40 protein-coding genes and 4 pseudogenes are annotated in these 43,990 nt (G+C 67.5%); 17 read left to right on the forward strand and 27 right to left on the reverse strand.

Annotated elements, in window-relative coordinates; translation table 11 throughout:
• From B3E91_RS03015 to recQ, 3 genes are all read right to left on the reverse strand, one after another.
• Positions 1-502 (reverse strand): type IV pilus assembly protein FimV (locus tag B3E91_RS03015; protein ID WP_414708184.1); only part of this gene is annotated, 502 nt, incomplete at its 3' end.
• Positions 503-836: 334 nt separating this feature from the next.
• Positions 837-1,271, reverse strand: a complete 435-nt coding sequence (locus tag B3E91_RS03020) for a MarR family transcriptional regulator (RefSeq protein ID WP_287028312.1) — start codon at positions 1,269-1,271, stop codon at positions 837-839.
• A 139-nt stretch (positions 1,272-1,410) separates the two neighbouring features.
• A complete protein-coding gene (gene recQ / locus B3E91_RS03025; RefSeq protein WP_287028314.1) occupies positions 1,411-3,534 on the reverse strand; it encodes a DNA helicase RecQ in 2,124 nt (707 codons plus the stop codon).
• Positions 3,535-3,709: 175 nt separating this feature from the next.
• Here recQ and B3E91_RS03030 point away from each other — a divergent pair, with 175 nt between their 5' ends.
• The gene (locus B3E91_RS03030) at positions 3,710-4,294 is read left to right on the forward strand and encodes a YecA family protein (RefSeq protein ID WP_273231367.1); all 585 of its coding nucleotides are present in this window, start codon (positions 3,710-3,712) and stop codon (positions 4,292-4,294) included.
• A 13-nt stretch (positions 4,295-4,307) separates the two neighbouring features.
• Positions 4,308-4,709 carry a YbaN family protein gene (locus tag B3E91_RS03035; protein WP_287028318.1) on the forward strand — a complete coding sequence of 134 codons (402 nt, stop codon included), beginning with the start codon at positions 4,308-4,310 and terminating at the stop codon, positions 4,707-4,709.
• A 4-nt stretch (positions 4,710-4,713) separates the two neighbouring features.
• On the opposite strand, the gene B3E91_RS03040 is transcribed toward B3E91_RS03035, so the two are convergent.
• From B3E91_RS03040 to B3E91_RS22175, 3 genes and pseudogenes are all read right to left on the reverse strand, one after another.
• Positions 4,714-5,313, reverse strand: a complete 600-nt coding sequence (locus B3E91_RS03040) for a tRNA-uridine aminocarboxypropyltransferase (RefSeq protein ID WP_287028322.1) — start codon at positions 5,311-5,313, stop codon at positions 4,714-4,716.
• A gap of 61 nt (positions 5,314-5,374) precedes the next feature.
• Positions 5,375-6,355 (reverse strand): annotated as a pseudogene (locus B3E91_RS22170) (methyl-accepting chemotaxis protein); the annotation flags it as partial.
• Between the two features lie 303 nt (positions 6,356-6,658).
• Positions 6,659-7,345 (reverse strand): annotated as a pseudogene (locus B3E91_RS22175) (PAS domain-containing protein); the annotation flags it as partial.
• Positions 7,346-7,536: 191 nt separating this feature from the next.
• Between B3E91_RS22175 and B3E91_RS03050 the strand changes: the two are divergent.
• The 3 genes from B3E91_RS03050 (at position 7,537) to B3E91_RS03060 (ending at position 11,179) form a co-directional block, all read left to right on the forward strand.
• Entirely contained in the window at positions 7,537-8,385 is an 849-nt protein-coding gene (locus B3E91_RS03050) for a universal stress protein (protein WP_287028327.1), read from the forward strand.
• 159 nt (positions 8,386-8,544) lie between these two features.
• Positions 8,545-9,549, forward strand: coding sequence for a 2-hydroxyacid dehydrogenase (locus B3E91_RS03055; protein ID WP_287028330.1), 1,005 nt, complete (start codon positions 8,545-8,547; stop codon positions 9,547-9,549).
• 10 nt (positions 9,550-9,559) lie between these two features.
• Positions 9,560-11,179 carry a lactate permease LctP family transporter gene (locus tag B3E91_RS03060; protein WP_287028332.1) on the forward strand — a complete coding sequence of 540 codons (1,620 nt, stop codon included), beginning with the start codon at positions 9,560-9,562 and terminating at the stop codon, positions 11,177-11,179.
• A gap of 9 nt (positions 11,180-11,188) precedes the next feature.
• Here B3E91_RS03060 and B3E91_RS03065 read toward each other — a convergent pair whose 3' ends face one another.
• Positions 11,189-11,629 carry an MlaA family lipoprotein gene (locus tag B3E91_RS03065; protein ID WP_287028335.1) on the reverse strand — a complete coding sequence of 147 codons (441 nt, stop codon included), beginning with the start codon at positions 11,627-11,629 and terminating at the stop codon, positions 11,189-11,191.
• Between the two features lie 4 nt (positions 11,630-11,633).
• Here B3E91_RS03065 and B3E91_RS03070 point away from each other — a divergent pair.
• The 4 genes and pseudogenes from B3E91_RS03070 to B3E91_RS03085 form a co-directional block, all read left to right on the forward strand.
• Positions 11,634-11,834 (forward strand): annotated as a pseudogene (locus B3E91_RS03070) (winged helix-turn-helix domain-containing protein); the annotation flags it as partial.
• Between the two features lie 62 nt (positions 11,835-11,896).
• Positions 11,897-13,175: pseudogene (locus B3E91_RS03075) on the forward strand (HAMP domain-containing sensor histidine kinase).
• 126 nt (positions 13,176-13,301) lie between these two features.
• Positions 13,302-13,919, forward strand: a complete 618-nt coding sequence (gene trhA / locus B3E91_RS03080; protein ID WP_287028337.1) for a PAQR family membrane homeostasis protein TrhA — start codon at positions 13,302-13,304, stop codon at positions 13,917-13,919.
• A gap of 177 nt (positions 13,920-14,096) precedes the next feature.
• Entirely contained in the window at positions 14,097-15,617 is a 1,521-nt protein-coding gene (locus B3E91_RS03085) for an ABC transporter permease subunit (protein WP_287028340.1), read from the forward strand.
• Between the two features lie 77 nt (positions 15,618-15,694).
• On the opposite strand, the gene B3E91_RS03090 is transcribed toward B3E91_RS03085, so the two are convergent.
• From B3E91_RS03090 to ptrR, 4 genes are all read right to left on the reverse strand, one after another.
• Positions 15,695-15,835: a PA1414 family protein gene (locus B3E91_RS03090; protein WP_287028342.1), complete on the reverse strand. Its 141-nt coding sequence runs from the start codon at positions 15,833-15,835 to the stop codon at positions 15,695-15,697.
• Between the two features lie 95 nt (positions 15,836-15,930).
• Positions 15,931-17,229 (reverse strand): PQQ-dependent sugar dehydrogenase, encoded by a 1,299-nt coding sequence (locus tag B3E91_RS03095; protein WP_287028344.1) that lies wholly within the window; start codon positions 17,227-17,229, stop codon positions 15,931-15,933.
• A 145-nt stretch (positions 17,230-17,374) separates the two neighbouring features.
• A complete protein-coding gene (locus B3E91_RS03100; protein WP_287028347.1) occupies positions 17,375-18,238 on the reverse strand; it encodes an NAD-dependent protein deacetylase in 864 nt (287 codons plus the stop codon).
• Positions 18,239-18,240: 2 nt separating this feature from the next.
• Complete coding sequence (gene ptrR / locus B3E91_RS03105; RefSeq protein WP_287028349.1) at positions 18,241-19,152, reverse strand: putrescine utilization regulator PtrR; 912 nt, start codon at positions 19,150-19,152, stop codon at positions 18,241-18,243.
• A 119-nt stretch (positions 19,153-19,271) separates the two neighbouring features.
• Between ptrR and B3E91_RS03110 the strand changes: the two genes are divergently transcribed.
• Positions 19,272-20,441, forward strand: a complete 1,170-nt coding sequence (locus B3E91_RS03110; protein ID WP_273231339.1) for a YbfB/YjiJ family MFS transporter — start codon at positions 19,272-19,274, stop codon at positions 20,439-20,441.
• Positions 20,442-20,627: 186 nt separating this feature from the next.
• Here B3E91_RS03110 and aceK read toward each other — a convergent pair whose 3' ends face one another.
• From aceK to B3E91_RS03135, 5 genes are all read right to left on the reverse strand, one after another.
• The gene (gene aceK / locus B3E91_RS03115; protein ID WP_287028352.1) at positions 20,628-22,643 is read right to left on the reverse strand and encodes a bifunctional isocitrate dehydrogenase kinase/phosphatase; all 2,016 of its coding nucleotides are present in this window, start codon (positions 22,641-22,643) and stop codon (positions 20,628-20,630) included.
• Between the two features lie 42 nt (positions 22,644-22,685).
• Complete coding sequence (modC, locus tag B3E91_RS03120) at positions 22,686-23,774, reverse strand: molybdenum ABC transporter ATP-binding protein (protein WP_282339092.1); 1,089 nt, start codon at positions 23,772-23,774, stop codon at positions 22,686-22,688.
• Between the two features lies 1 nt (position 23,775).
• On the reverse strand, positions 23,776-24,450 hold the full coding sequence (gene modB, locus B3E91_RS03125) for a molybdate ABC transporter permease subunit (RefSeq protein ID WP_273231321.1): 675 nt from the start codon (positions 24,448-24,450) through the stop codon (positions 23,776-23,778).
• A gap of 79 nt (positions 24,451-24,529) precedes the next feature.
• Positions 24,530-25,282, reverse strand: a complete 753-nt coding sequence (modA, locus tag B3E91_RS03130) for a molybdate ABC transporter substrate-binding protein (protein WP_090227660.1) — start codon at positions 25,280-25,282, stop codon at positions 24,530-24,532.
• 21 nt (positions 25,283-25,303) lie between these two features.
• On the reverse strand, positions 25,304-26,122 hold the full coding sequence (locus B3E91_RS03135) for a TOBE domain-containing protein (RefSeq protein WP_090227662.1): 819 nt from the start codon (positions 26,120-26,122) through the stop codon (positions 25,304-25,306).
• 176 nt (positions 26,123-26,298) lie between these two features.
• On the opposite strand from B3E91_RS03135, the gene B3E91_RS03140 reads away from it, so the two are divergent.
• Positions 26,299-26,730, forward strand: coding sequence for a TOBE domain-containing protein (locus B3E91_RS03140; protein ID WP_287028356.1), 432 nt, complete (start codon positions 26,299-26,301; stop codon positions 26,728-26,730).
• Between the two features lie 42 nt (positions 26,731-26,772).
• Here B3E91_RS03140 and B3E91_RS03145 read toward each other — a convergent pair whose 3' ends face one another.
• Both B3E91_RS03145 and cysK read right to left on the reverse strand, forming a co-directional pair.
• A complete protein-coding gene (locus B3E91_RS03145) occupies positions 26,773-27,645 on the reverse strand; it encodes a DMT family transporter (RefSeq protein WP_282339090.1) in 873 nt (290 codons plus the stop codon).
• Positions 27,646-27,971: 326 nt separating this feature from the next.
• Positions 27,972-28,946, reverse strand: coding sequence for a cysteine synthase A (gene cysK / locus B3E91_RS03150; protein ID WP_090229032.1), 975 nt, complete (start codon positions 28,944-28,946; stop codon positions 27,972-27,974).
• 126 nt (positions 28,947-29,072) lie between these two features.
• Between cysK and B3E91_RS03155 the strand changes: the two genes are divergently transcribed.
• The 3 genes from B3E91_RS03155 (at position 29,073) to B3E91_RS03165 (ending at position 32,490) form a co-directional block, all read left to right on the forward strand.
• Complete coding sequence (locus B3E91_RS03155; protein WP_287028360.1) at positions 29,073-30,152, forward strand: DUF748 domain-containing protein; 1,080 nt, start codon at positions 29,073-29,075, stop codon at positions 30,150-30,152.
• 148 nt (positions 30,153-30,300) lie between these two features.
• Complete coding sequence (locus B3E91_RS03160; protein ID WP_282339088.1) at positions 30,301-31,146, forward strand: AAA family ATPase; 846 nt, start codon at positions 30,301-30,303, stop codon at positions 31,144-31,146.
• 165 nt (positions 31,147-31,311) lie between these two features.
• A complete protein-coding gene (locus B3E91_RS03165; protein WP_090227675.1) occupies positions 31,312-32,490 on the forward strand; it encodes a vWA domain-containing protein in 1,179 nt (392 codons plus the stop codon).
• Between the two features lie 39 nt (positions 32,491-32,529).
• Here the strand turns inward: B3E91_RS03165 and B3E91_RS03170 are convergent, their stop codons facing one another.
• The 3 genes from B3E91_RS03170 to B3E91_RS03180 all read right to left on the reverse strand — a co-directional run bounded on the left by B3E91_RS03170 (position 32,530) and on the right by B3E91_RS03180 (position 34,445).
• Positions 32,530-33,054: a DUF2937 family protein gene (locus B3E91_RS03170; protein ID WP_090227693.1), complete on the reverse strand. Its 525-nt coding sequence runs from the start codon at positions 33,052-33,054 to the stop codon at positions 32,530-32,532.
• A 30-nt stretch (positions 33,055-33,084) separates the two neighbouring features.
• Positions 33,085-33,870 carry a class II glutamine amidotransferase gene (locus tag B3E91_RS03175; RefSeq protein WP_090227695.1) on the reverse strand — a complete coding sequence of 262 codons (786 nt, stop codon included), beginning with the start codon at positions 33,868-33,870 and terminating at the stop codon, positions 33,085-33,087.
• Positions 33,871-33,995: 125 nt separating this feature from the next.
• Complete coding sequence (locus tag B3E91_RS03180) at positions 33,996-34,445, reverse strand: MFS transporter (protein ID WP_407072427.1); 450 nt, start codon at positions 34,443-34,445, stop codon at positions 33,996-33,998.
• A gap of 100 nt (positions 34,446-34,545) precedes the next feature.
• Between B3E91_RS03180 and B3E91_RS03185 the strand changes: the two genes are divergently transcribed.
• A complete protein-coding gene (locus B3E91_RS03185) occupies positions 34,546-36,579 on the forward strand; it encodes a S9 family peptidase (protein ID WP_287028369.1) in 2,034 nt (677 codons plus the stop codon).
• 283 nt (positions 36,580-36,862) lie between these two features.
• On the opposite strand, the gene B3E91_RS03190 is transcribed toward B3E91_RS03185, so the two are convergent.
• Positions 36,863-37,780, reverse strand: a complete 918-nt coding sequence (locus B3E91_RS03190; RefSeq protein ID WP_287028372.1) for a YihY/virulence factor BrkB family protein — start codon at positions 37,778-37,780, stop codon at positions 36,863-36,865.
• 151 nt (positions 37,781-37,931) lie between these two features.
• Here B3E91_RS03190 and B3E91_RS03195 point away from each other — a divergent pair, with 151 nt between their 5' ends.
• Entirely contained in the window at positions 37,932-38,309 is a 378-nt protein-coding gene (locus B3E91_RS03195) for a YgaP family membrane protein (protein WP_273231295.1), read from the forward strand.
• Positions 38,310-38,313: 4 nt separating this feature from the next.
• Here the strand turns inward: B3E91_RS03195 and B3E91_RS03200 are convergent, their stop codons facing one another.
• The 5 genes from B3E91_RS03200 to rnd all read right to left on the reverse strand — a co-directional run bounded on the left by B3E91_RS03200 (position 38,314) and on the right by rnd (position 42,535).
• A complete protein-coding gene (locus B3E91_RS03200) occupies positions 38,314-39,537 on the reverse strand; it encodes a hypothetical protein (protein ID WP_287028375.1) in 1,224 nt (407 codons plus the stop codon).
• A gap of 62 nt (positions 39,538-39,599) precedes the next feature.
• Complete coding sequence (locus tag B3E91_RS03205; protein WP_090227708.1) at positions 39,600-40,049, reverse strand: YcgN family cysteine cluster protein; 450 nt, start codon at positions 40,047-40,049, stop codon at positions 39,600-39,602.
• 120 nt (positions 40,050-40,169) lie between these two features.
• On the reverse strand, positions 40,170-41,102 hold the full coding sequence (locus B3E91_RS03210) for a D-2-hydroxyacid dehydrogenase (protein ID WP_286785824.1): 933 nt from the start codon (positions 41,100-41,102) through the stop codon (positions 40,170-40,172).
• 3 nt (positions 41,103-41,105) lie between these two features.
• Positions 41,106-41,399, reverse strand: a complete 294-nt coding sequence (locus B3E91_RS03215) for a YcgL domain-containing protein (protein ID WP_090227713.1) — start codon at positions 41,397-41,399, stop codon at positions 41,106-41,108.
• Entirely contained in the window at positions 41,396-42,535 is a 1,140-nt protein-coding gene (gene rnd / locus B3E91_RS03220) for a ribonuclease D (protein WP_287028379.1), read from the reverse strand. Before rnd ends, B3E91_RS03215 begins: the two co-directional genes overlap by 4 nt.
• A 131-nt stretch (positions 42,536-42,666) precedes the next feature.
• On the opposite strand from rnd, the gene B3E91_RS03225 reads away from it, so the two are divergent.
• On the forward strand, positions 42,667-43,728 hold the full coding sequence (locus tag B3E91_RS03225) for an SMP-30/gluconolactonase/LRE family protein (RefSeq protein WP_287028381.1): 1,062 nt from the start codon (positions 42,667-42,669) through the stop codon (positions 43,726-43,728).
• Positions 43,729-43,990 lie beyond the last annotated feature (262 nt).

Consider the following 43,990-nt stretch of genomic DNA (forward strand, 5'->3'; position numbering starts at 1 on the left):
CGACCGGCGCGCTGCGCACGGCGGCGGTAGCCGCGGCGCGGGGAGCACGACTCGGCGCGGCGGGCGCACTCGGAGCGGCCGCGGCGCTGGCCACGTATGACGATTCCGGGGGGTCAAGCAGCAGGGTGTACTCGCGAAGCAGTGTGCCGCCCGGGCGCGCCACCTCGACGATGAAATTCAGATAGGGCTCGCGCACCGGCTGGGTGGACACCACCCGCACCACGCTGCTCTTGCCGCGCACGACCGGAGTGAAACGCAGATCGTTGAGGAAGAACGGCCGGTCCACGCCGGACTGGTCGAAGGCGCTCTGGCTGGCGAGGCGTACCTTGATCTCGTCGCGGGTCAGGTCGCCCACGTCGAGCAGTTCGATTTCGGCGCTCAGCGGCTGATTGAGCGCGGACTGCAGATTGATGTCCCCGAGGCCCAGTGCGGGAACCAGCCCTGAATAAAGCGCCGATCCCGATACAAGGGTCAGCACCAAGAGCTGGTGAACTCTAGCCATGTTTCCTCCCGGTGGTCCGGCTCGATCCGGAGCCTGTTCTTGAAATGCGCGACATCGACGAAACATGCACAGTGAGGCAGATCCAATTAACCCGGAAAATCATCCAGATACCCAGTACGGGATGCTAGTCGAAGAATACGTGAGCCACGCAGTATAGCGGCACTATGCCAGCACATCCGAGCACTCCATTCCGTTTATCGTCAGAAAAGCGCCTTTCTCGAGGGCTCTACGACGGACGACCGTCATATTGTCTGGCGCCGCAACGCGATACAACGGCAATGGGCAGGAAACTCGGCGCCAGGCGCCCGGCGGCGATCGCCGGTAACCGCCAACGTCAGGGGTTCTGCAGATTGGCGAGGATGTGCGAGTGGACCTGCTGGCAGCGTTGCAGGTCTTCAGGATCAATGCCCTGGAACAGTTCGCGACGCAGTTGCGAGGAGATCGCCTCGATCCGCTCGATCAGGGGCTTGGCTTCCGGGCTGAGGGCGATCTTCTTGGCCCGGCGGTCTTCGGGAACCGCGAGGCGACGCACCAGGCCCTGGGCTTCGAGGCTGTCGAGCAGTCGCGCCAGCGTCGGACCCTCGACCCCTACGCTCTGCGCCAGCTCGCGCTGGGTCGGCTGCTCGGCGAAGCGCCCGAGGTGCAGCAGCACCAGCCAGCGCGCCTGGGAGAGGCCAAGCCCGGCGAGTCGGCGGTCGAGCTCGCCACGCCAGGCGCGCGACAGCTGCGATACCTGCATGGCGAAGCGGTTATGATCGTATTCGGACATGGCGCCTGTACCATAAAACTAATAATTAGCGAGCTAACCATAGCACTGGGGCGGGCGGCAAGTCCGCAGATGGTCGCGCCCGCTGCCAAGCGGCGGATTTCCCTGGGATTTTAGGTTTCCGAAGATTACCGGGCGGGGTTCAGGCCTGGAATTCCGCCTGCAGCGCCGCACGTACGCAGTGCAGCACACCCTCGTTGACCCGGCCGCGGAACTGCTCGGCCAGCTCGGCCACCGGCGGCAGCTCGCCCTCGCCATCGAGGAACGCGTCCTGGACTTCGCCCAACAGTTCTTCCGGCAGGTCCAGGGCCTGTTCCAGCGACAGCTGCTGCCCAGCGATGGCTTCGGCGAGCAGCGCGTAGACGTTCTTTTCCGTGCACTTGAGCTGGCTGGCGACCTGCGACGGCGTCATTCCGGCCCGCACCAGGCTGATCAGTTCGTGACGCAGATCGACAGGACTACCGGCCGCCTCGGCCTTGCCGCCGAGCACGTCGAGGAAGGCCTCGCCGTAGCGCTCCAGCTTGCGCGCGCCGACGCCGCTGACGCGCCCCATGGCGCTGAGCGTGGTCGGCATGCTGCGCAGCATCTCCAGCAGCGTGGCATCGGGGAAGATCACGTAAGGCGGCACGCCGTGCTCCTCGGCGAGCTTGCGGCGCAGCGCGCGCAGGGCTTCCCAGGTGTCGCGCTCGTGGCTCTGCACCAGTTGGCTGGCCGCGCTGGAGGTGGACTTGGGCGCCTTGGTGGTGAGGTCGCGCCGCAGCTCCAGCGTCACTTCGCCGCGCAACAGCGGCCGGCAGCTCTCGCTCAGGCGCAGACCGCCGTAGCCTTCCAGATCGATATCGACGAGGCCGCGGGCGACCAGTTGGCGGAACAAGGTGCGCCATTCGCTCTCGCTGCGCGCCTTGCCGACACCGAACACCGACAGGTGCTGATGGCCCGGCCCGCGGATTTTCTCGTTGTCGCGACCGAGCAGGATGTCGACCAGATGACCGACCCCGTAGCGCTGGCCGCTGCGGTAGATCGCCGACAGCGCCTGGCGCGCCGGCTCGGTGGCGTCCCAGGTCTGCACGCCGTCGACGCAGTTGTCGCAGTGGCCGCAGGGCGCGGGCAATTCTTCGTCGAAATAGGCCAGCAGCGTCTGCCGGCGGCAGCGGGTTTCCTCGCAGAGGGCGAGCATCGCGTCCAGCTTGTGCTGCTCGACGCGCTTGTGGCGCTCGTCGCCCTCGGAGTTGGCGAGCATCTGCTTGAGGAACACCACGTCCTGCAGCCCGTAGGCCATCCAGGCGTCCGCCGGCAGGCCGTCACGACCGGCGCGGCCGGTTTCCTGGTAATAGGATTCCAGCGATTTCGGTAGATCGAGGTGGGCGACGAAACGCACGTTGGGCTTGTCGATGCCCATGCCGAAGGCGATCGTCGCGACCATGATCAGGCCTTCCTCGTTGAGGAAGCGCCTCTGGTGATAGGCCCGCAGTTCGCTGGGCAGGCCGGCGTGATACGGCAGCGCCGGGAAGCCCTGCTCGGCGAGGAAGGCGGCGACCTCCTCGACCTTCTTGCGCGACAGGCAATAGACGATGCCGGCATCGCCACGGCGCTCGGCGAGGAACGCCAGCAACTGCTTGCGCGGCTGCTCCTTGGGGACGATGCGGTAGAAGATGTTCGGCCGGTCGAAGCTCGACAGGTAGCGCTCGGCGTCTTCCAGATGCAGGCGCTGGACGATTTCCTCGCGGGTGCGCTTGTCCGCCGTGGCGGTCAGCGCCAGGCGCGGCACCTTGGGGAAGAGTTCGGCGAGCTGCCCCAGCTGCAGGTATTCGGGGCGGAAATCGTGGCCCCACTGCGACACGCAATGCGCCTCGTCGATGCCGAACAGGGCGATGTCGAGCCGTTGCAGGAAGGCCAGCATGCGCGGCTGCACCAGGCGCTCGGGCGCCAGGTAGAGCATCTTGATCTCGCCGCGGCGGATGCGCTCGGCGATCAGCCGCTGCTCGTCGTTGCTCAGCGTCGAGTTCAGCGCCACCGCGGCCACGCCGAGTTCGTCGAGGGTCGCGACTTGGTCATCCATCAGGGCGATCAGCGGCGAAACGATCACCGCCAGACCGTCGCGCAACAGCGCCGGCACCTGGTAGCAGAGCGACTTGCCGCCGCCGGTGGGCATCAGCACCAGGGCGTCGCCACCTTGCGCCACGCGCTCGATTATCGCCGCCTGATTGCCGCGGAAGGCGTCGTAGCCGAAAACGTCTTTGAGGATGCGCAGGGCCTGGTCGAGCATGCCGGTCTCCGAAGGAAGGCGCGCATTATAAGCGCAAACAAACGCCATACCGGCCGCCGCGCGCATGGCGGATGAGCGGTACAGGTCGATCTCGCGGCGCGCCGCAGTTTTCCCTGAGTCCTGCGCGCAGGCTTTGCTAGAATCCAGCGCTGATCTCTTCCCCAGGTACCCCACGATGTCCTTCGCCGAGCAACTGTCCCGCCTGCAAGCCTTTCTCGATGCCGACGAACTGCACGAGGAGGCCCTGGACTACGTGGCCGCCCACGGTTACCTGACTGCCCTCTCCATCTGCCCGCAGCCGGTTCCGGAGCGCGAGTGGATCGATGCGCTGTTCGCCGAGCCGCCGCACTACCGCGATGACGCCGAGCGCGCGGAAATCGAGGAAAGCCTCATCCAGCTCAAGGCGCTGATCGCCCGCCAGTTGGCCAGCGACGAGGACATGGAGCTGCCCTGCGAGCTCGACCTCGGCGAAACCCCCGACGACTCCGACCTGCGCGGCTGGTGCATCGGCTTCATGGAAGGCGTGTTCCTGCGCGAATCGGTGTGGTTCGAAGACGCCGAAGACGAAGTCAGCGAGCTGCTGCTGCCGATCATGGTCGGTTCGGGGCTGTTCGACGAACAACCCGAGTTCGACGAGATCGCCGCCGACCCTGACCTCGTCGACAGCATGGTCGAGCAGATCCCCGAGCTGCTCACCGCGCTTTACCTGCTGTGCCAGGCCCCGGAAGAAAAACCCGCGTTGCTCAAGCCGCGCCACTGAGCCAAGCCCGGGCATGCCCGCTCGCGAATTCGCCCCGAGCCGCAACCCCTGGGTGCGCTACGGGCTGCTCGGCATTGGCTGGACGAGCGTGGCGCTCGGGGTCATCGGCATCTTCCTGCCGGTGCTGCCGACCACGCCGTTCCTGCTGCTCGCCGCGGCCTGCTTCGCACGCAGTTCGAGGCGTTTCTACGAATGGCTGGTGGATCATCCGCGGCTCGGCCCGTGGATTCGCGACTACCTCGACGGCGAAGGCATCCCGCTCAAGGGCAAGGTCTACGCCATCGGCCTGATGTGGGCGAGCATCGCCCTCTCCTGCTACCTGGTGCCGCTGTTCTGGGCGCGCGCCTTCATGCTCACCAGCGCGGTGTGCGTGAGCCTCTACATCCTCAAACAGAAAACCCGACCGCCGCGCTGACCTGTCAGGGCACGTGGTTGCGCCGGTAGGTCTCCTCGCCCATCGCTTCGATCTGACCGTCGATCAGCCGCTCGAACGGGCGCAGCAGGGCGTCGAAGCTCGCCGGGGATTCGAGCAGGTTGAGCGCCGCCACCACCGCCTCGAGGGTCGACAGCGCACCCGCGGCCGGCGCCTTGCGCACCCGGTAGCGCGAGGTCATCCCGTCCGGCAGGGCGAGGCGCGGCAGGGCCGCCAGCGCAGGATTCAGGTGAAGCAGCTTGCGCGCCTTGCGCCAGGTGCCGTCCGGTACCACCAGCAGCAGCGGGCGGGAATCTTCGCGCGGGATACCGGCGCTCAGCACCTCGGCGTCAGCGCCGGGAAACAGCAGGCAGGGTCGGTGGCCGGGATCGTCCAGACGCCCCTGCAGGTCCTCGAAACGCTCGCCGACCAGCAGCTCGGCGTTCTGCAGTCCCAGCGCAGCCAGGCGCGCGGTGTTCAGCGCGTGCCCGGATTCGCTCGGGTGCTGCAGCAGCAACACGCGGCAACGGCTCGGCAACGACGGAATGAGCGCGCACAGGCAGTGGCTCAGCGGGCGGATGCAGCGGGGACAATGCGGACGGGACATCGGCGTTCTGGCGAGAGTGGAGCGGCGGCGCAGTCTGCCATAGATGCGCCGCCAGGAGGCCTCAGCGAGCGAAACGCTCGGCCAGGCCGTGCAGGTAGCCGGCCATCTGTTCCAGCTCCTGGCAGATCGCCGCGCCCTGCTGGGCGTGTCCGGCGCTGTTGTCGGAAAGCTGGGCGATGCGCGTGATCTGCCGGTTGATGTCTTCCACCACCAGGCTCTGCTCTTCCGAGGCAGCCGCCATCTGCTGGCTCATTCCGCTGATGCGCGTCACCGCCTGGCTGATGCTGCCCAGCGACTGATGCACCGACTCCACGCTGCCCAGGCTTTCCTGCGACATCGACTCGCCGCGGCTGACGCTGCTCACCGCGCGGTCGGTGCCGGTGCGCAGGGTCGCGATCAACTGATGGATCTGCTCGGTGGACTGCCGCGTACGCGCCGCCAGGGCGCGAACCTCGTCGGCGACCACGGCGAAACCGCGCCCCTGCTCGCCGGCCCGCGCCGCTTCGATGGCCGCGTTGAGCGCCAGCAGGTTGGTCTGTTCGGCGATGGAGGTGATCACGTCGACGACGCTGCCGATGGCGTGCATCGACGACGCCAGCTCGGTCACCGCCTCGCCGATGTCGTTCACCGCCGCCGCCATCTGCTGCATGGTCACGCGGCTGCCACCGGCCAGGGTCTGCCCCTCGCCGGCGATGCGGTCGGCGTCTTCGGCGGCCCGCGCGGTGTCCTGCACGTTGCGCGCGATTTCCTGGATGGTCGCCGCCATCTGGTTGATCGCGGTGGCGGACTGATCGGTCTCGTTGCGCTGCTGCTCCAGCAATTCGGCGCTGGCGCGCGAGGTTTCCGAGGATTGCGCGGCGCGCTGGCGAACCTGCTCGGCGGCGTCCTCCAGGCGGCTCAGGGCGGTCTGCAAGCGCGCCTCCTGGCTGATCAGCGCCATGTCCAGCTCGGCCTGTGCACCCTGCCCGTCGGAATAGGTGAGCGCCACCAGCGGATCGGTGAAGGCTTTCGGGTGATCGCGCAGGGTTTTCCTGATGTCCTCCTGGCGCGTGAACGACAACCAGGTCGCCAGGCCGAGCATGCAGGCGGCCACCAGCCCGGTGAACGCCCAGCCATCGAGCACGCGGTCGAGCCCGATGATTAGCACCGCGGCGAGGATCAGCGGCCAGGAACGCTGCAGTTCGTGGGTGATGCGCGCCACCTGCGAGCGGGCGGGCTTGCCGGCGCGCAGGCGCGCATAGAGGGCGTCGGCGCGGCGCACCTGCTCGCGGGTCGGCAGCGAGCGCACCGACTCGTAGCCGACCATCTTGCCGTCCTCGTAGATCGGCGTGACGTAGGCGTTGACCCAGTAGAAGCTGCCGTTCTTCGAGCGGTTCTTCACCAGCCCCATCCACGGCTTGCCGCTCTGCAGCGAGGCCCACATCAGGCCGAAGACTTCCGGCGGCATATCCGGATGGCGAACCAGGTTGTGCGGCTGCCCGATCAGCTCCTCGTAGCTGTAACCACTGACCCGGACGAACGCGTCATTGCAGTAGGTGATGTGGCTTTGCAGATTGGTGGTGGAGATCAGCCGTTCCTCGCTGGGAAAGGTGATCTCGGTATCAGTGACAGGCAGGTTTTGACGCATTCGGCACATCCCTTCGCAAGGTGGATTCTTTCCGGACAGCTTGTTTCTTTTCATGTCTAGCACAGCAGGGTCGCATGCCGCCAAACCGCACCGCAAAAATAGCCGAATGGGCGCTCGTCGCGCCGACCGCCGGCCCGGTCGCGCCCTGCGCGGGACGAGTGGACGCCGCGTTCGGCTAGACCGGAGGGGCGTTCCCACGGCGCTGTACCGCGATGCGCCCCTGCCCCGCCGGCTGCACGGGCCAACGGGTTGGCTATCCTGATCGGCATGACCAGACTTCCCTGCGCGGCGAAACCTCCGGTGACAGCGAGCCAGGCGCCTGCCGGCAATCGCCCGGGTATCCTTCGCCCCGTCGAGCCGTTCCGCTGCCGCCCTCGATTTCCGCGCAGCGTCACGGCAAGGCATCGTTTTCACCCACGCGTACGTTCGCGACGTAACCGCGGTAACCGCGCTGGACAAGGTGGTACCCAGGTTTCGCCGCGACGTGCGCCAGTCGAGGTACTCGGAATGAACCAGACCACTGCCCCATGGGTCGACCGTTTCGGCGTGCATGACAAGGCGCAGGACTTCCTGCCCGTCACCGAAGGAGAAACACCATGAGCCAGGTATTGGCGTGCATCGATGCTTCCGTATCCGCCCCCTCCGTGGTCGATTACGCGGCCTGGGCGGCACTGCGCCTGAGCGCGCCGCTGACCTTTCTGCATGTCCTCGACGAGCAGCGCTACCCGCGCGGCGATGCCGGCGGCAACCCCGGCCTGGGCGAGCGCGAGGCCCTGCTCAACGAACTCTCCTCGCTGGATGCCCAGCGCAACCGCCTGGCCCTGGAAGACGGCCGCGTGCTTTTGCAGGAGGCCCGCCAGCGGGCCCACTCGGCGGGCGTTCCGATCGCCGAAACCCAGCAGCGCCATGGCGACCTGCTGCACAGCCTGAACGAGATGCAGGGCGACACGCAGTTGCTGGTGATGGGCCGCCAGGGCGAGCGCAGCGGCGGCCACGCGTTGCAGATCGGCAGCCAGCTGGAGAACGTCATCCGCGCCGTGCCGCGCCCGATCCTGGTGGCGCCGAGCACGTTCCGCGTGCCGCGCCGGCTGATGCTCGCCTTCGACGGCAGCGTCACCGCGCGCCAGGCGGTGGCGACGCTGGCCTCCGGGCCGCTCTGCGAAGGCATGCCGATCCACCTGGTGATGATCGGCGCCGACACCGGCGACAACTGGGCGCCGCTGGACAACGCGGCCGCGCGCCTGGCGTCCGCCGGCTATGACGTGCGCCAGGCGATTCGCCACGGCGAGGTCGTCTCCACGCTGCTTGCCTATCAGGAAGAGCACAGCATCGACGTGCTGGTGATGGGCGCCTACGGGCATTCGCGCATCCGCCAGTTCCTCGTCGGCAGCACCACCGGTGCGCTGCTGCGCTCCAGCAGCGGCGCCCTGCTGATCCTGCGCTGAGGACCGCTGGTTCCCGGCGCCGGCGCGCGCCCTCGATCCTGGGTTACCCTTCACGACGCTGCGACCCAAAGACGCAGCGTTGCGGCCCCGCCACGACCGGGAGCCATCGTCGACCCGTCGGCAGCGTCCACCGGCGCGCGCCACCACCAGGGGATGCCCATGAAAATCGCCGTATTCAGCACCCAGCCCTACGACCGACGCTTCCTCGATGAAGCCAATCTGCAGAGCGACCCGAGCAACCCCTTCGAACTCGTCTATCAGGACGCCAGCCTGTCCGCTCGGACCGTGTCGCTGGCCCAGGGTTGCGAGGCGGTGTGCGTGTTCGTCAACGACGTGCTCGACGCCGAGGTGCTCGAAGCGCTCGCCGGCTATGGCGTGCGCGCCGTGCTGCTGCGCTGCGCCGGTTTCAACAACGTCGACCTGCAGGCCGCCCATCGCCTGGGCCTGTTCGTCGCGCGGGTGCCGGCCTACTCGCCGGAAGCCGTCGCCGAACACACCCTGGCGCTGGTGATGACGCTCAACCGGCACACCCACCGCGCCTACAACCGCGTGCGCGAAGGCAACTTCATGCTCGACGGCCTGCTCGGCATCACCCTGCACGGCAAGACCGTCGGCATCGTCGGCACCGGCAAGATCGGCCTCGCCACCGCGCGCATCTTCAAGGGCCTGGGTTGCCGCGTGCTCGGCTACGACCCCTACCCTTCGGCGGATTTCCTGGCCGTCGGCGAGGTCGTCGCGCTGGACGATCTGCTCGGCGCATCCGACATCGTTTCGCTGCACTGCCCGCTGATGGACAGCACGCGGCACATGATCAACCGCGAGAGCATCCGGCAGATGAAACGCGGCGCGATGCTGGTAAACACCTCGCGCGGCGCGCTGATCGACACGCCGGCGGTGATCGCCGCGCTGAAGTCCAGGCAGCTGGGCTCGCTGGCCATCGACGTCTACGAGCAGGAGGCGCAGCTGTTCTTCCACGACCGCTCCGGCGACATCATCGACGACGACGTCTTCCAGCGTCTGATGACCTTCCCCAACGTGCTGGTTACCGGCCACCAGGGCTTCTTCACCGTGGAAGCGCTGCGCGAGATCTCCGCGGTGACGTTGCACAACCTTGGCTGCCTGCGCGACGGCGTCGCCTGCGCCAACATCGTCCCCGCGGTCTAAGGATCCCTCCATGTGGCAACAAACCTACGATCCGCTGGGTAACGCCTACCTGTCCGCGTTGCTGGCCGCCGTGCCGATCCTGTTCTTCCTCTTCGCCCTCACCGTACTCAAGCTCAAGGGACTCAACGCGGCGCTGCTGACCCTGGCGATCTCGCTGGTGGGCACGCTGCTGCTGTTCGGCATGCCGCCGGCATCGATCCTCGCCGCCGCCGCGTTCGGCTTCCTCAGCGGGCTGTGGCCGATCGGCTACATCGTGCTGATGGCCGTGTGGCTGTACAAACTGGCGGTGAAGAGCGGCAAGTTCGAGGTGATCCGCGGCAGCATCGCGACCATCTCCGAGGACCAGCGCGTCCAGGTGATCCTCATCGCCTTCTGCTTCGGCGCCTTCCTCGAAGGGGCCGCCGGTTTCGGCGTGCCGATCGCGATCTGCGCGGCGCTGCTGGTGGAGCTGGGCTTCAATCCGGTCAAGGCGGCCATGCTCTGCCTGCTGGCCAATGCGGCCTCCGGCGCCTACGGCGCGATCGGCATTCCGGTGCTGGTCGGCGCCCAGCAGGGCGGCGTGGCGCTGGCCGACATGTCGCTGATGATGATCGCGATCATCCAGCTCTCCACGCTGTTCGTGCCGACCCTGCTGATCGCCGTGCTCGACGGCTGGCGCGGCGTGCGCGAGACCTGGCCGGTGCTGTTGCTGATCGGCGCGCTGTTCAGCGCGAGCCAGGCGCTGGTGCTGTATTTCCTCGGCCCGGAGCTGGCCGACATCGTGCCGCCGCTGCTGAGCATGGGCACGCTGGCCGCCTTCATGCAGTTCTGGCGACCGCGGCACATCTACCGCGAGGAAGGCGCGCCGCCGTTGTCCTCGCAGCGCTGGGCGCTGCCCGCGGTGATCTCCGCCTGGTCGCCGTTCTACATCCTCACCGCGGTGATCCTGACCTGGAGCCTGCCGCCGTTCAAAGCCCTGTTCGCCGCCGGCGGACCGCTGGCGGCGACGGTGCTGAAGCTGCCGATCCCGTTCCTAGACCTGCGCATCGAGGAGTTGCCACCCATCGTCGCCGCGCCCCATGCGCTGCCGGCGGTATGGAACGTCGCCCTGATCAGCGCGCCGGGCACCGCCATCCTCATCGCGGTGATCCTCACCGCGCTGTTCTCCTCGCGGCTGTCGCTGCGCAGTTCCGTGCATCAGCTGGAGAAGACCGTCAGCGAGCTGTGGCGGCCGATCTGCATGATCTCGCTGATCATGGCGGTGGCCTACATCGCCAACTTCTCCGGCGCTTCGTCGAGCATCGGCCTGAGCGTCGCCGAGAGCGGCAGGGTGTTCCCGCTGATCGCCCCGGCAATCGGCTGGCTCGGCGTGTTCATCACCGGCTCGGTGGTCAACAGCAACACCCTGTTCGCCCACCTGCAGTCGATCACCGCCACGCAGATCGGCACCAGCCAGGCGCTGCTGGTGGCGGCCAACACCTGCGGCGGGGTGATGGGCAAGCTGATCTCGCCGCAATCCATCGCCATCGCCGCCGCGGCGGTGGGCCAGGTGGGCGGCGAGTCGCAGATCATGCGCACCACGCTGGGCTACAGCCTGGCGCTGCTGGGCTACGTGTGCCTGTGGACGCTGGTGCTGTCGCTGCTGCTCTGAGCCAACGCCTCAGAGGCTGTCGCCAAGCGGCGTCGCGCAGCGTGCGTCGACGCTGCTGTGGATGTCGCCCTGGCGCCCGTCGCTGACCAGCACCGCGCGGCGCTGGGCGATGGCGTCGCGCAGGGCGGCGTAGTAGTCCGGTTGCCGCTCCAGGCGCTCGGTGAGCGGCAGCGCCTCGGCGCGCCCGTCAACCACCCCGCCGACGGTACTCGCGGTCGCCAGTGCATCGTAGGTATCGCTGTCGATGCCACCCAGCGGGTCGAGCAGCATGCCCATCACCACGCCCAGGCTGTCGCGGCTGTTGTGGCTGCCGAGCAACGGCAACTCGAGCACCGGGCCGTCGCCCACGCCCCAGACACCGAAGGTCTGGCCGAAATCCGCGCGGTGGTGCGGCATGCCCCAGCGCTCGGCGACGTCGACTATGCCCAGCACGCCGAAGATCGTGTTCACGCCAAAGCGCCCGCAGCGCATCCTCAGCCGCGAGCAGTTGCTCGACCTCGCCCGCGGCCATGCGCACGACGCCATCGACCGCAGCATCGACGTCCAGGTCAGCCGCCTGCGGCGCAAGCTGGAAGCCGACGCCAAGCGTCCGGTGGTGATTCGCACCGTGCGCAACGGCGGCTACCTGTTCATCCCCGCGGTCAGCCGCCTGTGAAGCGCCGGGTACGGCCGCGCGACACCCTCGTTCGCTGGATCGCCCTGACCATCGCCCTGGCGATGCTCGTCTCGCTGGCGCTGAACGCGCTGTTCATCGAGGTCGCCGGGGTCTGGGCGAAGCCGCCGCTGACCCAGACCGGCCTGCTGGAGCAGGTCGCCGGTGTGGTCCGGGTGATCGAGGCCGCGCCGAGCGAACTGCGCCCACGCCTCGCCGACGCGGCTGGCAACCCGCTGTTCGCCGTGGAATGGCAGGCGCGGCGCGACGCCATCGCGACGCCGGCGGCGGACGATCCGGTGTTCCACGACGGCACGCGGACGATGCGGCGCCTGCTCGGCGACCCGCAGCGGCGGGTGGAGGCCTTCGAGCCCGACGACTTCCCCGACGGCAGCAGCGCGCGCCGCTACCTGATGCTGGTACAACTGCAGGACGCCAGCTGGCTGGCCTTCACCACCCCGGCGCGCAGCTGGGGCCTGAACGCCGCCGCCCGCGCGCTGGTGATCATCGGCCTCGCGCTGATCGCCGCGCTGTCGGTCGCGGCAGTCGCCACCCGGCGGCTGGCGACGCCGCTGCTGAGTTTCGCCAAGGCCGCGCGGCGCTTCGGCGGCGACTTCCACGCCCCACCGATCAAGGCCGTCGGCCCGCACGAAATCCGCCAGGCGATCCTCGCCTTCAACGCCATGCAGGCGCAGATCCGCCACTTCGTCGTCGACCGCACGCAGATGCTCGCGGCGATATTGCACGACCTGCGCGCGCCGCTGACGCGGATGCGCCTGCGCCTGCGCCTGCGCCTGCGCGGCGAGTTCATCGACGACCCCGAGCAGCAGCACAAGCTGTTCCGCGACGTCGACGAGATGCAGGCGATGATCAACGCCGCGCTGGATTTCTTCCGCGACGACGCGCGGCTGGAGCAGGCCACGCCGTTCGACCTGTCCGAGCTGCTGCTGACCCTGGTCGACGATTACCGCGACCAGGGCATCGAGGTGGCCTTCTCGGGCCCTTCCGGGCTGGTCTATCGGGGGCGCCCGCTGGGGCTCAAACGCGCCCTGACCAACCTGCTGGAAAACGCGGTGAAGTACGCCCGCGAGCCGAGCATCGATCTCCAGGCGCTGCCGGGATCGTTACTGATCCGTATCGAGGACCGCGGCCCGGGCATTGCCGAGCAGCAACTGGAGGCGGTCTTCGCGCCCTTCTACCGGCTGGAGGCGTCGCGCAACAAGGCCACCGGCGGCGTCGGGGCTTTCCGCGGCGCGGGCGATCATCCGCGAGCACGGCGGCGAGTTGCGCCTGCGCAATCGTCCCGGTGGCGGGCTGCAGGCCTGCGTCGAGCTGCAGGCGTGAGCCGTGGACGACCTCTCACGCAGCCGGTCGATGGATAGCCCGGCGGCCCGACCTCGCGCTGAAGCGAGTTTGCAATGCCGGACAGGTATGCTGTCCAACGCATCCGCAAAGTTCGATGGGTAAAGCATGTATCACGGGGAGCGCTTCAATGCCTGGACCCACCTGGTCGGCGCCGTTCTGGCACTGGTCGGCGCGGTCTGGTTGCTGACTCTCGCGGCGCAGGACGGTGCGCCACGCAAGGTCGTCGCGGTGGCCATCTACGGCGTCACGCTGGTGCTGCTCTACAGCATTTCCACCGTCTACCACAGCGTGCGAGGGCAGGCGAAGGTGGTGATGCGCAAGCTCGATCACCTGTCGATCTACCTGCTGATCGCCGGCAGCTACACGCCGTTCTGCCTGGTGACGCTGCAGGGCGCCTGGGGCTGGACGCTGTTCGGCATCGTCTGGGGGCTCGCGCTGGTGGGCATGCTGCAGGAGATCAAGCCGCGCTCCGAGGCACGCGTGCTGTCCATCGTGATCTACGCAGTGATGGGCTGGATCGTGCTGGTGGCGGTGAAGCCGCTGATCGCCGCGCTCGGCCGCGAGGGCTTCATCTGGCTGGCCGCCGGCGGCGTGTTCTACACCGTCGGGATCATCTTCTTCGCCTTCGACAGCCGCTTCCGCCACTGGCACGGCATCTGGCACCTGTTCGTCATCGCCGGCAGCCTGCTGCACTTCGTGGCGATCTTCTTCTACGTGCTCTGAGCCGCGCGAGGGCGCGGCGGCCTCCGGCTCCGGCATCTTTCCTGCAAGGTTCTTCGCGCCCTTGCCGCCAGGCCAGGTCGCCCGCATCTCGCTTTTGGCGTACCACGCCCCGGTATCGGCCGCTACAGCCCGCTGCGCTGGCGCAGCGGCACCTCCTTCCGCTAGACGAGACGCTCAATGGCATTCGACTGGGGCTACTTCCTTTCGCTGTTTTCCCTGCCTTCCCTGTGGAAGGCGTGCGCCACGGTGATTCAACTCAGCGTGCTGGCCTGGCTGATCGCACTGCCGCTGGGCTTTCTGCTGGCGGCGGCGCGACAGTCCGCGCTGGCCTGGTTGCGCCTGCCGGCGGCGGCTTACGTGTTTTTCTTCCGCAGCCTGCCGTTCATCGTCCTGCTGCTGTTCGTCTACAACCTTCCGCTGCTGGTGCCCGAGGGGCGCGCGTTCTCGGCGCCGTTCCTCGCCGGCCTGATCGCGCTGGTGCTCGGCCAGACCGCCCACATGGCCGACGTGCACAGCCGCGCGCTGGCGGAGGTGGGCAAGGTCCAGCAGGAAGCCGCCAGCGCCATCGGCCTGAAGCCGCTGACCACGCTGCGCCTGGTTCTGGTGCCGCAGGTGTTGCAGCGCGTGCTGCCGGCACTGACCGAGCGCTATCTGGCGACCCTCAAGCTGACCTCGCTGGTATCGCTGATCGCCCTGAGCGAGCCGTTATGGGTCGGCCAGCAGCTCTACGGCGCCAACCACAAGGTGCTGGAGACCCTGGCCGCCGTCGGCCTCTACTACGTGGCGATGGTGGCGGTGTTCGGCTGGGCGCTGGGCCGCCTGGAGTGGCGCCGGCAGTTCGTCGTCTACGAAGCGCCGCTGCTCGACGCGGAGCAGTTGCAGACCCTGCGCCGCGGCCTGCCGGCGCTGCATATCCGCGCGGCGGTCAAGGCGGCCGGCTCGCCGGACGCGCTCTGGCTCACGCACATCCACAAGAGCTACGGCAGCCATCCGGTGCTCGACGGGGTCAACCTGCGGGTCCGTCCCGGAGAGTCGATCGCCCTCCTCGGCCCGCCGGGATCGGGGCGCAGCTCGCTGTTGCGCACGATCAACGGGCTGGAACGCATCGATCAGGGCGAGATCGTGCTGTTCGGCGAAAGCTACATCCACGCCGGCGACCACATCGGTTCGGCGCAGGTGGCCCGCGGGCTGCGACGCATCGGCATGCTTTTCGCCGACATCGGCCTGTTCCCGCATCTCAGCGTGCTCGACAACCTTCTGCTGGTACCGCGCCGGCAGCGCCGCGACGACGACCACGCGCTGCGCCGCCAGGCCTACGCCATGCTCGGCCGCCTCGGCCTGCTGGCGCATGCGGGACGCTTCCCGCAGCAACTCGACCACGCCCAGCAGCAACGCGCGGCGCTGGCCCGCGCGCTGCTGCTGAAACCCGACATTCTGCTGTGCGACGACCCCACCGCGCGGCTCGAGGACCCGGTCGCCGCACGCCAGCTGCTGGACAGCCTGCGCGCACTGACCGAGCAACGCCTGAGCGTGGTGATCGTCACCGACGACACGGATTTCGCGCTGACCTGCGACCGCGTGGTGATCATGGAGAAGGGGCAGATTCGCGTTAACGGCAACGCGCAGACGCTACGCCAGAGCAGCGACCCGCAGGTACGCAAGCTGCTCGATCTGGATCGGGGTGTGGGGATCGATTGATCCGTCGCGGATGCGCGTACGCCGAAGCGCAGGCTTCGGCGAAGGCTCGGAGGATGCGGCGTGGGGCGCCGCGGGATTCAGCGTCGCTGGCGGCGGCGCTCTTCGGCCAGGCGGCGCTGCTCTTCGCTGACCACACGGATCGGCTGCAGGCAGGCGGCGTGATCGGCGCCGAAGAATGCGTTGAGCTGTGCAATCAGACGTTCGAACCAGGTCTTCATACTTCTCTCCTCTTGAGCCTGAGCGGGCGGTCGTGCGACCGCCTCGCCAGAGCATAGTCCAACAGCGGGACCGGATGCCGCAAGGGCACTGCCGGTCAGCCGTCGGCTCGTACCCGCCATAATGTGTTACTGGAATCGTCAGCGACCAGCAGCGAGCCGTCCGGCAACACCGCGATACCCACCGGCCTTCCATGGACTTCACCCTTGGCGGAGTCGGCGATGAAGCCGGTCAGGAAGTCCTCCATGGGGCCGCTCGGCCTGCCCTCCCTGAACGGCACGAAGACCACCTTGTAGCCAGACAGCTCGCTGCGATTCCACGAACCGTGCTGACCGATGAAAGCGCCGCCGCGGTACTTCTGCGGAAACGCCTTCTGGGTGTAGAACGCCAGGCCGAGCGAGGCAGTGTGCGCCCCCAGCGGCACGTCCGGTACCTGTGTCTTCGCCACAAGGTCCGGGCGCTTGCCGGCCATCCGCGGGTCCTCGTGAACGCCGAAGTAGGCGTAGGGCCAGCCGTAGAAGGCGCCTTCGCGAACCTCGGTGAGGTAATCCGGGACCAGGTCCTCGCCTAAGTTGTCGCGCTCGTTCACCGTGGTCCACAGCGTCTGGGTGCCTGGCGCCCAGCCCATACCGACGGGGTTGCGCAGCCCGGACGCATAGATGCGCTCGCCGCTGCCGTCGGGGTTGATCTCGAGGATGCTGGCGCGGCGCTGCTCTTCCTGCATGCCGTGCTCGGCGAGGTTGCTGGCCGAGCCCACCGAAACGTAGAGCTTGCTGTTGTCGGCATTGGCCAGCAGGTTGCGGGTCCAGTGATTGTTGTAGCCACCGGCGGGCAGGTCGAGGACCTTCTCGCCCTTGCCGTGGATCTTCTGGTCGCCGGTCTGGTACGGGTAACGCCACAGCGAATCGGTGTTGGCGACGTAGAACCAGTTCCCCACCACCTGCATGCCCAGCGGCTGGTTGAGGTTTTCCAGGAAGCTCACGCGCAGCTCCGGCTGGCCGTCGCCATCGCTGTCGCGGAACAGGGTGATGCGGTTGGCGCTACGGCCGAGGTTCTGCGAACCCAGCTTGCCCTCCTGCGCGGCTTCGCCCTTGTCCGCCGCGGACTTCAACTCGGTGTTGGCTTCGGCCACCAGCACGTCGCCGTTCGGCGTGACATAGATCCAGCGCGGGTTGCGCAGCCCGTCGGCGTACTTGCTGACGCTGAAGCCGGCGGGCGCCCTGGGCGTCGCGCCCTCCTTCCAGCCGACAACCTTGCTGTAGTTCTTCACCTTGTGGGCCGGGTCCGGGGCCGGCAGCGTGGCCTGGTTGGCGGCCTGGGCGCTTCCGGCCACGGCGAAGGCGGCGAACAGCAGGGTTCCGTAGCGGATGGAGCGGTCTTCTTGCAGCACGGACATGGGCCGGAATCCTTCAACTGAACGGGCGGGCGTTAAAGGATCGACCGGGGAGCTTTCGGCTAAGTTCAGCCCGCGTCAACGTTCAGCCAGGAAGGATGTAACGCGATTTGAGCGAGCCCGGCGGACACCGCTCCGGAGCGTTTCCTCACCCCAGCGGCACCCGCAACCGCTCCGCCAGCCAGGGCAGCACCGCCTCGCAGGGCAGCTCGACCTTGGCGGTCAGCAGGTCGTCGGCGCGGGTCTTGCCGAGGTTCACCGCGATCAGCGGCTTGCCCTGGCGGACGACTTCGCGGCATAGCCGGAAGCTCGAATAGGTCATCAGCGAGGAACCGATCACCAGCATGCCGGCGGCGCGCTGCACCGCGTCCCAGGCGGCCTGCGCCGTGGCCGGCGCGACGTTGTCGCCGAAGAACACCACGTCGGGCTTGAGCCGGTCGCCGCCGCAGGCCGGGCACAGCGGCGCCCGGAAGTCGGCCAGATGATCCGCGGCCAGCAGCGTGTCGCCATCCGGCGCCTGCACCGCGTCGACCTCCCGCAGGTGGGGATTCAGCGTCTCCAGTTGCACTTGCACCCGGTCGCGGCGCAGCCGCTCGCCGCAATCCAGACAGACCACCCAGGCCAGGTTGCCGTGCAATTCGATGAGCTGGCGGTGCCCCGCCGCCTCGTGCAGGCCATCGACGTTCTGGGTGATCAGCCCGCCGATGTGCCCGCCGCGCTCCAGGGCGAACAGTGCGCGGTGCGTGGCATTCGGTTCGGCACGCCGCACCCGCGGCCAGCCGAGCATCGCTCGCGCCCAGTAGCGCCGTCGCCCCGCCGCCGAGGTGACGAATTCCTGGTGCATCATCGGCGCGCTGCCTCGCCGCACGCCCTCCGCGTCGCGGTAATCGGGAATGCCCGAGGCGACGCTGATCCCGGCGCCGGTAACGACCAGCAACGGGGTTTCGGCGAGCAGTTCGCCGAGCGTGTGCAGCGCTTCATCGGGATGCGGCCGGGCCGCTGGCTGGTCCATGTTCAGGCTGCCGTGCTGCGGGCGATGTCGAGGTCCGCCGCCGACGGCGCCGCTGCCGATGCGCCTTCCTGCAGCGCCACCCAGGCCCGCAGGTTCGGCCCGAGCATGTCCTTGCGCCACATCAGCCAGGTGCTGGAGGTGTCGAACGGCGCCGCCAGGGCATGCACGTCGACACCCTCGCGGCCGGGCATGCTGTCGAGCATCGAGCGCGACATCATCGCCACGCCGCCGCCGGCGATCACACAGGCCAGCATGCTGTGGTAGGACTCGATTTCCATCACCCGGCCCATCGGCGCGCGCGAAGCGGCGTACCAGCCCTCCAGGCGCCGGCGATAGGCGCAACGCGAGCGGAAGGTGTACACCGCCTCCCCCGCCACGTCGCGGGCGCAGCGTACCGGCGCATGGCCGGCGGCGGTGACCAGCACCATCTGTTCCTGCAGCAATTCGATCCCGTCCAGCTCGCTGTAGTCCAGCGGGCCGTCGACCAGCGCGGCGCCGAGACGACCGTCGATCAGACCCTCGACTAGATCGCCGCTGGTCATGGTCTGAACCTGCAGGTTCACCTCGGGATAGGCGCGGTGGTAGCGCGCGAGCATCGCCGGCAGATGGATCGCCGCCGTGCTGTACATCGAGCCGATGACGAAATCGCCGCAGGGCTCACCGCCGCGCAGCGCCGCCTCGGCTTCGGCATGCAGCGCGAACAGGCGTTCGGCGTAGCTCTGCAGGATCTTCCCCGGCCCCGACAGTTGCAGGCGCTGGCGCTCGCGCAGGAAGAGCTCGACGCCCAGCGAATCCTCCAGCTGACGCAGGCGGGTGGAGAGGTTCGAGGGCACGCGGTTCATCCGCAGCGCCGCCTTGGCGATGGAGCCCTCCTCGGCCACCGCCTGGAAAATACGCAATTGACTCAGTTCCATGCACGTCGCTCCAAGACAAACCATTCTCAAATTGTGAACAAGTGATTCTTTATTATTCGTTTTTTATGAAGATGTCAAAGCCCTATGATCGAATCCAGAAACCTGAACTGGAGCCGCACATGCCCCCTCTCGTCCGCATCCTCGCCAGCGTGCTGGCACTCATCGTGGCCATGGGCGTCGGTCGTTTCGCACTCACGCCCCAGCTCCCGCACCTGATCGCCGAAGGCCAGGTCGACCTCACCGGCGCCGGGCTGATCGCCGCCGCCAACTACCTCGGCTATCTGGTCGGCGCGCTCGACGCCCTCTACGCCGCCTCGCCGCGCCGCGCCAGGCAGCGCCTGATCGGCGGGCTCTGGGCCTGCGTCGCCATCACCCTGATGTCGGCCCTCGGCCACGGCCTCTGGGCCCACGCGATCCTGCGTTTCGCTGCCGGCGTTGCCAGCGCCTGGGTGCTGGTGGTGCTCACCTCCGCCGCCAGCCAGCTCGCGGTGCAGGCCGGCAAGGCGCACTGGGGCGGGCTGATCTTCACCGGGCCGAGCATCGGCGTGCTGATCACCGGGCTGGTGGCGCTGGGCATGAACCTGCATGGGCAGAATTCCTCGGCGCTGTGGCTGGCCTACGGCGTCATCGCGCTGGTGCTGGCCGCGATCGCCCAGCCGCTGATACCGATGCCGCAAACCCCGCCGCCGATACCCGCCGGCTCGGACGGCAAGCGCCATCGCGCGTTCTATGCGCTGCTCGGTGCCTACACCCTGGTCGGTGCCGGCTACATCATCCCGGCGACCTTCCTCTCGCAGATGGCCGCCAGCCGCTTCCACGGGCAATGGCAGGCCGACCTGTTCTGGCCGGCCTTCGGCCTGATCGCCACCGTCGGCGTGCTGCTGGTCGCCTTCCGCAAACCCACACCCGGCGGCACCGGGCGCTGGCTGATCGGCGCGCTCTGGCTGCAGGCCGCCGGCGTGCTCGCCTGCCTGTTCCCCGGCATGAGCGGCCTGGCACTGGGCGTGGCATTGTGCGGCGGGCCGTTCCTCGCCGGGATGCTGCTGGTGATGCAGTACGCCCGCGAACTCGACCCGCACGGCCATGCGCGCAACGTCGGCATCCTCACCGCCGGCTTCGCCGTCGGCCAGTTGAGCGGCCCGCTGATCGCGGCGCTCAGCAGCCACTTCAGCGGTGGTCTGCAGGCGGCGCTGGGCGTGGCCTGCGCGGCGATGGTGGTGGCCGGCCTGCTGATGCTGCCGCCGGTGCGCGAGCAGCGCCGGCTCGGGCAACTGGCGGCCGAGCGCTAGTTGAACACCGCTGGTGCGCACGGCGCACCCTACGCCGGCCCGTACGCCACGCATTCCGTAGGGTGCGCCTGACGGTGAAAGCCGAGCCGCGCACCAGCAAGCAACCGGCGCCATGCATTCCGTAGGGTGCGCCGCGCGCACCGATGACGGTGAAGGCTGACCCGCGCGAAACGCGCTTGCCCGGACTCAACCCGCAGCGAGTGCCTTGCGCCGGTAGGGGAAGACGTCGATCACCTTGCCTTCGCGAATCGCGCTCTGCAGGCTCTTCCAGTAGTCGGCGTCGTACAGGTCGCCGTGCAGCTTGGCGAACAGGCGGCGCTGGGCCAGGTCGACGAACAGGAAGCGCGGAAACTCCTCGGGAAAGACGTCGTGCGGGCCCACCGAATACCAGGGCTCGGCGGACATCTCGTCCTCCGGGTAGCGCGGCGGCGGGATGTGCCGGAAGTTCACCTCGGTGAGGAAGCTGATCTCGTCGTAGTCGTAGAACACCACGCGGCCGTGGCGGGTGACACCGAAGTTCTTCAGCAGCATGTCGCCGGGGAAGATGTTCGCCGCCGCCAGTTGCTTGATCGCCAGCCCGTAATCCTCCAGCGCGTGCAGCACCTGGGCCTCGCTGGCGTTCTCCAGGTAGAGGTTCAGCGGGATCATCCGGCGCTCGGTCCAGCAGTGCCGCACCAGCACGGTGTCGCCCTGCACCTCGACGGTGGACGGCGCAACCTCGAGCAGCTCGGCCAGGCACTCCGGCTCGAACTTGGAGAGCGGGAAGCGGAAGTCGGAGAACTCCTGGGTATCGGCCATCCGCCCCACCCGGTCGACGCTCTTCACCAGGCGATACTTCTCGATCACCGTGGCGTGGTCGACGTTCTTCGACGGCGAGAAGCGGTCCTTGATGATCTTGAACACGGTGTTGAAGCCGGTCAGCGTGAACACGCTCATCACCATGCCGCGCACGCCCGGCGCCATCACGAAGCGGTCGTCGGTGGTCGCCAGATGGCCGATCAGCGCGCGATAGAATTCCGACTTGCCGTGCTTGTAGAAGCCGATCGAGGTGTACAGCTCGGCGACGTGCTTGCCCGGCAGGATGCGCTTGAGGAAGCCGACGAACTCCGCCGGGATCGCCACGTCGACCATGAAATAGGTACGCGTGAAGGAGAAGATGATCGAGACCTCCGCCTCGTCGGTGATCAGCACGTCGGCCTGGATGCCGAGCCCTTCGCGGTTGAGCAGCGGGATCACCAGCGGCCATTGCTCGTCGCGGGTGTAGAGGCGCCCGACGAGATAGGCGCCCTTGTTGCGGTAGAGCACCGAAGAGAACAGCTCCACGGTCAGCGCCGGGTCCTTGCACACCCAGTCCGGCAGCGACGCGCGCAGCTGCGCCTCCATGCGTTGCAGATCGCCGGCCGGGTCGGCGTAGGCGACGTCGAAGGCGTAGTCGGCGAACAGTTGGGCGAGCATTTCGTCCAGCCTGCCGTGCGGCCGGTAGGTGCGCGTCTGCACCGCGCGCTCCTGGCCGCGCAGCGACGGGCGCGTGGTGTGGACGAACATGGTGCCGTCGCTGATGCAGTCGTGGCTGAACAGGTTGCAGAAGATCGAGTTGAACCAGGTTTCCGCCAGTTCGTCGTCGAAGCGCAGGTTGATCAGCGCGATGTAGGCGCTCTTCACCAGCGGCCAGGCCTGCACGTCCAGCAGCACCTGCGCATCGAACGCCTGCGGCAGACGTTGCGCCGTTTCGGCGACCTTTTCCTCGTACAACGCGATCCGCGCCGCCGAGGCGCGCTGCGCCTCCTGCCACTGCGCCTGCTCGAAACGCGCGCGGGCGCCGTCGGTGATCTGGCGGAAATGCTCACGGTAATCGTCGAAACCATCGAGGATCGCGCGGGCGATGTCAGCGGCCGGCCATTGCTGCGCCATGGGGAAGTCCCTGCGGTGAAAGGTAGTGCCGAGCTTAGTCAGTGGCCGGAGGAAGCGAAAGCCGCTGGCGGGCCGGACCGTTCGCATGTCGGCGCGGGCGGTTTGCGCGGCGCTGCAGTTCTCCTGCGGATGCAGTGTGGAGGTGACGCCCATGTCCCCATGCAGCGCGCCGGCGATCTGCTCGCGCAGGCGAGCGACGTTGGCCCTGAGGCCGAAGCGGCCGACCTGCGGCGTGTCCGCCAGCGCCTTGAGCTTTCCGACCGAACGGCGCCCACGACGAAGCGCGAGCAATCGCGTCGTCGGGATCGGTAAGGGGAATGGCGGAAAAAGAACTCAGTTGACCAGGGCGACGGCCTTGATCTGCGCGTACACCTGGATGCCGCCGCGCAACTCCAGCTCGACCGCGGAACGCCGGGTGATGCGCGAGAGCAGCACCGCGCCGCCAAGGTCGATGCGCACCAGGCTTTGCGCGCTGTCCGGCTCATGGAGCACGTCCAGCACCTGCCCTTGCAGCTGGTTGAGGATGCTGCTGCGCTGCGGCTTCTCCAACGCCAGGCTGACGTCGCGCGCCTGGATGCCGACGCGCACCCCTCGCCCGGCCGGCAGCTCGGTCAGCGGCAACGCCAGGCGCCCGCCCGGCACCCGCACGTAGCTGAGCAGGAAGGCCTCGTCATGCGCTTCGATTTGCCCTTCCAAGGCGGTTTCCGCCTCGTCCAGATGCGCCAGCGGCAGCTCGGCGCTGGTCAGCACCCGGTTCAGCGGGCCGGCAGCGCGCACCGCGCCGCCTTCCAGATAGAGCATGTGATCGGCCAGGCGGGTGACTTCGGCCAGCGAGTGGCTGACGTAGAGCATCGGGATGCCCAGCTCGGCGTGCAGGCGCGCTAGGTACGGCAGCACTTCCTGCTTGCGCCGCTGGTCCAGCGCGGCCAGCGGCTCGTCGAGCAAGAGCAGGCGTGGGCTGGTGGCCAGCGCACGGGCGATGCCGACGCGCTGCCGCTCGCCACCCGACAGGCGCTGCGGCGAGCGCTCGAGCAGATGACCGATGCCGAGCAGCTCCACCGCCTGGTCCAGGGAAATCCGCCGCTCGCTCGCCGGGATGCGGCGCTGGCCGTACTCCAGGTTGCGCCGCACGCTGAGGTGCGGGAACAGGCTGGCCTCCTGGAACACGTAGCCAAGCGGACGTTTGTGCGGTGGCACGAACAGCCCGCGCAACTCGTCCTGCCAGCATTCCCCGGCGACCGTCACCCGCCCGCCGCGCGCCCGCTCCAGCCCGGCGATGCAGCGCAGCAGCGTGGTCTTGCCGGAGCCGGAATGACCGAAGATCGCCGTGACGCCGGAGACCGGCAGGCGCGCCTCGACCCGCAGGCCGAAGTCCACCCAGCCGTGCTGCAGGTCCAGTTCGATGTAGGCGGAGTCGCTCATCTCAGACCATCCGCTGACGGGAGTTGAAAGTGTAGAGCGCCAGCAGCACGAGGAAGCTGAACACCAGCATGCCGCCGGCCAGCCAGTGCGCCTCGGCGTATTCCAGCGCCTCGACGTGATCGTAGATCTGCACGGAAACCACCCGCGTGCGTTCCGGGATGTTGCCGCCGATCATCAGCACCACGCCGAACTCGCCGACGGTGTGGGCGAAGCCGAGGATCGCGGCGGTGATGAAGCCGGGACGCGCCAGCGGCAGCACCACGCTGAAGAAGGTGTCCAGCGGCGAGGCGCGCAGGGTCGCGGCGACTTCCAGCGGGCGCTTGCCGATGGCCTCGAATGCCTGCTGCAACGGCTGCACCACGAAGGGCATCGAATAGAACACCGAGCCGACCACCAGCCCGGCGAAGGTGAACGGCAGCAGGCCGAGGCCGAGCCATTGCGTCAGCGCTCCCAGCGGACCGCGTGGGCCGAGACTGACGAGCAGGTAGAAGCCGAGCACCGAGGGCGGCAGCACCAGCGGCAACGCCACCAGCGCACCGAACAAGCCACGCAGCCGCGAACGCGTGGTCGCCAGCCACCAGGCGATGGGCGTGCCGACGACCATCAGGATCAACGTGGTCAGCCCGGCCAGCTCGATGGTCAGGCGGACAGCGGAAAGATCGACGGCTGAAGGCAAGCGGCGGACTCCTTGGCGCTACTCGGGGAAAAAGACATCCGGCGCAGACAGGCTGCACCGGATCATGCTGCGGAGAAATTTACAGGGTGTAGCCGTAGGAGCGAATGATTGCCGCGGCCTTCTCGCCTTTCAGGTAATCGACCAGCGCCTTGGCGGCCGGGTTGTCCCTGCCCTTGGCGAGGATCTGCGCGTCCTGGCGGATCGGCGAATAGTACTCGGCGGGCACCTGCCAGGCCGAGCCGCTGACCAGCTTGCCGTCTTCGGTGACCTGGGACAGCGCGACGAAGCCCAGCTCGGCGTTCTCGGTGGCGATGAACTGATAGGCCTGGGTGATGTTCTCGCCGGTGACGATGCGGCTTTCGACCTTCTGGGTCAGGCCCAGCTTGTCCAGGGTCTGCATGGCAGCGGCGCCGTAGGGCGCGGCTTTCGGGCTGGCGATCGACAGGTGCTTGAAGTCGCCCCTGGCCAGCACCTGGCCCTTGGCGTCGACGTAGCCGGGTTTGGCCGACCACAGCACCAGCTTGCCGATGGCGTAGGTGAAGCGGCTGCCCTCGACGGCGGCCTTCTCGCTTTCCAGCTTGGCCGGCGTGGCATCGTCGGCCGCGAGGAACACCTCGAACGGCGCGCCGTTGGTGATCTGCGCGTAAAACTTGCCGGTCGCGCCGAAGGTCAGCACGGCCTGGTTGCCGGTGTCCTTCTCGAACTGCTCGGCGATCTTCTTCATCGGCTCGGTGAAGTTGGCGGCAACCGCCACCTGCACCTGCTCGGCGTGGGCAAGGGTCGAGAACAGCGCCAGGGCAACGGCGGCGAACAGGGTCTTACGGGCTTTCATGGTGACGCTCCTTGGGTGGGATCAATCGTAAACGGCGAGGATGACGCTGGAGGCCTTGAACAACGCGCACGCCTGCTGGCCGACGGCGAGACCGAGGGTTTCGCAGCTGCCGTGGGTGACCACCGAGGTGACGCTGCGCCCGGACGGCAGCAGCAGGCTGACCTGGTCGTTCACCGAGCCGGCCTGGATCTCGACGATCTCGCCCCACAACTGGTTGCGCGCGGTGAGCTGCAGTTCGCGGTCGGTGCTGAGCAGCACCGACGAGGACTTGATGAAGGCGAAGACCTCCTTGCCGATCGCCAGGCCGAGGTTTTCCGCGCTGGATTTGGTGATCACCGCGATCAGCTCGCTCTGCGCATCCAGGCGCAAGCGCACTTCGTAATCGACGCCGCCGTCGCGCAGGCCGGTGATCGGCCCAGAGAACTGGTTGCGTGCGCTGGTCTTCATCGAGAGTCGATGCATGAGACTCTGGAACTCCTGAACATCGGCTGCTCCGACTTCCCCCAGGCGCGCGCTGAGCCGGTCGAGCGCGAGCTGGTACTCGATTTCCAGCGCCCGGTACATGGCGACGATGCTGCGCCCGTAGTCGGTGAGCTGGGTGCCGCCGCCCTGGCGCCCGCCGGTGACACGCACCACCAGCGGTTGCGGGGCCATGTTGTTCATCGCATCCACCGCATCCCACGCCGCCTTGTAGGACAGCGGCACGGCTTTCGCCGCCTGGCTGATGGAGCCGAGTTCGCCGATCTGCTCGAGCAGGCGGATACGCGTGTCGGAGAGCGACGTGCCGACCGCGCTCTCCAGTGAAAGCCTGCCGATGAAACGCTGTGGGACGTTGGTCATGGAAAATCCTCTGTATAGACTGGCATATAGCGAGAAGCGTGCCAGATCACCGCGCCGCTATGGTTGCCTCTATATCGAACTGTTTTCTAGAGTCGACACCGGCGGATCGGATTTTTGATCTGGATTATTTATGTAGCGAACAATACAACGTCGTTAACGCGACAAGGGAGAGCAGCATGCAGATAAGTGCGCGCAATCGGCTGTCAGGGAAAGTTCTGCAATGCCATACCGGCGCGGTCAACGCCGAGGTGGAGATCGATCTGGGCGACAACGACCGCCTGGTGGCCATCGTCACCATGGACAGCCTGCGCGAGATGCAGCTGGCCGCCGGCGTCGAGGTGGTCGCCCTGGTGAAGGCGCCCTGGGTGATGCTGATGACCGGCAGCGACGACTTCCAGTTGTCCGCCCGCAATCAACTGACCGGCACCGTGGAGAACATCGAGACCGGCGCGGTGAACGCCGAAGTCACCCTGCGTCTGGCGGGCGGCGCGCAACTCACGGCCATCGTCACCCGCGAAGCCGTCGCCGAACTCGGCCTGGCGGCCGGCAAACCCGCTACCGCGCTGATCAAGGCGTCGCACATCATCCTCGGTCGCAAGAAGTCCTGATCGGAACGGGGGCGCCACCCTGGCGCCCCCGGACCACACCGGTCAGCCGGCGCTCTTCGGCTGGCGGAAAACGAACAGCAGCCCCGCCACGATCAGCCCCATTCCCGCCAGACTCAGCGGCGCAAGGCGATTGTCGAACACCAGGTAATCGAGCAACGCGGTCACCGCCGGCACCAGGTAGAACAGGCTGGTGACGTTGACCAGGTTGCCCCGTGCGATCAGCCGGTACAGCAGCAGCGTCGCCAGCACCGAAATCAGCAATCCCATCCACAGCACCGACACCCAGAATTCGACGCCCGCCTCGATCTCGAACGGCTGGAACGGCACGAACGCCGCGCACAGCAGCGTACCCGCCAGGTACTGCAGCGGCAGGCTGCCGAGCGGGTTGTCGTGCATGCGCTTCTGCATGATCGAACCGCCGGTCATGCTCGCCAGCGCCAACAGGCCGCACAGCGTGCCCGCCCATGAGAGGCCGGCCAGGCCGATGCTCTGGTAGACCACCAGCACCAGCCCGAGCAGACCGAGGCACAGGCCGAACAGCCGGCTCGGCGAGAGGCGCTTCTCCAGCAGCACCGCGGTGAGGATCGGCTGGACGCCGAGCAGCGTCGCCATCACGCCGGGCGTCACCTGCAGGTCCAGCGCCAGCAGGTAGAAGATCTGGTAGGCGCCGAGCAGCACCAGCCCGGTCGCCACGGCATATCCGCGTGCCGCCCTGGTGCCCGGCAGGCGCAACGGCAGAGCCCGGGCGAGGATCGTCAGCGCCAGCAAGGCGATGACGAAGCGCACCAAGAGGAAGGCGAACGGCGAGGCATGCGCCAGGCCCCATTTGGAAACGATGGCGCCGCTGCTCCAGAGCAGCACGAAGAGGCTCGTCGACGCGCACGCGACGAGGTTGTTGCGGGTAAAGAACTGCATGTTGCCACCTGTGAAATCGGCAAGGAGGACCACGCCAGCGGCGTGGGAGTGCAGGGAACGGGACGCCGGCGAACCGGCGCGGCTCAGGCCAGTGGCGGCGGCGGAGCCAGGCAGCCCGCGGGCGGGCTCACAGGTGGCGGGGCGAGTGGCGCGGCAACGGCACGGGCACGCGGCGCTACGTTCAGGGCGAACGAAGAGGCAAAGGGGCGGGCCGTGGGCGAAGCAGACATGATCAATCTCGAAACGGGTCGGGAAGAGCCCCGACTATAACCACGAAGCGGCGACGAACGAAAGGCCGGACCCGCAGGGCGGGCCCGGCGCCGGTGCTACTGCTGCAGCTCCTGCTCGCTGAACAGGCCGTCGAACAGCATGCTCGACAGGTAGCGCTCGCCGGAGTCCGGCAGGATCACCACGATCGTCTTGCCCTGCATTTCCGGGTGTTCGGCCAGGCGAACCGCGGCAGCCATCGCCGCGCCGCAGGAAATCCCGCAGAGAATCCCCTCCTCGCGCATCAGGCGCAGGGCCATCGTCTTGGCCTCCTCGTCGCCCACCTGCTCGACACGGTCGACGATGGACAGGTCGAGGTTCTTCGGCACGAAGCCGGCGCCGATGCCCTGGATCTTGTGCGGCGCGGGCTTGATCTCCTCCCCAGCCAGCGCCTGGCTGATCACCGGCGAACCGATCGGCTCCACGGCGACGGAAAGGATCTTCTTGCCCTTGTTCAGCTTGATGAAGCGCGACACGCCGGTGATGGTGCCGCCGGTGCCGACGCCGGCCACCAGCACGTCGATGCTGCCGTCGGTGTCGTTCCAGATTTCCGGGCCGGTGGTCTTCTCATGGATCGCCGGGTTGGCCGGGTTCTCGAACTGCTGCAGCAGCAGGTATTCGCCGGGGTTGGAGGCGGCGATCTCGCTTGCTTTGTCGATCGCGCCCTTCATGCCCTTGGCCGGCTCGGTGAGCACCAGCTCCGCGCCGAGCGCCTTGAGCACCTTGCGCCGCTCCAGGCTCATCGACGCCGGCATGGTCAGGATGAGCTTGTAGCCACGCGCCGCGGCCACGAACGCCAGCCCGATGCCGGTGTTGCCGGAGGTCGGCTCGACGATGGTCATGCCCGACTTCAGGCGCCCGGATTCCTCGGCATCCCAGACCATGCTCGCGCCGATCCGGCACTTCACCGAATAGGCCGGGTTGCGACCCTCGATCTTGGCCAGCAGGGTGACGCCTTTCGGCCCCAGGCGATTGATCATCACCAGCGGCGTATTGCCGATGGCCTGTGCGTTGTCAGCATAGATGCGGCTCATGGAGGTCCCCGCGGCAAGTGGCTTGAGAAAGCGCATAAGCCTATTCCCCATGGGGTTTCTCGTCCAGCGAACTCCCCGACGCCCAAGGCTGTCCATCGAGCGACGCCACCCGGAAATGGAACCCTCATGAAACGTCGCTACAGCATGCCCCTGTGGATCGCGCTGGCCCTCGTCCTGTTGCTGCTGGTCGCTCACTTGGCCCTGCCCTACGTGGTGCGCGACTACCTGAACGGCAAGCTCGCCGACATGGGCGAATACCGCGGGCGGATAGCCGACGTCGACCTCGCCTGGTGGCGTGGCGCCTACCGCATCAACGGGCTGGTGATCGAGAAGGCCAGCGGCGACGTTCCGGTCCCGTTGCTGGAAGCGCCGCTGATAGACCTCTCGGTGAGCTGGCATTCGCTGTGGTACGACCACGCGGTGGTGGCGCAGGTCATCTTCCAGTCGCCCAAGCTCAACTTCGTCGACAGCGAGGACCCGAAGCAGGACCAGACCGGTGAGGGCGTCGACTGGCGCGACCAACTGGAGCAACTGCTGCCGATCACCCTCAACGAAGTCCGCGTGGTCGACGGGCGCCTGGCGTTCCGCAATTTCCAGTCGCAGCCGCCGGTGGACGTGTTCGCCAGCGAGGTCGACGCCAGTGTCTACAACCTCACCAACACCGCCAGCGCGGATGGAAAGCGCGTCGCCACCTTCAAGGGACACGCCGCGCTGTTCGGCCAGGCGCCGCTCGAGGCGAGCGCGAGCTTCGACCCCTTCACCAATTTCGAGGATTTCCAGCTGCGCCTGCGCATGACCGATCTGGAACTCAAGCGCCTCAACGACTTCTCCCGCGCCTACGGCAAGTTCGACTTCGCCGCCGGCACCGGCGACCTGGTGATCGAGGCCGAGGCGCAGAACGCCCAGCTCAGCGGCTACATCAAGCCGCTGCTGCGCGACGTCGACGTATTCAACTGGAAGCAGGATGTCGAGAACCGCGAGAAAGGCTTCTTCCAGGGCCTCTGGGAAGCGGTGGTCGGCGGCGGCCAGACGGTGCTGAAGAACCAGAGCAAGGACCAGTTCGCCACCCGCATCGAACTCTCCGGCAGCATGAAGGGCGACAGCCACGTCAACCCGTTCCAGGCCTTCGTGGCGATCCTGCGCAACGCCTTCGTGCAGGCCTTCACGCCGCGCTTCGAGCGTGCGCTCAGCGAAGACCGCGAGTGAGGGCCGCTGACCAGGATGCGCGCCGGCCGACCATTCAGTGACTGAATGGCCCGCCTGCGTTCACAGCCCGCTTGCCCGCGCGGTATAGTCGGGGCTTTCCAGACAGCATCGCCGGCCCTGCGTGCGCCCGCGTTTCGAGGATTTTCCGATGAAGTTCGAAGGCACTCCATCCTACGTCGCCACCGACGATCTCAAGCTCGCGGTGAACGCCGCCATCACCCTGCAGCGCCCGCTGCTGGTGAAGGGCGAGCCCGGCACCGGCAAGACCATGCTCGCCGAACAGCTGGCCGAATCCTTCGGCGCCAAGCTCATCACCTGGCACATCAAGTCCACCACCAAGGCGCATCAGGGCCTCTACGAATACGATGCGGTGAGCCGCCTGCGCGACTCGCAGTTGGACCCGGACAAGGTCAACGACATCCGCAACTACATCAAGAAAGGCAAGCTGTGGGAGGCCTTCGAGTCCGAGCAGCGGGTGATCCTGCTGATCGACGAAATCGACAAGGCCGACATCGAGTTCCCCAACGACCTGTTGCAGGAACTCGACAAGATGGAGTTCTACGTTTACGAGACCAACGAGACGATCAAGGCCAAACAGCGCCCGATCATCATCATCACCTCGAACAACGAGAAGGAACTGCCGGACGCCTTCCTGCGCCGCTGCTTCTTCCACTACATCGCCTTCCCGGACCGCAGCACGCTGCAGAAGATCGTCGACGTGCACTACCCGAACATCAAGAAGGACCTGGTGGCCGAAGCGCTCGACGTGTTCTTCGACGTGCGCAAGGTGCCTGGCCTGAAGAAGAAGCCCTCCACCTCCGAGCTGGTCGACTGGCTCAAGCTGTTGATGGCCGACGACATCGGCGAAGCCGTGCTGCGCGAACGCGATCCGACCAAGGCCATCCCGCCGTTGGCCGGCGCCCTGGTGAAGAACGAGCAGGACGTGCAGTTGCTCGAACGCCTGGCCTTCATGAGCCGTCGCGCTTCGCGTTAAAAATCGGGCTGCTGCGCGGCGGCCAGTGCCTTTGTAGGGTGGGTTAGCGAAGCGTAACCCGCCGACCAGCCGCCAGGCTGGCAAGCATGATGCCGGCGGCATCAACGGTGGGTTACGCCGCTGCGCGGCTAACCCACCCTACGGATTACCCCGAGGGCATAGACAATGCTGCTCAATCTTTTCAACGAAATGCGCGCGGCCAAGGTGCCGGTTTCGGTGCGCGAGCTGCTCGACCTGATCAACGCGCTGCAGCACAACGTCGTGTTCGCCGACATGGACGAGTTCTACTACCTTTCGCGGGCAATCCTGGTGAAGGACGAGCGCCATTTCGACAAGTTCGACCGTGCCTTCGGCGCCTACTTCAACGGCCTGCAGAACCTCGACCAGCACATCGAGGCGCTGATTCCCGAGGAATGGCTGCGCAAGGAATTCGAGCGTCTGCTGACCGACGAGGAACGCGCCCAGATCCAGTCCCTCGGCGGGCTGGACAAGCTCATCGAGGAGTTCAAGAAACGCCTCGAGGAACAGAAGGAACGTCACGCCGGCGGCAACAAGTGGATCGGCACCGGCGGCACCAGCCCGTTCGGCTCCGGCGGCTTCAACCCCGAAGGCATCCGCGTCGGCGACGCCGGCAAGCGCCAGGGCAAGGCGGCGAAGGTCTGGGACCAGCGCGAGTACAAGAACCTCGACGACAACGTCGAGCTGGGCACGCGCAACATCAAGGTCGCCCTGCGCCGGTTGCGCAAGTTCGCCCGCCAGGGCGCCGCCGAGGAGCTCGACATCGACGGCACCATCGACCACACGGCGAAGGATGCCGGCCTGCTGAACATCCAGATGCGCCCGGAACGCCGCAACACGGTGAAGCTGTTGCTGCTGTTCGACATCGGCGGTTCGATGGACGCCCACGTGAAGGTCTGCGAGGAGCTGTTCTCGGCCTGCAAGACCGAGTTCAAGCATCTCGAGTACTTCTATTTCCACAACTTCATCTACGAATCGGTGTGGAAGAACAACTTCCGCCGCACCAGCGAGCGCACCTCGACCCTCGACCTGCTGCACAAGTACGGCGCCGACTACAAAGTGATCTTCATCGGCGACGCGGCCATGGCGCCCTACGAGATCACCCAGGCCGGTGGCAGCGTCGAGCACTGGAACGAGGAAGCCGGCTACGTGTGGATGCAGCGCTTCATGGAGAAATTCAAGAAGCTGGTATGGATCAACCCCTACCCCAAGGACACCTGGGGCTACACCGCCTCGACCAACATCGTCCGCGAGCTGGTGGAGGACCGGATGTTTCCGCTGACCCTGAGCGGCCTGGAAGAAGGGATGAAGTACCTGTCCAAGTGACGGCGAGACGAAGCCCGTTCTTTCGTTACCCGCGGACGGCTAGCGCCAGTGCCGCTGATGCGCCCGGCGCTGGCGGCCCACGCCGAACGCCGCTCCGACCAGCAGCAACAGGCTTTCCACCACCCACGCCAGCAGCAGCGCACAGACGATGCCCCAGGCGATCGCCTCGGGCACCAACGGCACCTGGTAGTCGTAGGCGGCGAGGGTTTCCGCGCGCAGCTCCGGATCGGCCTTCGCCACCACGTGCCAGGCGCGCGCATACCAGGGTTTGCGCATCGCCTGCGCTTCCTCTTCGAGCAGCGCCGAGCGATCCACCAGGGTCGCCACGCTCTGCGCGTCGCTGCGCATCACCGGGTCCTGGCTTTCGCGGTAATGCGTCACCAGCGCCTGCAGGTCGCCCTGAAAGAAGCGCCCGGCGGTGGCCCGGAAGCCTTCCAGCGCCTTGGCCGCCTCGATGCGATGCGCTTCCACCCGATTGGCATAGTCGGCGATGAAGCCGGGCACCTGGACGCCCACCAGCAGACCGACCGCGAACAGCATCAAGCGCAAGTAACTTCTCAACATCCAGCTCTCCTTGTGGGTGTGAAAACGGACTCAGTCCGACAGCGTGTCGCAACCCTCTGCAATGCACTCGCCCCCGCGCCACAGGGTCCACTGACCCGGCTGATGGACGATCCAGTCTTCGTTATCGGTCAGTGCCTCGGTGGCCAGCACGGTGACCACGTCGTTGGGCGTGGTTTCGGCCTGGAAGTCCACGGTCAGGTCGGCATCCTTCAGGCGCGCCGGGCCGAACGGCGCGCGGCGGGTGATCTGCACCAGCTTCGTCGAACAGCAGCTGAACAACCAGTCGCCGTCGCTGAGCAGGCAATTGAACACCCCTTTGCGGCGGTATTCGCGACACGCCTCGATCAGCGTCGGCAGCAGCGCCTCGATATCGGCGGGCTCGGGAAATGCGGCGCGCAGGCGGTTGAGCAGGTCGCAGAAGGCCGCTTCGCTGTCGGTGTCGCCCACCGGGCGGTAGAAGCCGGGCGCGGGCTGGAAATCCGCCAGCTGGCCGTTGTGCGCGAAGCACCAGTTGCGCCCCCACATCTCGCGGACGAAGGGATGGGTATTGGCCAGCGCGACCTTGCCGACGTTGGCCTGGCGGATGTGGCCGATGACCACCTCGCTCTTGATCGGGTACTGCTGCACCAGCCGTGCGACCTCGGATTCGGCGCTCGCCGAGGGATCCTGGAACAGCCGCAGGCCACGTCCCTCGTAGAAACCTATGCCCCAGCCGTCACGGTGCGGGCCGGTGCGGCCGCCGCGCTGCATCAGCCCGGTGAAGCTGAAGACGATATCCGTCGGCACGTTGGCGCTCATGCCCAGCAGCTCACACATGGGCGGGCCTCGGCAGCGGCGGCGTGGCGACGAAGGGGGGGCGAATCGGATTCATGGGCGCTCCTGGTAAGCAGGAGGCCATGCTGACCGGCTCCGCGCGTGGGCGCAAGCCGCCGTATGGCAATCTATACGCGCGGTTCCACGCGGCTCTCGCGGCGCGGGCGCTCGACGTCCGGGTCCATCCGCTCGCGCAGGGTGCGCGGGTCTTCCACCGCTTCCTCGCGGGCCCGTTTGCGATTGCGCAGCCAGCGCTCCACCGGCCAGCGCAGCAGCACGAACAGCAGGTAGACGACGAAGGCGATCAGGCCGTACATGCTCAGGTCGGCGACCGCCTTCCAGACGTTGTTGCCGACCTTGAAGGCGAGGTCCAGCGCGGTGATCGCGATGGCCGGGGCGAACAGCTCCTTGCCCGGGTCGACGATGGTCGGCGTCAGCAGCAGCACCGCGATCACCAGCCGCAGCGGCTCGCGCAGGTAGCGCCACATCCAGCCGGTGAGTTGGAACACCACCGCCAGGCAACCGAGTGCGGCGATGCCGTAGACGGCCCAGGCGAGGAGGTAGTCGTGTTCGTTCATGTGGCGCTTCGGCATGGCCTGGCTGGCGAATGGGCGCCTATGATAGCGGCTTTTCGCCGCGCAGACCTCCCGCCGCGGCGCCACCACTTCGAGGAAGAGCATGCCCCACGCCCCCATTGCCCGCATCAACAGGGATGCGCAGGACCCTTACCGCTGGCTGGAGAACCGCGACGCCCAGGAGGTGCTCGATTACCTGCATGCCGAGAACGACTGGACCGAGGCGCAGCTGGCCGACGGTGCCGAGCTGCGTGAGCGCCTGTTCGAGGAGATCAAGGCGCGCATCCGCGAGACCGACCTGTCGCTGCCCACTCCCTGGGGCGCGTACCTCTACTACAGCCGTACCCAGGCCGGCGACGAATACCCGCGGCACTACCGCTGCGCACGGCCGGCCGGCGTGTCGCTGCAGGTCGACGACGGCAGCGAGGAGCTGCTGCTCGACCCCAATGCGCTGGCCGAGGGCGGCTACCTGTCGCTGGGCGCCTTCAGCATCAGCCCGGACCAGACGCGCCTGGCCTACAGCCTGGACACCCAAGGCGACGAGATCTACCGGCTGTTCGTCAAGGAGCTGGCCAGCGGCGCCGTCGAGGAACTGCCCTTCGACGACTGCGACGGCAGCCTGACCTGGGCCAACGACAGCCGCACGCTGTTCTTCGGCGAACTGGATGCCACTCACCGCCCGCACAAGCTGTATCGCTACACGCTGGGCGACGCCGAGGCGGCGCTGGTGTTCAACGAGCCGGACGGGCGCTTCTTCCTCAACTGCTATCGCTCGAGTTCCGAGCGCCAGCTGATCCTGCTGGCCAACAGCAAGACCACCTGCGAAGCCTGGGTGCTGGATGCCGATCAGCCGCAGCAGGCATTCGTCTGCCTGGCGCCGCGCGAGGAAGGCCACGAGTACTACCCCGACCACGGGCGCATCGACGGCCAGTGGGCCTGGGTGGTGCGCAGCAATCAGGCAGGCATCAACTTCGCCCTGTACCGCGCCGAGGACGCCACGCCGACCCGCGAGCACTGGCAGGAACTGATCGGCCATGACCCGCAGCGGATGCTCGAGGAAGCCAGTCTCAACGCCGGTGGTTTCGTCCTCAGCCTGCGCGAGGGCGGCCTGCCGGTCATCCAGGTGCATCCGGTCGGGGCGCGGAGTTATCGCGTCGAGCTGCCGGATGCCGCCTACAGCCTCTATGTACAGGACTCGCTGGAATTCGACAGCCCCGTACTGCGGCTACGCTACGAGGCGCTGAACCGTCCGGCGCAGGTGCGCCAGCTGGACATCGCCAGCGGCGCTCAGACGGTGCTCAAGGAAACCCCGGTGGAAGGCCCGTTCGACGCCGACGCCTACGTCAGCCAGCGGCTCTGGGCCAAGGCGCCGGACGGCACCGCGATTCCCATCAGCCTGGTCGCGCGGCGCGACGTGCTCGGCCGCCCTGCCCCGCTGTATCTCTATGGCTATGGCGCCTATGGCGAAAGCCTCGACCCGTGGTTCTCGCATGCCCGCCTGAGCCTGCTCGAACGCGGCTTCGTCTTCGCCATCGCCCATGTGCGCGGTGGCGGCGAGCTGGGCGAGGCCTGGTATCGCGGCGGCAAGCTGGAGCACAAGCAGAACACCTTCGATGACTTCATCGCCTGCGCCGAGCACCTGATCGCCGAGGGCTACACCCGCACCGACCGCCTCGCCATCAGCGGCGGCAGCGCCGGCGGGCTGCTGATCGGCGCGGTGCTCAACCAGCGTCCGGAGCTGTTCGCCGCGGCCATCGCCGAAGTGCCCTTCGTCGACGTGCTGAACAGCATGCAGAACCCCGACCTGCCGCTGACCGTGACCGAGTACGACGAATGGGGCGACCCGAGCGATGCGGCGGTGCACGCGCGCATCAAGGGCTACGCGCCCTACGAGAACGTGCGCGCCCAGGCCTATCCGGCGATCCTCGCCATCGCCGGTTACCACGACAGCCGGGTGCAGTATTGGGAAGCGGCGAAGTGGGTCGCCAAGTTGCGCGCCACGCGCAGCGACGACAACCTCCTGCTGCTCAAGACCGACTTCGGCGCCGGCCACGGCGGCATGAGCGGCCGCTACCAGGCGCTCAAGGATGTCGCGCTGGAATACGCCTTCCTGCTGAAGGTGCTGGGGCTGGCCTGAGGAGAAACCTGCGCGTCATCCGTAGATACAGCCTTCCCCAACGAATGCGTAGGGTGGATCGCGCCTCATCGATCCACCGGGCGGCGCAGCGGTGGATGAAAAGAGCGTCATCCACCCTACATGGGACGGGGCATCAACGAACTCGTAGGGTGGATCGCGCTTCATCGATCCACCAGAGCGGTGCAATGATGAATGAAAGTGCCCGTAGGGTGCGCTTCAGCCCACCGGCGCCCCCAAGCGCTGTCGCGTGGGCTGAAGCCCACCCTACGAGATCGCGCGCGAATCAGGCATCGACCTTGGAACCGGTGGCCACCTGCTCCGCCGGCGCGCCGTCGCCTTCGACCTTCTCGCCGGGATCCTTGCCTTCCGGATCGTGGTGCTCCAGCACGGCATTCAGCTCGGCGCCGAGCAGCAGCACCGCGGCGGAAATGTAGAAATACAGCAGCAGGATGATGATCGCGCCGATGGAGCCGTACAGCGCGTTGTAGTTGCCGAAGTTCTTCACGTAGAAACCGAAGCCCACCGAGGCGGCGATCCACACCACCACCGCGAGCAGCGAGCCGGGGGTGATGAAGCGGAATTTCTGCTTCACGTCCGGCGCGACGTAGTACACCACCGCCACCGCCACCACCATCAGCACGATCGCCACCGGCCAGCGCAGCAGGTTCCAGAGGATCACCATCATCTGCTCCAGGCCGAACCAGTGGGCGAGCCAGTTCATCACGCTGGGCCCGACCACCATCAGCCCGGCGGCGGTCAGCAGCAGCGCGGCCAGGCCGATGGTGTAGAGCACCGACAACGGGAAGCGCTTCCACGCCGGGCGGCCTTCCTTCACGTCGTAGGCCTTGTTCATCGCATCCATCGTCGAGCGCACGGCCGACGAGGAGGTCCAGATCGCCACCACGATCCCCACCGAGAACAGCCCGGATTCCTGCTGCTGGAAGCGGTCGATCGCCGGATTCAGCTGGTCCATCGCCTCGGTCGGCAGGAAGTAGGCGGCCTGCTCGCGCAGCCAGTCGAAGAACGTCGGCAAATCGAGAAAGCTGATCAGCGCGATGAGGAACAGCAGGAACGGGAACAGCGAGAAGAACATCTGGTAGGCCAGCGCCGACGCATAGGTCGGCATTTCGTCGTCGGCGAATTCCTTGATCACACGCTTGGCCAGCTGGAACAGACCGAGGCGATTCTTGATGGCGAACATGTAGGCCCTTCCTTGTCGCAAAACGGAGTTAAAACTGGGACGACCACAACGCCGCGGAAGTTCTGCAATGGCGCGCGCCGGCCATCCGGGCTGCGGAACAGCGCGGCGGCGCGGGAGTCATGTTCTAGGTAACCCTCCAAGGAGAACGACGATGCTGATTCCAACTCACAAAGATGAAACCGGCGCTACCTCCGCCTTCACCCCCGGCAGCGATGCCGAGAAAAACGTGCACGGCTGGGAGCGCGCGGCCTCCATCGCCGGCGGCTTCGTGCTGTTGAGCAAGGGCCTGCGCCGCGGCGGCATCGGCGGCCTGCTGGAAGTGGCGATGGGCGGCATGGGGCTGGTGCGCGGCTTCACCGGGCGTTGCGCAGCGAAGAAGGTGCTGCAGGCGGCGAAGGAAGACGTCCACGACTTCAAGGTCGCCAGTGGCGGCAAGCTGGACCACCTGTTCGAGAACGCCGACGCCGCGACCCGCAGCGCCACCGTCACCGGCAACGAATCGCTGAGCAGCCCGAAAGCCGGCGTCTGATTCGCTAGTTGCCCGCCAGCAACGGCGTATCCAGCACCTTCGACGGCTCGCCGATCAGCGTTTCGGCGATCGCCCGCACATCGTCGGTGCTGACCTTGTCCAGGCGCATCAGGCCCTGGACGAGGTCGTCCAGCGACTGCCGGCCCTTGCTGGCCACGCGGATTTCCTGGTTCAGGTCCTCCAGCAACAGCACCGCCCGCGCCGTCACCGCGCCGCTGGAATGCTCGCTGCGCAGGCTGCTCACGTCGCGACTCCAACGCTGCAACTGCTCGCGCACCTTGTGATAACGGGCCTCGCCGAGTCCGCCCGAACGGCGCAGCAACTCGATCGAGTAGTACTCGGCGACGCCCTCGCTGATCCAGTCGCTGTCGTCCGTGTCGGTGATCCGGGTGAACACGTGCACCAGTTCGTGCAGCAGCGGGCTGGTGCCGTTCTCGCTGATCAGCGGCCGCTCGGCCTGCATGAAGAACGAGTTCGGCGCGGAAAGCCCGCCACGCCACATCGGCGCGCCGGCGCCGACGATCAGCAGCTTCTCCGGGTCGCGCGGGAACGCCGCCTGCGCATGCGGCCAGACGTAGGTGAGCAAGGTGATGATGTCCATCCGCCGCAGCCCCTCGCCGATGGGCGCCGCCACGGTGACGTCGGTCTCGCCCAGGCGCAGGCGCCGCGCACCGATCTTGCCGGCGAGAATCCAGCCGGTCGGCCGGTCGAAACGGCGCCCCGGATTATCGATACGGAAACGGTTCTTGCCGATCCGCGACCAGCCGGTTTCCACGCTGTTCCAGCCCTCCGGCAACTCGAACTGCAGGCGCGACACCAGCTCGACGCCGTCGGCCTGCGACAGGCGCGCCGCCGGCACCAGATCGTCGCCGCGCAGCAGCGCCCAGTCGGTTGTCATCCGCGCGTCGTAGGCGCCCGATTCGCGACGATGGCTGACGCGCACCCGGTAGCTCAGCGTTGCCGCGCCGCGCGAGGGTTTCCACAGCCCGTGGTCGCCGCTCAGGCGCCAGTCGCCGTCGGCCTTGAAGTCGCTGTACGCCCCGGTGGCGCCGAGGTCGAGTTCCAGCTCGCGAACCACTTCGCCCTTCGCCAGCCGCAGGCTCACCTCGGCCTGATCGGACTGCGGCAGAAAACGCACGGAGTAGTCCAGATCGACCTTCTTCGCCGCCAGGGCGCAGGGGGTGAAGACGAACAGCAGGCAGCAGGGCAACCAGCGGAGTGAGGGCATCGCAGTGAAATCCCATGGGGTCTGTCGGTGTCGGTCAGCGCCGTGCGGGCGGCGGCCAGGTATCAGCCGGCGCGGAAGATCAGGTGGTCTTCCCAGTCATCCTCGGCAACGCTGTCTTCGCTGAGCATCTTGCCCGATTGCGAGATGCCGGCGCGGTGCACCGCATCCGGATCGCCGCAGACCAGGTGATGCCAGGCCAGCAGGTCCTTGCCCTCGGCCACGCGCCGGTAGGCGCAGGTCGGCGGCAGCCAGCGGAACTGGTCGGCCTGCGCCGGGGTGAGCTGGATGCAGTCGGCCACGTACTGGCGGCGATTCGGGTAGTCGCTGCAGCGGCAGCTGGTCAGGTCGAGCAGTTTGCAGGCCACGCGGGTGTAGTAGACGCTGCCGTCGTCCTCATCTTCCAGCTTCTGCAGGCAGCACAGGCCGCAGCCGTCGCAGAGCGATTCCCACTCGGTGCGATCGAGCTCGGCAAGGGTCTTGCGCTTCCAGAAGGGTTCGACGATGGCGGCCATGGGCGTACTGCGGCGAGGGTGCGAAAAGGCCGGCAGTCTAGCCCGCCGCGCAGACAGGGCCAAGGCTGCGTCGTCGGATGCCTGGGTGTCGAGGTTTCGTCGCGGGGAACGCCAACGGCCCTAGTAGCCGCGGGCGAAATCTACCTGGCCGAGCAGCGGCTCCGCCGCGCGGTGACGCGCCAGGTTGTCGAGGAACAGCCGGGCCATCGCCCTGGGCGGCGTCGGCGCCGCGGTGTGCCCGGTGAGCAGCAGGTTCGGTGCGCGCCAGAACGGATGGTCGGGCGCTGGCGGCTCCTCGCGGCAGACGTCGATCACCGCGGCCGCCAACTGCCCGCCTTGCAGCGCGGCGACCAGGTCGGCATCGACCACCGCCGTGCCACGCCCGGCGTTGATGAACAGCGCGCCGCGCGGCAGGCGCGCGAACAGGCCGGCGTCGTAGATATCACCGGTGTCGGGCGTGTTCGGCAGCAGGTTGATCAGGTAGTCGGCCTGCGCGGCGAGACGCTCCAGCTGGTCGATCCCGGCGACCTCCAGGAACGGCTCCAGGGCGCGCGGCTGGCGGGCGATGCCGCGCAGCTCGATGCCGAACGGCGCCAGCAGGCGCGCCACCGCCTGGCCGATGTCGCCGGCACCGACGATCAGCGCCCGGCGTCCGCCGAGGCCGTGCGGCGTGCGCGTGTCCCAGCGGCCCTCCCCTTGCAGCGCCGCGCGCGACAGAACCTGGCGCTCGTGGGCCAACAGGTAGGTCAGCACGTATTCGGCCATCGCCTGGCCGAATACGCCGACTGCCCGGCTGAGGCGGTAATCGCGCGGCAGGTCGGCGGCCAGCAGCGGCGTGATGCCGGCCCAGGTCGACTGCACCCACTGCGGGCGGGCGCCGCCGCGCAACAGCGGCGCCAGCAGATCGGGCGCCCCGAGCCACACCGGGCAGTGGGCCGCCAACCTGGCCAGCTCCGCCGGATCGTCACTGCCGTGCAGTTGCAGCGACGGCTCGGCGTCACCCAGCAGGTCGGCGTAGCGGGCGTGTTCAGGATCGGCGATCAGCAGGCGCATGGGTCAGACCGGGTCGTTGCGGCGCAGCAGTTCATCCGGCAGGTGGGCGATGTAGTCGTCCTCGGGCGGCGGCATCTGCAGGTGATAGCCCTGGGTTTCCAGGTTCTCCAGCACCTTGGCGATGTCTTCGCGCGCGAGCTGGCGCTCCGGGGTCAGCACCAGGTCGAAGGCGTGCTGCGGCGGCCCGAAGGCGACCAGCAGGCTTTCCGGCACGCGCTTGAGCGCGTCGGCGCGGTTCACGTAGAGATACATCTCGCGCTTGCGCGGGCTGCGGTAGATGGAACAGAGGCGTTTCACGGGGTCGGTTCTCCAGCGCCCGGAGCGAGGGCGTCGAGCAGCGCCTGGCCCATGCGCTCGCGGCGCCAGCCACGCAGGGATTCAGGCAGGGTGTAGGGGCCGTCGGGATAGCCGCTCTTGAGCAGCGCCTCGAGGGACTTCTTGCGCAGCATCAGCTCGGGGACGATCTGCAGTTTCTCGGCTTCGGCCTGGCCAACCGCGCGCAGGCGCTTGAGCAGCACCGTGGCGTCCACCGGCAGCGGCTCGGGCAACGCCTCCGGCCAGGCTTCCCTGGGCAGCGCGGCGGCGTCCTTGATCAGTTGGATCAGCGTCTCGCCGTCCTGGCGCACGGTGCGCGGGTGCATGTCCTCGATCTTCGCCAGGGCCGCCAGGTTATCCGGCTGGAAGCGCGCCAGCGGCCACAGGCAGTGCTCGCGGACGATGCGATTGCGCGGCTGGTCGCGGCGACGGGCCTCGGCCTCGCGCCACACGTACAGCTCGCGGAGCACCGCCAGCTGGGCGCGCGACAGCTTCCAGCCGAGCTTGGCCTCGCGGTACAACTCGCGCGGGTCGACCTCCCGGCGCAGGTTGGCGACCAGTTCGGCGCCGTCCTCCAGCAGCCAGGCGCGCTTCTCGTCGGACAGGCGCTGATCCAGCACTTCGTAGATTTCCGCCAGGTGCTTGGCATCGTCGGCGGCGTAACGCACCTGGATGTCGCTGAGCGGGCGTGCCAGCCAGTCCGAGCGCGTGGCGTCCTTCGGCAGGTCGAGGCCGAGCACGGCATGGGCCAGGCGCGAATAGCCCATGGAGAAGCCGATGCCCAGGTAGCCGGCAGCCAGTTGCGTGTCGAACAGCGGCGCCGGCAGGCTGCCGGTCAGGCGCAGCAGCACTTCCAGGTCTTCGCTGCAGGCGTGCAGCACCTTGACCACCTGCGGGCTTTCCAGCAGCGCGGCGAACGGTTTCCAGTCGCCGATCAGCAGCGGATCGATGAGAAAGGCGCGCTCGCCGTCGCCGATCTGCACCAGGCCGGCGAGTGGATAGAAGGTGTCGACTCGGATGAATTCGGTGTCCAGCGCCACGTAGGGCAAGTCACGCCAGATGCTGCAGTGGTGCGCCAGGGTGGCGTCGTCACGGATCCAGTGAATATCGTTGGGCACACGGCTCTCCTTGGTTATCACGCCAGTATAACTGCGCTGCGCCACCGGGACGGAGATTCACGGCTTGTCGGCCGGCTGCGCCGCCTCCTATGCTCCGACGCTGCGCCCAGAACAATCAGAAAAGGACCGCCATGACCAAGTTGATCGGCTTCATCGCGCTGCTGCTCGCCGCCGCTGCGCTCTACCTCAGCGTCACCCCGAGCGTGATCGACCCGCTCGCCTGGGACGCGCCCGCCGCGCCGCCGCTGACCGGCGTACTGGAGCCCAACGACACGCTGATGAAGGCCGAGCTGATCGCCCAGGGCCAGCTGCACGGGCCGGAAGACACCGCAGTGGATGCCAGTGGGCGGCTCTACGCCAGCCTCGCCGACGGCCGCATCGTGCGCCTGGGTGCGGACGGCATCCCGCAGACCTTCGTCAACACCGGCGGGCGCCCGCTGGGCATGGACTTCGCCGCGGACGGCCAGCTGATCGTCGCCGACGCCTACAAGGGCCTGCTCAGCGTCGATGCCCACGGCACGATCAGGGTGCTCGCCACCGAGGCGGACGGCGCTCCCTTCCGCTTCACCGACGACCTCGACATCGCCCGCGACGGGCGCATTTATTTCAGCGACGCCTCCGACACCTTCACCCAGCCGGACTACCTGCTTGACCTGCTCGAGGCGCGCCCGCACGGCCGCCTGCTGCGCTACGACCCGGCTACAGGCAAGACCGAGGTGCTGCTCAAGGACCTGTATTTCGCCAACGGCGTGGCGCTCTCGCAGCACGAGGATTTCGTGCTGGTCAACGAAACCTACCGCTATCGCATCACCCGCTACTGGCTCACGGGGGACAAGGCCGGCAGCCATGACGTGTTCATCGACAACCTCCCCGGCCTGCCGGACAACCTCCAGGGCGACCGCGCCGGCACCTTCTGGGTCGCCCTGCCCTCGCCGCGCAAGGCCGACGCCGACTTCCTCCATCGCCACCCGTGGCTCAAGGCGCAGATCGCCAAGCTGCCGCGCGCGCTCTGGCCAAAACCCACGCCCTACGGCCTGGTGATCGCCCTCGACGAAAACGGCAACATCGTGCAGAGCCTGCACGACACCAGCGGCGCGCACCTGCGCATGGTCACCTCGGTGAAACCGCAGGGAGATTTCCTGTACTTCGGCAGCCTGGACAATGACCGGATAGGCCGCCTGAAGATTCGCTGAGCACACCGCAATCTGCCGCACCGGACTCCCGCCGGACGTAGGGGGATGACGCTCTTTTCATCCCCCCGTTACACCGCCCGGTGGATCGATGGAGCGCGATCCACCCTACGCCTGGGCGTCACTCAGTACACGCCGCCCCCATCGGATGCACCGGACTCCCTTCAAGCGTAGGGTGGATGACGCTCTTTTCATCCACCGTTACACCGCCCGGGGGATCGATGGAGCGCGATCCACCCTACGCCTGGGCGTCACTCGGTACACG

It is taken from the genome of Pseudomonas sp. UBA6310, assembly GCF_002438225.1.
GTDB lineage: Bacteria > Pseudomonadota > Gammaproteobacteria > Pseudomonadales > Pseudomonadaceae > Pseudomonas_O > Pseudomonas_O kuykendallii.

Coding starts and splice junctions, on each gene's coding strand:
- B3E91_RS03020 (WP_287028312.1), bottom strand. CDS start 1,271: ATGTCCGAATACGATCATAACCGCTTCGCCATGCAGGTATCGCAGCTG.
- recQ (WP_287028314.1), bottom strand. CDS start 3,534: ATGCTCGACCAGGCCCTGCGCATCCTCAAAGACGTTTTCGGCTACGAC.
- B3E91_RS03030 (WP_273231367.1), top strand. CDS start 3,710: ATGTCCTTCGCCGAGCAACTGTCCCGCCTGCAAGCCTTTCTCGATGCC.
- B3E91_RS03035 (WP_287028318.1), top strand. CDS start 4,308: ATGCCCGCTCGCGAATTCGCCCCGAGCCGCAACCCCTGGGTGCGCTAC.
- B3E91_RS03040 (WP_287028322.1), bottom strand. CDS start 5,313: ATGTCCCGTCCGCATTGTCCCCGCTGCATCCGCCCGCTGAGCCACTGC.
- B3E91_RS03050 (WP_287028327.1), top strand. CDS start 7,537: ATGAGCCAGGTATTGGCGTGCATCGATGCTTCCGTATCCGCCCCCTCC.
- B3E91_RS03055 (WP_287028330.1), top strand. CDS start 8,545: ATGAAAATCGCCGTATTCAGCACCCAGCCCTACGACCGACGCTTCCTC.
- B3E91_RS03060 (WP_287028332.1), top strand. CDS start 9,560: ATGTGGCAACAAACCTACGATCCGCTGGGTAACGCCTACCTGTCCGCG.
- trhA (WP_287028337.1), top strand. CDS start 13,302: ATGTATCACGGGGAGCGCTTCAATGCCTGGACCCACCTGGTCGGCGCC.
- B3E91_RS03085 (WP_287028340.1), top strand. CDS start 14,097: ATGGCATTCGACTGGGGCTACTTCCTTTCGCTGTTTTCCCTGCCTTCC.
- B3E91_RS03090 (WP_287028342.1), bottom strand. CDS start 15,835: ATGAAGACCTGGTTCGAACGTCTGATTGCACAGCTCAACGCATTCTTC.
- B3E91_RS03095 (WP_287028344.1), bottom strand. CDS start 17,229: ATGTCCGTGCTGCAAGAAGACCGCTCCATCCGCTACGGAACCCTGCTG.
- B3E91_RS03100 (WP_287028347.1), bottom strand. CDS start 18,238: ATGGACCAGCCAGCGGCCCGGCCGCATCCCGATGAAGCGCTGCACACG.
- ptrR (WP_287028349.1), bottom strand. CDS start 19,152: ATGGAACTGAGTCAATTGCGTATTTTCCAGGCGGTGGCCGAGGAGGGC.
- B3E91_RS03110 (WP_273231339.1), top strand. CDS start 19,272: ATGCCCCCTCTCGTCCGCATCCTCGCCAGCGTGCTGGCACTCATCGTG.
- modC (WP_282339092.1), bottom strand. CDS start 23,774: ATGAGCGACTCCGCCTACATCGAACTGGACCTGCAGCACGGCTGGGTG.
- modA (WP_090227660.1), bottom strand. CDS start 25,282: ATGAAAGCCCGTAAGACCCTGTTCGCCGCCGTTGCCCTGGCGCTGTTC.
- B3E91_RS03135 (WP_090227662.1), bottom strand. CDS start 26,122: ATGACCAACGTCCCACAGCGTTTCATCGGCAGGCTTTCACTGGAGAGC.
- B3E91_RS03140 (WP_287028356.1), top strand. CDS start 26,299: ATGCAGATAAGTGCGCGCAATCGGCTGTCAGGGAAAGTTCTGCAATGC.
- B3E91_RS03145 (WP_282339090.1), bottom strand. CDS start 27,645: ATGCAGTTCTTTACCCGCAACAACCTCGTCGCGTGCGCGTCGACGAGC.
- cysK (WP_090229032.1), bottom strand. CDS start 28,946: ATGAGCCGCATCTATGCTGACAACGCACAGGCCATCGGCAATACGCCG.
- B3E91_RS03155 (WP_287028360.1), top strand. CDS start 29,073: ATGAAACGTCGCTACAGCATGCCCCTGTGGATCGCGCTGGCCCTCGTC.
- B3E91_RS03160 (WP_282339088.1), top strand. CDS start 30,301: ATGAAGTTCGAAGGCACTCCATCCTACGTCGCCACCGACGATCTCAAG.
- B3E91_RS03165 (WP_090227675.1), top strand. CDS start 31,312: ATGCTGCTCAATCTTTTCAACGAAATGCGCGCGGCCAAGGTGCCGGTT.
- B3E91_RS03170 (WP_090227693.1), bottom strand. CDS start 33,054: ATGTTGAGAAGTTACTTGCGCTTGATGCTGTTCGCGGTCGGTCTGCTG.
- B3E91_RS03175 (WP_090227695.1), bottom strand. CDS start 33,870: ATGTGTGAGCTGCTGGGCATGAGCGCCAACGTGCCGACGGATATCGTC.
- B3E91_RS03180 (WP_407072427.1), bottom strand. CDS start 34,445: ATGAACGAACACGACTACCTCCTCGCCTGGGCCGTCTACGGCATCGCC.
- B3E91_RS03185 (WP_287028369.1), top strand. CDS start 34,546: ATGCCCCACGCCCCCATTGCCCGCATCAACAGGGATGCGCAGGACCCT.
- B3E91_RS03190 (WP_287028372.1), bottom strand. CDS start 37,780: ATGTTCGCCATCAAGAATCGCCTCGGTCTGTTCCAGCTGGCCAAGCGT.
- B3E91_RS03195 (WP_273231295.1), top strand. CDS start 37,932: ATGCTGATTCCAACTCACAAAGATGAAACCGGCGCTACCTCCGCCTTC.
- B3E91_RS03200 (WP_287028375.1), bottom strand. CDS start 39,537: ATGCCCTCACTCCGCTGGTTGCCCTGCTGCCTGCTGTTCGTCTTCACC.
- B3E91_RS03205 (WP_090227708.1), bottom strand. CDS start 40,049: ATGGCCGCCATCGTCGAACCCTTCTGGAAGCGCAAGACCCTTGCCGAG.
- B3E91_RS03210 (WP_286785824.1), bottom strand. CDS start 41,102: ATGCGCCTGCTGATCGCCGATCCTGAACACGCCCGCTACGCCGACCTG.
- B3E91_RS03225 (WP_287028381.1), top strand. CDS start 42,667: ATGACCAAGTTGATCGGCTTCATCGCGCTGCTGCTCGCCGCCGCTGCG.